Origin of the sequence: Micromonospora arborensis, from assembly GCF_003205615.1 — a bacterium.
GTDB classification, from domain to species: Bacteria; Actinomycetota; Actinomycetes; order Mycobacteriales; family Micromonosporaceae; genus Micromonospora; species Micromonospora arborensis.
Genome location: NZ_PYBV01000036.1, coordinates 57,128 through 114,526, shown reverse-complemented (window position 1 = coordinate 114,526; position 57,399 = coordinate 57,128). Strand labels below are relative to the sequence as shown.

Annotated in this window: 51 protein-coding genes (1 of these 51 running past the window's edge); 28 read left to right on the top strand and 23 right to left on the bottom strand. The window is 71.5% G+C overall.

Annotated features, from left to right (window positions below):
• The 6 genes from C7C45_RS34530 to C7C45_RS25980 form a co-directional block, all read right to left on the bottom strand.
• Positions 1–38, bottom strand: the 5' end (the start) of a protein-coding gene (locus tag C7C45_RS34530; protein WP_208641332.1) for a restriction endonuclease. It extends 589 nt beyond the left edge of the window; only the first 38 of its 627 coding nucleotides appear in the window; its start codon is at positions 36–38; its stop codon lies off the left edge, out of view.
• 205 nt (positions 39–243) lie between these two features.
• Positions 244–3,345: an NACHT domain-containing protein gene (locus tag C7C45_RS26000; protein WP_110566330.1), complete on the bottom strand. Its 3,102-nt coding sequence runs from the start codon at positions 3,343–3,345 to the stop codon at positions 244–246.
• A 56-nt stretch (positions 3,346–3,401) separates the two neighbouring features.
• The gene (locus C7C45_RS25995; protein WP_110566329.1) at positions 3,402–3,974 is read right to left on the bottom strand and encodes a hypothetical protein; all 573 of its coding nucleotides are present in this window, start codon (positions 3,972–3,974) and stop codon (positions 3,402–3,404) included.
• A 40-nt stretch (positions 3,975–4,014) separates the two neighbouring features.
• Positions 4,015–4,326, bottom strand: a complete 312-nt coding sequence (locus C7C45_RS25990) for a transcriptional regulator (RefSeq protein ID WP_110566328.1) — start codon at positions 4,324–4,326, stop codon at positions 4,015–4,017.
• Positions 4,323–4,787: a hypothetical protein gene (locus tag C7C45_RS25985; RefSeq protein WP_110566327.1), complete on the bottom strand. Its 465-nt coding sequence runs from the start codon at positions 4,785–4,787 to the stop codon at positions 4,323–4,325. Before C7C45_RS25985 ends, C7C45_RS25990 begins: the two co-directional genes overlap by 4 nt.
• Before the next feature lie 632 nt (positions 4,788–5,419).
• Positions 5,420–6,115, bottom strand: a complete 696-nt coding sequence (locus C7C45_RS25980; RefSeq protein WP_110566326.1) for a TetR/AcrR family transcriptional regulator — start codon at positions 6,113–6,115, stop codon at positions 5,420–5,422.
• Positions 6,116–6,575: 460 nt separating this feature from the next.
• Between C7C45_RS25980 and C7C45_RS25975 the strand changes: the two genes are divergently transcribed.
• Positions 6,576–7,271, top strand: coding sequence for an NAD(P)-dependent oxidoreductase (locus C7C45_RS25975; RefSeq protein ID WP_110566325.1), 696 nt, complete (start codon positions 6,576–6,578; stop codon positions 7,269–7,271).
• A gap of 97 nt (positions 7,272–7,368) precedes the next feature.
• Here the strand turns inward: C7C45_RS25975 and C7C45_RS25970 are convergent, their stop codons facing one another.
• Positions 7,369–7,860, bottom strand: a complete 492-nt coding sequence (locus tag C7C45_RS25970; protein WP_110566324.1) for a MarR family winged helix-turn-helix transcriptional regulator — start codon at positions 7,858–7,860, stop codon at positions 7,369–7,371.
• Positions 7,861–7,968: 108 nt separating this feature from the next.
• On the opposite strand from C7C45_RS25970, the gene C7C45_RS25965 reads away from it, so the two are divergent.
• Complete coding sequence (locus C7C45_RS25965) at positions 7,969–8,607, top strand: NAD(P)-dependent oxidoreductase (protein ID WP_110566323.1); 639 nt, start codon at positions 7,969–7,971, stop codon at positions 8,605–8,607.
• A 69-nt stretch (positions 8,608–8,676) separates the two neighbouring features.
• Positions 8,677–9,360: a hypothetical protein gene (locus C7C45_RS25960; protein ID WP_110566322.1), complete on the top strand. Its 684-nt coding sequence runs from the start codon at positions 8,677–8,679 to the stop codon at positions 9,358–9,360.
• Between the two features lie 209 nt (positions 9,361–9,569).
• Here C7C45_RS25960 and C7C45_RS25955 read toward each other — a convergent pair whose 3' ends face one another.
• Positions 9,570–11,348, bottom strand: a complete 1,779-nt coding sequence (locus C7C45_RS25955; protein ID WP_208641355.1) for an ABC transporter ATP-binding protein — start codon at positions 11,346–11,348, stop codon at positions 9,570–9,572.
• A 94-nt stretch (positions 11,349–11,442) separates the two neighbouring features.
• Between C7C45_RS25955 and C7C45_RS25950 the strand changes: the two genes are divergently transcribed.
• Together C7C45_RS25950 and C7C45_RS25945 are read left to right on the top strand one after the other, a co-directional pair.
• A complete protein-coding gene (locus C7C45_RS25950) occupies positions 11,443–11,874 on the top strand; it encodes a MarR family winged helix-turn-helix transcriptional regulator (protein ID WP_110566320.1) in 432 nt (143 codons plus the stop codon).
• An 89-nt stretch (positions 11,875–11,963) separates the two neighbouring features.
• Positions 11,964–13,748, top strand: a complete 1,785-nt coding sequence (locus C7C45_RS25945) for an N-acetylglutaminylglutamine amidotransferase (protein ID WP_110566319.1) — start codon at positions 11,964–11,966, stop codon at positions 13,746–13,748.
• Positions 13,749–13,760: 12 nt separating this feature from the next.
• On the opposite strand, the gene C7C45_RS25940 is transcribed toward C7C45_RS25945, so the two are convergent.
• The 3 genes from C7C45_RS25940 to C7C45_RS25930 all read right to left on the bottom strand — a co-directional run bounded on the left by C7C45_RS25940 (position 13,761) and on the right by C7C45_RS25930 (position 16,738).
• Positions 13,761–14,894 carry a carboxylate-amine ligase gene (locus C7C45_RS25940; RefSeq protein WP_110566318.1) on the bottom strand — a complete coding sequence of 378 codons (1,134 nt, stop codon included), beginning with the start codon at positions 14,892–14,894 and terminating at the stop codon, positions 13,761–13,763.
• 267 nt (positions 14,895–15,161) lie between these two features.
• Positions 15,162–16,382, bottom strand: a complete 1,221-nt coding sequence (locus C7C45_RS25935; RefSeq protein ID WP_110566317.1) for an RNA polymerase sigma factor — start codon at positions 16,380–16,382, stop codon at positions 15,162–15,164.
• 2 nt (positions 16,383–16,384) lie between these two features.
• A complete protein-coding gene (locus C7C45_RS25930) occupies positions 16,385–16,738 on the bottom strand; it encodes a YciI family protein (protein WP_110566410.1) in 354 nt (117 codons plus the stop codon).
• Between the two features lie 101 nt (positions 16,739–16,839).
• On the opposite strand from C7C45_RS25930, the gene C7C45_RS25925 reads away from it, so the two are divergent.
• Entirely contained in the window at positions 16,840–18,195 is a 1,356-nt protein-coding gene (locus C7C45_RS25925) for a flavin monoamine oxidase family protein (RefSeq protein WP_110566316.1), read from the top strand.
• Between the two features lie 109 nt (positions 18,196–18,304).
• On the opposite strand, the gene C7C45_RS25920 is transcribed toward C7C45_RS25925, so the two are convergent.
• Positions 18,305–20,938 carry a discoidin domain-containing protein gene (locus C7C45_RS25920; RefSeq protein WP_110566315.1) on the bottom strand — a complete coding sequence of 878 codons (2,634 nt, stop codon included), beginning with the start codon at positions 20,936–20,938 and terminating at the stop codon, positions 18,305–18,307.
• A 375-nt stretch (positions 20,939–21,313) separates the two neighbouring features.
• Complete coding sequence (locus tag C7C45_RS25915) at positions 21,314–22,513, bottom strand: ROK family transcriptional regulator (RefSeq protein WP_110566314.1); 1,200 nt, start codon at positions 22,511–22,513, stop codon at positions 21,314–21,316.
• A 238-nt stretch (positions 22,514–22,751) separates the two neighbouring features.
• On the opposite strand from C7C45_RS25915, the gene C7C45_RS25910 reads away from it, so the two are divergent.
• From C7C45_RS25910 to C7C45_RS25890, 5 genes are all read left to right on the top strand, one after another.
• The gene (locus C7C45_RS25910) at positions 22,752–24,050 is read left to right on the top strand and encodes an ABC transporter substrate-binding protein (protein WP_110566313.1); all 1,299 of its coding nucleotides are present in this window, start codon (positions 22,752–22,754) and stop codon (positions 24,048–24,050) included.
• Positions 24,051–24,120: 70 nt separating this feature from the next.
• Positions 24,121–25,113 (top strand): carbohydrate ABC transporter permease, encoded by a 993-nt coding sequence (locus C7C45_RS25905; RefSeq protein ID WP_110566312.1) that lies wholly within the window; start codon positions 24,121–24,123, stop codon positions 25,111–25,113.
• Positions 25,106–25,945 carry a carbohydrate ABC transporter permease gene (locus C7C45_RS25900; RefSeq protein WP_110566311.1) on the top strand — a complete coding sequence of 280 codons (840 nt, stop codon included), beginning with the start codon at positions 25,106–25,108 and terminating at the stop codon, positions 25,943–25,945. The genes C7C45_RS25905 and C7C45_RS25900 overlap by 8 nt, the downstream gene beginning before the upstream one ends.
• Before the next feature lie 29 nt (positions 25,946–25,974).
• Positions 25,975–27,351, top strand: coding sequence for a GH1 family beta-glucosidase (locus C7C45_RS25895; protein WP_110566310.1), 1,377 nt, complete (start codon positions 25,975–25,977; stop codon positions 27,349–27,351).
• A gap of 116 nt (positions 27,352–27,467) precedes the next feature.
• Entirely contained in the window at positions 27,468–28,136 is a 669-nt protein-coding gene (locus tag C7C45_RS25890; RefSeq protein ID WP_110566309.1) for a TMEM175 family protein, read from the top strand.
• Here the strand turns inward: C7C45_RS25890 and C7C45_RS25885 are convergent.
• Entirely contained in the window at positions 28,081–28,713 is a 633-nt protein-coding gene (locus C7C45_RS25885) for a nucleotidyltransferase family protein (protein WP_208641331.1), read from the bottom strand. The genes C7C45_RS25890 and C7C45_RS25885 overlap by 56 nt on opposite strands.
• A gap of 112 nt (positions 28,714–28,825) precedes the next feature.
• Here C7C45_RS25885 and C7C45_RS25880 point away from each other — a divergent pair, with 112 nt between their 5' ends.
• The 6 genes from C7C45_RS25880 (at position 28,826) to C7C45_RS25855 (ending at position 34,202) form a co-directional block, all read left to right on the top strand.
• Positions 28,826–29,323 carry a 2Fe-2S iron-sulfur cluster-binding protein gene (locus C7C45_RS25880; protein WP_208641354.1) on the top strand — a complete coding sequence of 166 codons (498 nt, stop codon included), beginning with the start codon at positions 28,826–28,828 and terminating at the stop codon, positions 29,321–29,323.
• Positions 29,320–30,303, top strand: coding sequence for an FAD binding domain-containing protein (locus tag C7C45_RS25875; RefSeq protein ID WP_110566307.1), 984 nt, complete (start codon positions 29,320–29,322; stop codon positions 30,301–30,303). Before C7C45_RS25880 ends, C7C45_RS25875 begins: the two co-directional genes overlap by 4 nt.
• Positions 30,300–32,396, top strand: coding sequence for a xanthine dehydrogenase family protein molybdopterin-binding subunit (locus C7C45_RS25870; protein ID WP_110566306.1), 2,097 nt, complete (start codon positions 30,300–30,302; stop codon positions 32,394–32,396). Before C7C45_RS25875 ends, C7C45_RS25870 begins: the two co-directional genes overlap by 4 nt.
• A gap of 27 nt (positions 32,397–32,423) precedes the next feature.
• The gene (locus tag C7C45_RS25865) at positions 32,424–32,789 is read left to right on the top strand and encodes an ArsR/SmtB family transcription factor (RefSeq protein WP_110566305.1); all 366 of its coding nucleotides are present in this window, start codon (positions 32,424–32,426) and stop codon (positions 32,787–32,789) included.
• The gene (locus C7C45_RS25860) at positions 32,789–33,430 is read left to right on the top strand and encodes an SRPBCC family protein (RefSeq protein WP_110566304.1); all 642 of its coding nucleotides are present in this window, start codon (positions 32,789–32,791) and stop codon (positions 33,428–33,430) included. Before C7C45_RS25865 ends, C7C45_RS25860 begins: the two co-directional genes overlap by 1 nt.
• Before the next feature lie 250 nt (positions 33,431–33,680).
• Positions 33,681–34,202, top strand: coding sequence for an NUDIX domain-containing protein (locus tag C7C45_RS25855; RefSeq protein ID WP_110566303.1), 522 nt, complete (start codon positions 33,681–33,683; stop codon positions 34,200–34,202).
• Between the two features lie 521 nt (positions 34,203–34,723).
• On the opposite strand, the gene C7C45_RS25850 is transcribed toward C7C45_RS25855, so the two are convergent.
• From C7C45_RS25850 to C7C45_RS25840, 3 genes are all read right to left on the bottom strand, one after another.
• Positions 34,724–36,667 (bottom strand): ABC transporter ATP-binding protein, encoded by a 1,944-nt coding sequence (locus tag C7C45_RS25850; RefSeq protein WP_167454836.1) that lies wholly within the window; start codon positions 36,665–36,667, stop codon positions 34,724–34,726.
• Between the two features lie 76 nt (positions 36,668–36,743).
• Positions 36,744–38,201 (bottom strand): ATP-binding protein, encoded by a 1,458-nt coding sequence (locus tag C7C45_RS25845; RefSeq protein ID WP_110566301.1) that lies wholly within the window; start codon positions 38,199–38,201, stop codon positions 36,744–36,746.
• Positions 38,202–38,256: 55 nt separating this feature from the next.
• Positions 38,257–39,915: an NAD(P)/FAD-dependent oxidoreductase gene (locus C7C45_RS25840; protein WP_110566300.1), complete on the bottom strand. Its 1,659-nt coding sequence runs from the start codon at positions 39,913–39,915 to the stop codon at positions 38,257–38,259.
• Positions 39,916–40,066: 151 nt separating this feature from the next.
• On the opposite strand from C7C45_RS25840, the gene C7C45_RS25835 reads away from it, so the two are divergent.
• From C7C45_RS25835 to C7C45_RS25800, 7 genes are all read left to right on the top strand, one after another.
• Positions 40,067–42,319, top strand: coding sequence for a hypothetical protein (locus tag C7C45_RS25835; RefSeq protein WP_110566299.1), 2,253 nt, complete (start codon positions 40,067–40,069; stop codon positions 42,317–42,319).
• Between the two features lie 25 nt (positions 42,320–42,344).
• Complete coding sequence (smpB, locus tag C7C45_RS25830; protein ID WP_110566298.1) at positions 42,345–42,836, top strand: SsrA-binding protein SmpB; 492 nt, start codon at positions 42,345–42,347, stop codon at positions 42,834–42,836.
• 171 nt (positions 42,837–43,007) lie between these two features.
• Positions 43,008–43,400 (top strand): SCO5389 family protein, encoded by a 393-nt coding sequence (locus tag C7C45_RS25825; protein WP_110566297.1) that lies wholly within the window; start codon positions 43,008–43,010, stop codon positions 43,398–43,400.
• A 318-nt stretch (positions 43,401–43,718) separates the two neighbouring features.
• Positions 43,719–44,141 (top strand): TOBE domain-containing protein, encoded by a 423-nt coding sequence (locus tag C7C45_RS25815; protein WP_110566295.1) that lies wholly within the window; start codon positions 43,719–43,721, stop codon positions 44,139–44,141.
• Positions 44,138–44,926 carry a molybdate ABC transporter substrate-binding protein gene (modA, locus tag C7C45_RS25810; RefSeq protein WP_110566294.1) on the top strand — a complete coding sequence of 263 codons (789 nt, stop codon included), beginning with the start codon at positions 44,138–44,140 and terminating at the stop codon, positions 44,924–44,926. The genes C7C45_RS25815 and modA overlap by 4 nt, the downstream gene beginning before the upstream one ends.
• Positions 44,923–45,738 carry an ABC transporter permease gene (locus C7C45_RS25805; protein WP_110566293.1) on the top strand — a complete coding sequence of 272 codons (816 nt, stop codon included), beginning with the start codon at positions 44,923–44,925 and terminating at the stop codon, positions 45,736–45,738. The genes modA and C7C45_RS25805 overlap by 4 nt, the downstream gene beginning before the upstream one ends.
• A complete protein-coding gene (locus C7C45_RS25800; protein ID WP_110566292.1) occupies positions 45,735–46,802 on the top strand; it encodes an ABC transporter ATP-binding protein in 1,068 nt (355 codons plus the stop codon). The genes C7C45_RS25805 and C7C45_RS25800 overlap by 4 nt, the downstream gene beginning before the upstream one ends.
• A gap of 2 nt (positions 46,803–46,804) precedes the next feature.
• Here the strand turns inward: C7C45_RS25800 and C7C45_RS25795 are convergent, their stop codons facing one another.
• Positions 46,805–47,218, bottom strand: a complete 414-nt coding sequence (locus C7C45_RS25795) for a type II toxin-antitoxin system Phd/YefM family antitoxin (protein ID WP_110566291.1) — start codon at positions 47,216–47,218, stop codon at positions 46,805–46,807.
• A gap of 121 nt (positions 47,219–47,339) precedes the next feature.
• Positions 47,340–48,566 carry a hypothetical protein gene (locus tag C7C45_RS25790; protein ID WP_244200566.1) on the bottom strand — a complete coding sequence of 409 codons (1,227 nt, stop codon included), beginning with the start codon at positions 48,564–48,566 and terminating at the stop codon, positions 47,340–47,342.
• A gap of 176 nt (positions 48,567–48,742) precedes the next feature.
• On the opposite strand from C7C45_RS25790, the gene C7C45_RS25785 reads away from it, so the two are divergent.
• Entirely contained in the window at positions 48,743–50,302 is a 1,560-nt protein-coding gene (locus tag C7C45_RS25785; RefSeq protein WP_110566290.1) for an NAD(P)/FAD-dependent oxidoreductase, read from the top strand.
• A 25-nt stretch (positions 50,303–50,327) separates the two neighbouring features.
• Here C7C45_RS25785 and C7C45_RS25780 read toward each other — a convergent pair whose 3' ends face one another.
• On the bottom strand, positions 50,328–50,969 hold the full coding sequence (locus tag C7C45_RS25780; RefSeq protein ID WP_110566408.1) for a GNAT family N-acetyltransferase: 642 nt from the start codon (positions 50,967–50,969) through the stop codon (positions 50,328–50,330).
• A gap of 191 nt (positions 50,970–51,160) precedes the next feature.
• Positions 51,161–52,039 carry a helix-turn-helix transcriptional regulator gene (locus C7C45_RS25775; RefSeq protein WP_110566289.1) on the bottom strand — a complete coding sequence of 293 codons (879 nt, stop codon included), beginning with the start codon at positions 52,037–52,039 and terminating at the stop codon, positions 51,161–51,163.
• A 102-nt stretch (positions 52,040–52,141) separates the two neighbouring features.
• On the opposite strand from C7C45_RS25775, the gene C7C45_RS25770 reads away from it, so the two are divergent.
• Positions 52,142–52,975 (top strand): SDR family oxidoreductase, encoded by an 834-nt coding sequence (locus C7C45_RS25770; protein ID WP_110566288.1) that lies wholly within the window; start codon positions 52,142–52,144, stop codon positions 52,973–52,975.
• Between the two features lie 525 nt (positions 52,976–53,500).
• Here C7C45_RS25770 and C7C45_RS25760 read toward each other — a convergent pair.
• Positions 53,501–53,749, bottom strand: a complete 249-nt coding sequence (locus tag C7C45_RS25760) for a recombinase (protein ID WP_208641329.1) — start codon at positions 53,747–53,749, stop codon at positions 53,501–53,503.
• A gap of 358 nt (positions 53,750–54,107) precedes the next feature.
• Between C7C45_RS25760 and C7C45_RS25755 the strand changes: the two genes are divergently transcribed.
• Positions 54,108–54,785: a hypothetical protein gene (locus C7C45_RS25755; RefSeq protein ID WP_110566287.1), complete on the top strand. Its 678-nt coding sequence runs from the start codon at positions 54,108–54,110 to the stop codon at positions 54,783–54,785.
• Between the two features lie 38 nt (positions 54,786–54,823).
• The gene (locus C7C45_RS25750; RefSeq protein ID WP_167454830.1) at positions 54,824–55,975 is read left to right on the top strand and encodes a S8 family peptidase; all 1,152 of its coding nucleotides are present in this window, start codon (positions 54,824–54,826) and stop codon (positions 55,973–55,975) included.
• Positions 55,976–56,077: 102 nt separating this feature from the next.
• Here the strand turns inward: C7C45_RS25750 and C7C45_RS25745 are convergent, their stop codons facing one another.
• Positions 56,078–57,325 carry an MFS transporter gene (locus C7C45_RS25745; RefSeq protein ID WP_110566285.1) on the bottom strand — a complete coding sequence of 416 codons (1,248 nt, stop codon included), beginning with the start codon at positions 57,323–57,325 and terminating at the stop codon, positions 56,078–56,080.
• Between the last annotated feature and the right edge of the window lie 74 nt (positions 57,326–57,399).

Sequence of the window (57,399 nt, the reverse complement as noted above, 5' to 3'; positions counted from 1 at the left end):
AGAGCCCAGCCGTTGGCCAGTCTGCCGCCACCGGTCACGCGGCGTACCGTCGATCTGCGCCGAACGCTGCCGGTGCGCCGCCGCCTTCGGTAGTGCGCCCGAACCCGCGCGCCACCCTTCCTGGTGTGTGACCTGACATACGGCACGAGGCACCTCCCCGGTCGAGGAAGCCTCAGTGTCGCGGCACCGTCCGACAAACCGCCTACACGACGGTCGACAGTGTCCGGTACCCGTCAGTCGGCGTCAGCCGCCGTGCCACATCGGGGCGCTGCGGGTGACGGTCTGCGCAACGATGGCCGGCTCGGCGAGGACGGCGACCAACCGTCGGGACGCCGCCACCGCGAGCGGGCCCAGGGTCTGGTGCTCGATCACGGAGTGGCACAGCTGGAGTCCCAGCTCGGTCAGCTCGCGTCGGCCCAGCTCGATCCGCCGCGGGTGGCCTCGCCTCTCGGCCAGCACCGCCCGGATGCGACGGCGCAGCTCGGCCCGTTCGTCGGTGTTCTGCCGCATCACCTCGACCGACCAGCGCCACGTCTCGGCGAGGAGCAGCAGGTCGACCTGGTCGGGCGGTTGATCGGCAAGGAGCAGTTCCTGGTGGCAGACGCGCAGGGCCTCGGCCGGCTCGCCGTCGTCGATGAGCAGCCGGGCGAGCAGACCCGCGCCGATGGGTACCGGCTCCCCGACGTCCTGCCGGGCAGCGCTGAGCAACCCGTCCAATCGGGTGCGCGCCGCGATGGTGTCCCCGCTGACCTGTTGCAGGACGGCCAGGAACTCCTCCAGTCCGGGTGCCGCCCGGCCGGCCGTGCTCGCGTCCGGACCCCGCCCCGCCAAACCCACGTCCGTCGCCGCACGGCTCAACGCTTCGGCGGCGGCGAGCAGGTGTGTCACCGGCGCGCCGTCCGCGATCAGTCGCGCGATCCGCTGCCGCTGGTCGGCCCACGGCGCCGGCTCGGCCGGAGGTGGGATGAGTGCCAGCAGGCCCGCCAGCCGGGTCCACTGCCCCGCAGCCGCACCGGCCAGCAGCGCCCGACGCAGCGCCGCCACGGTCAGATCGTCGGCGTGGCCGATGTTCGCGGCTCGCGTCTGCGTGACGTCGGCGAAGATGCCGAATGCCTCCGGCCAGTAGCCGGCCCGGGCGAGCTCGACGCCGAACTCCTCGCGCAGCCGACTGCCGCGTCGCGCGCTCACCGAACCTCCGGCGAGACGGCTCTGCAGACGGCCGTGCCGGAACCGGTACGCCCCGGCGCCGTCGCGCAGCAGGCCGACGGTCTCGGCGTACGCCAGGAAGGCGAGCAGCCGGTGCGGCGTACGGCCACGGACGGCGAGGGTGGCACGGGTGAGAGCGAAGCGCATCCACGCCCCGCCACCGCGCCGGTGCAGCCACCAGCCCAGCCCGAGCCCCGCCCCGGCGTAGACGAGCGCCGGCAGCGGCGGTACGGCGGGTAACACTCCGACCAGCCGCAGCGCCGCGACACCGACGAGCAGCCGGAGAACACCGTTGGCGGCGCTGGCCAACGCTGAGGCGACGCTGGCAGCACGGTCCGCTTCGACAGTCTCGATCACGCTGGTCGCCGCGAGTTCGGCCGCGGGCGCGGCAACGTCCACCCCCAGTCCGGTCCGGACCGCTCGGTACGCCCACGCCAGCACACCGACCGCGACGGCGGCCCGGACCGAGTCGGGCCACGGCGGCAGCGCCGGGACACGGTTCAGCAGCGCCACCAGTTGCGGGGTGGGGGTGACGGCCGAGAGGACGGCGAGCGTGACCAGAGCCCAGAACGCACCGCTGATCAGCCCGCTGAGCAAGCCGAAGCGAAAGGCGCGGATCCCGCCGATGAACGCCACCCGGCGGGGTTGCTCCCGGCCGGCCCGGCCGGAGCCGCGGGCCAGCGCAACGACGGCGGCCAGCAGGAAGGCCGCGAACGCCAGGGTGTCCCTCTCGTGGACCAGGACGTCGAGTAGGTTCCGGGTGGGTGGGTGGGTCAGCAGCTCCGCCGTCGCCGTGAGGGCGTCCGCGGAGAGCGTCAGTGTCAGCCACACCGCCCCTGCGGTACGCGCGCCGGCGACGAGCGCCCAGAACGGGCCGGGCTGCGCGGTCGGCAACTGCCACCAGCGGAACTCCCGGACGTCAAGGGACTCCAGATGCGCCGCCAGGAAGGCGAGGTAGCGGCGGGCGGTCTCGGGTTGCCACCGCCGTAGGCCCTGGGTGCCGCGACGGGACCGCAGTGCGGCGTCCACGGCCCTGTTCAGCAGGTCGTCCTCGACGGAGCGCCGGCCCTTCTCCCGGGCCAGCGGCACGAGGTCGCGGGGGTCGGTGCCCGGCTGGTCGAAGGCGCTGCGGGCCATCGCCACCATCAGCGGGGTGGAGAGCGCGGCGGTCAGTTGTGGGTCGTCCCCGAGCGTGGTGGCGACCGTGGACCAGTTGTCGACCTGATGCAGCGAGGCCGCGTCGACCAGGTAGTCGGCCACCTCGCTGGGCGCTGGGGGTTCGAGCATGACCACGGCGGCGCCACGCAACTTCTCCCCCTGCGTCAGGTAGTGCTCGTACACCGAGGTCCGGCAGGTGAGCACGAAACGTTGGGTGGGCAGCGCGTTGAGTTCGTCGAGGCAGGCGATCAGCCGGTCTTCGGGCACCTCGTCCAGCCCGTCGAGGACGGGCACGACCAGGTTGGTCTCGACGAGGTCGCGCAGCACGGCGTCGCGGCGCGGGTGACCGGCGGCGAGTTGTGGATAGCGCCGACCGATCCGGTCGACCAGCCAGTCGTGGAAGGTCTCTCGGTCGGGATCCCAGGAGTCGGCCGGCACCAACGCTGGTACGGGTGCGTCCGGCTCACGGTGCAGGGGCAGTTCCCGGGCCATCCGGAGCGCGATGATCGATTTGCCGGAGCCGGCCCTCCCCAACACCACCAGCCGTCCGGAAGGTATGTCGCGGTAGCAGCTCCACAGTGTCCCGTCACCGCCGGCGAGGTCCATCGGGGCGGCGTCGCTGGCCCGGCCGATCGCCCGCCACGAGGGGAGGAACCGGCCGGGAGCGGTGCGCCACCGCACCGGCAGGGGGTACGGCTCGTCGACGCTGCGCAGCAGCGCTTCGTCCGTCGGGTCGCGGCGGATCAGCTCCAACAGCTCGTCGGCGGCGGCGCGACGGTGGGCGGCGGCCTCGGCGAGACCGGTCGCCCCGGCGCGATAGACCTGATCCAGCAGGACGTAGACGGCGATCACCCCGGCGACGACGCCCCAGGTCCAGTTGACCTTCTCGAAGCCGTACCGCAGCCACACCCACGCCGTGCCGCCCGCGGCCAGCACCGCCACGACGGTCAGCGATCCCCACTTCCAGCCCCGACGTCGCACCGCACGATTGTCATCGACCCGGGGCCGCCAGGACACCCCGCTCCCAGCCGCCGCTCTCAGCCGGCGGCCGGGTCCGACGTCGCGGTGAACCGGCCGAGCAGCGCCTGCTGCAGCGCCGCGGACTGCTCCACCGACCCACCCTGGACACCGAGGCTCCCTCGGGCCGCCCGGTAGTAGCCGTCGCGCGCCTCGTTGACCTGCGTCAACGCCTCGGCAATGTCCGGCGGTGCCTCGACGATGCCCCGGGCGAGCCGCTCAACCTGCCAGACGGCGTCGCGCCACCTCGCGGCGGCGACGACCGTCGGCTCGTCACCGAGCAACAGCAGGTTCTCCCAGACGATGGTGCGGCGGGCATCCGACTCGGCCAGCCGGGCGAGGCCCTCCTCCCGGTCGATCGGGTGGCTGTGCGACCCAGGCCGCAGGTCCGCCGTCATCCGCAGCGCCACCGCGTAACTCTCCTTGAGGGCGTGCGCAAAGTCGACGTACGCGTCGAGCCGCCGCTCGTCCCAGCGGACGTTCTGGCTGCGCCGCCACCGGGCACGGTCGGCCAGTGAGGTGGCGAGGATCGTCCCCAGGGTGCCGACCAGCACGCCGAGGAGCGCCGGAAGTTGTGTCAGAAGCGTGCTCACGCCGCCGAGGCTGCCAGCCGCGGGCAAGCCCCGCCATCCCCTACTCGGGGTCCCCTGCCGAGGTTGGGGTGCCGCGGATCAGCGCCAGCAGGGCAGCGCAGTGCTGGTCGTAAGCCTTCTGCCCGGCATGGGTCATCCGGTAGGTCGTGCTGCCCCCGCGGCCACGGCCGACCTTCGTCGGGCTGACGTAGCCGGCGGCCTCCAACGCGGACATCTGCTTGGACAGATCCGACTCGCTGATCTGCAGGTGATCCTTCAGAAATCGAAACGAGACCGAGGGGGCGTTGGCCAGCACCGCCATGGCCGCCAACCGCTTGGGCACGTGGATGATCGGGTCCAAGCCGTCGATCACCGAAGGCGCGCCCGGGTCGCGGCAGCGGCCACGGCATACCGCCGCTCGTAGAAGGCGAGGCCAGCCGTCACCAGGACGAATGCCGTCCCGGCTGCGGCGGGGACGCCGACCAGCCACCAGACGAGCCCGACGATGAGCGCGACGACGGGCAGGGTAGCCACGTATCCGCGCCACATCCGGGCGATCTCGGCAGGGGGTGTCCCCTTGGCGGGCATCGGCAGCGCGCCGTGCCGACGCCGCATCCAGACGACGAACAGGATCTCGACGGCGATCAGCCCGGCGAGCGACGCCACGAACAGGCCAGCGTTCTCGCGCCACCAGGTGAACGTGCCGATCATGGCGGCGGCCCAGGCTCCGAGGGATGGCGCGTACCACCAGGGGGTGGGCGGATAGTCGACGTAGGGGGCAGCGGCTCCACGCTCGGCCGCCGCGAGTTGTTCCGCCAGAGGAGTACTTTCCATGCCGGAAAGCATAGGAGAAAGCTTTCCAGTTGTGCAAGTGATGAGTCCGGGTCGGATGCGCAGGCTGGCGCTCGCCGGTGCGCCGAGATGCACCGGGTCGCCCACCGCCTGCGGGCGCACCACCTCGGCCGAGCTTCACCAGTGCCCGAAGCACCAGGGGCGAGCCAGGCTTTAGGGACGTTGGACCGCGCTGCGGCATCGTCACGGCATGGCGCGTCTGTGGCCCACCCTGGGCATCGTGATCCGGTGGGTCGCCGGTTGGATCGCACAAGGACTGGTCAGTGTGGGCGGATGGGCCGCCCCGGTACCCCTGCCGGCAGGTCCGTCCCCGACAGCGCGAACGACCCGACCGAGGCTGTGCCGGCTGCGGTACGGATCGCTGTCCTCGACGCGCCGGACGGCCCGGAGGCTGCCCGGCCGGGGCCGGCCGCACTGATCCACCCAGCGCGTCAGGCCATTCAGGATCCGGTCGTCTGGTATCTGCCGGGTGCCGCTTCGGCGAGCTGGGTGAGGTATTCGGCGTGGGACCGCGCAGAATTGGTCGCCCGCGCCGTGGAGGGGACGGTGTCGCCCGCCGGCCGATCCGCTGAGGAACCGCCCCTGCCGGTGGAAGAGCGCCGGGTGATCGTCGGTCAGCCGGCCTGCGGGGCGATCTGGATGGCCACCCCATCCAGGATGTACGCCAGGCCGAGCTCGAAGTTGCCGGCCCAGTCGTCGTCGAGAAGATGCTGCTGGGCCACCAGCGTCGGGTACCGGTCAGAGTGTTCGTTCAGTTGCCGCTGACCGGCCTCGCGTTCGTCGACCGACCAGCGTAGGGCGCTCTGACTGGTGGCGGAGCCCTGCACATGGCTGTAGAGCACCCAACTGGCGGCGGAGACGTGCCGGCCGGTCAACCCGGCTCGCACCAGGCTCGCCTGAAGGAACTCCATCCAGGCGAGGAACCCGGGACCGACCGTGGGCCGTTGCCGCATGGGCAGCGCCGCCGACCACGGGTGCCGCAGCAGCGTGGCCCGCCAATCGGTGATGAGCGCGGTGATGTCCGCGCGCCAGTCGGCGCCGAGCCCGGCGGGCGGGGGCGACTCGGCGAAGACCGCGTCGACGGCCAGATCTAGCACGTCGTCTTTCGTGTCGACGTGCCAATACAGCGTGGTCGTGCCCACGCCGAGCCGGTCGGCGAGATTGCGCATGGTGAGCCGGCTGATGCCTTCGGCGTCCAGCAACTCGACCGCCGCAGCCGCGATGCGCTGCAGGCTGAGCGGAGGGCTGCTGCGCCGGACGGAGACGGTGTTGAGCAGCACACGACGATCAGCGCCTGCCTCACTGGCCATCTTGTCCCGTCCTCCCCTGTGTCCGCTCATGTCGTCGTCAGCGTAGTACCTTGTGTTGGCACCGGAACAACGGTCTACTACTGGAACGTCGTTCGGGTGATGGGGCGGACAGACGGAGAAGGGCGGCGGCGGTGGACGAGCACGTCGATCCTGATCGCCGGCCGGCTGCTTGGCCCCGTCCACTCGATGGTTCCGGCCACGCCCGGACGTCCACGACCCGGCACATCAGGTCGGAGCCCACCCTCGGCTCGGCTTCGTGGCACACCGACTCGATCGCACCGAGTTGCCGCAGGGTGTCCGCCGGCAACGCCGCGGAGGGGCGGAGGCTGCGGTTGGTCCACCGCGTCGCCCGACGCGTCCCGTGTCGTTCTCGCCGCCGTCGGCACAGCTCGGATTCCCGGCCGGCATGCACCGTACCGAAGTAGGCCCCCCATCAATCGACGGACGGAGTGGAGGCACGATGAAACTCGTGGTTTTCGGCGCCAACGGCCCGACTGGACGGCTGACGACCGAGATGGCCCTCGCGAGGGGCCACGCCGTCACGGCGGTCACCCGACGGCCGGAGCCCTTCCCGATCAGCGGAACGAATCTACGTGTCGTACGGGCGGACGCGATGGACGCGGCCGCTGTGGATGCCGCGATCGCGGGACAGCAAGCGGTGATCTCCAGCCTCGGGATCGGGTACACCAAAGAGACGGTGCGCCTCTACTCGCGGAGCGCCGCCAACATCATCGCCGCGATGAAGGACCACGGCCTCCGTCGGTTCGTGGGCGTCACCTCGACCGGCACCACCGGCGAACACGCCCCGGGCGAGACCTTCACGTACAAGCGGATCGTCGCGCCGATCCTGCTCAAGCTGGGCCGGACCGTCTACGAGGACATGGAGCGGATGGAGAAACTGGTCTCGTCGAGCGGACTGGATTGGACGGTGATACGCCCCGCCGGCCTGTTCGACGGCCACGAGGTCACCGACTACCAGGCGGGGCTGGGCCGGATCCCCGGCAGGTTCACCTCCCGCACCGACCTGGCGGACCTGCTAATCCGGGAGGCCACCGAGAACCTGCACCTCGATCAGTTCATCGAGGTGGTCACCACCACCGGCGCGCCGACCCTTCGGCAGACCTTCATCAGGGAAGCGCTGCACATCGGCAAGTGACCCACCGGTGCGCCCGGCTGCTCACTACGGCGGTCGGGCACCCGAAGGCGGCGGCTTTCCCACCTCTGCGGGCACCGGCGGGCCCGGAGGGCGAACGTCACGCCAACGTGGCGCCGAGGCGCGGATGCACCCCGGGAGGGTTCCCGGTCTGACTCGCCATGCGCTGCAGGAGCGCGACCAGTACGGCACGTTCCCGCTCGTCCAAGGCCGTGAGGACTTCCTCCTCCTCCTCATCGGCGATGGCGCGCGCCTGCTCCAGAAGATCGCGGGCCTGGCTGGTCAGGTGGATCGCGTGGGCCCTGCGGTCAGCGGGATGGCGTCGGCGTTGGGCGAGCCCACGGCTTTCAAGGTCGTCCAGTAGACCGACCATCACCTTGCGGTGGATGCCCAGGGCGTCGGCGAGTTGCTGCTGCGACCGGCCTTCGGCCTGCTCCAGGTGCATGAGCAGACCGAAATGGTTCGGTTGGATGCCCAGCGGCGCCAGGCGTCGGGCGAACCTGTGCGCGGTGTAGTACCCGAGCTGCGACAGCAGGAAGTTGGCCCGGTCGCCCAGCGGTCGGGGTGGCCTGGGCGGCGGCACGTCGGACACCGAAACATCTTACCCCAGACTAACTGTTCCATCAGGTGACTATTACCCTTGCTCCGTATAAGTTCATCGAGACATCGGCATACGAGAGGCCACGGAAAGCAGGCACCAGTGCGAGTGACGATCTTCGGAGCGAGCGGGGGCATTGGCCGGCAGGCCACCATGCAGGCACTGACATCAGGGCATGAGGTGACAGCGGTCGTTCGTGACACGGCACGACTCGACGTGACTCACCCGGAGCTTCAGGTGGTCTGCGTTCCGGGCCTGACCGATCCCGATCTACTGGTTCCCGCTCTGCGGGGCAGCGACGCAGTGCTCTCCGCGGTCGGCCCACGCGGACGTAGCGTCGGCCCCGTGGCCACCACCGCGACGCGGGGAATTCTGACCGCCATGGAAAGCATCGGGGTCAGGCGCTTCGTGGCGGTCAGCGCGGCACCGGTCGGCGCGATTCCCGACAACGAAAGCTTCGTCAACAGGCGGATCATCCTGCCGGCCGTCCGCGCCCTTCTGAAGAATCTGTACACGGACCTGACCGAGATGGAAGAGCTGATCAGCCGTAGCGCCACGGACTGGACCATCGTGCGGCCACCCAAGCTGGTGAACCGGCCGTTGTCGGGTCGGTATCAGATCGCCATCGGCCGCAACGCCGCTCGCGTATACGCCATCTCACGCGCCGACGTCGCACACGCGATGCTGGCCGCCCTGCACAATCCCGCGACGCTCCGGCAACTGGTCGGGGTCGGGTACTGACCGCTCGCCGCGTGCCAAGAGTTCCCTGCTGTCGCCACGTATCGCCGTTCATCACCCCTAGGGAGAATCATGGACGACTACCCTGCTCCGGCCTTCCAGACGCCGGAGCCGTACGGCTTCCTCTACCTCGGCTTCCACGCGGATCCACCCCAGCGGCTGCCCCTGTACCGCCAGACCGCCCGCCGGCGCAGCGAGGCGGCACGGCTGGCTACGGCCGCGAAATCCATCAACGGTCTGCCGGAGGTGGTCTCGGTCCGGGTGTTCCGGGCGGTTCTCATCCCGCCGCTGCCCGGAGCGCCGCGCCACGACCTCGCCATGCTCATCCGTACCACCGGGGTCGACCAGCTTCAGGCCGTCCGCACCTCGGACGCCGTCACCGCACTGGGCGGCGAGGTGGTACTGGCCGGCGCGAATGCCGCCAAGATCGGCGAGACCGAAGCCTCGGACCAGGGGACGTTCCTGTTCAACCACTTCACCGTCGAGTCCGCTGCCGAACCCACACAGGTCTGGCGCGGCTTCACCGGGTGGTACACGGAGAAGACCGGAATCGACAACTCCACCGCGCTGGAATCGACACAGCCGTCGCAGTTCTCCTTCGTCAACTACGCACGCCTACCCGGCCCACCCTTCCCATTCCTGATCAACCAGCTCGCTCGACCCAGCTTCCACCGGTTCGTCCGAGCCACCCTCAAGGCCAACGGCATGGACGCCCTTCCCGCCTTCTACCGGGTCGTCAGCACGGAAGGACCCTGACCGATCCGAAGGACGCTGTCGCCGGCCGCCGTCCGGGCCGACCCTCCTCCCCCACCGAGGCCCGGGCGATCCGATCACCGTGCCGACCTCCGTCTCCGCGGAGGCCGGCACGCCCACCGGCCAGCGCCGGCGTGCGGCGTGCGGCCGGGGAGCCGTCACCCGACGACGTCCGCCGTCAGTGGCGCCAAGCCGGCGCGGACTCGCCGCGCTCAGGCGGCCAGCGTGGCGTAGCGGCCGTTGCGGTTCAGCAGGCTGTCGTGGGTGCCGGCCTCGACGATCCGGCCGTGGTCGAGCACCGCGATCTGGTCGGCGTCGCGCACGGTGGAGAGCCGGTGCGCGATGGTGATCGTGGTTCGTCCCTCGGCGAGCACGTCGAACGCCCGCTGCACGGCCCGCTCGGTCTCGGTGTCCAGTGCGCTCGTGGCCTCGTCGAGGACCAGGATGCGCGGGTCGCGCAGCAGCGTACGGGCGATCGCGAGCCGCTGCTTCTCGCCGCCGGAGAAGCGGTGGCCGCGTGAGCCGACCATGGTGTCGTACCCGTCGGGCAGCCCGACGATCAGGTCGTGGATCTGGGCGGCGCGGGCGGCGTCCTCGATCTCCGTGTCGGTGGCGCCCGGTCGGGCGTAGCGCAGGTTCTCCCGGACGGTGGTGTGCAGCAGGTACGTCTCCTGGCTGACCACGCCGACGATGGCGGCCAGGTCGGCCAGTCGCAGGTCCCGCAGGTCGACGCCGTCGACGGTGACGCGACCGCCGTTCGGGTCGTGCAGCCGGCTGACCAGCCCGGCGAGGGTGCTCTTGCCGGAGCCGGTCTCACCGACCAGGGCGAGGCTGGTGCCGGCGGGCACGTCCAGGGTGATCCCGGCGAGCGCCGCGGTGTCGCTGCCCGGGTAGCCGAAGGTGACGTCCTCCAGGCGCAGGTGGCCGCGGACCCGGGCGGGGTCGAGGCGGACCGGCTCGGCGGGGTCGGCCACGTCGACCGGCAGGTCCAGGTATTCGAAGATCCGGGCGAACAGGGCCAGCGACGAGGTGAGCGAGACGCCCACGTTGAGCAGCCCCATCAGCGGCCGGAAGAGACCGCCCTGCAGGGCGGTGAAGGCGACCAGGGTGCCGATGCTCAGTGTGCCGGCGGTGCCGGGCAGTCCTGCGGCGAGGTAGATGACCGCCGGTACGGCGGCGAAGATGATGCTCATCGAGGCCATCCGCCAGCGGCCGGCCAGTTCGCTGCGCAACTCCAGGTCGACCAGGCGGGCCGAGGAGGCGGTGAACCGGTCGATCAGCGCGGGGCCGGTGCCGAGGGTCTTGGCCAGTTGCACGCCGCTGATCGACAGCCCTTCCTCGACGGTGACGTTGAGGTCGGCGAGTTCACGCTGGCGCTGGTCGGTGATCTCGCGGCGCATCCGGGCGACCCGGCGGGTCAGCCAGATGGCCGGCGGCAGCACCACGACCGAGACCAGGGAGAGCTGCCAGGAGAGCGCGACCATGGCGACGGCGGTGGCGACCACGGTGGTGAGGTTGGCCGCGACGGCGGTGGCGGTGGAGGTGACCACCGACTGCATGCCGCCGATGTCGTTGGTGATGCGGGACTGCACCTCGCCGGTGCGGGTGCGGGTGAAGAAGCCCAGCGACTGGCGCTGCAGATGGCTGAAGACGTCGGTGCGCAGTCGGTGCATGACCTGCTGCCCGACCTTGGTGGAGATCCAGGTCTGGACGACGCCGAGGGCGGAGGTCACCGCGGCCACGGCGACCATGCCGAGGACCAACCAGACCAGCAGGGTCACGTCGCCCTGCGGCAGGGCCCGGTCGATGACGGTACGCAGCAGGAAGGGCGTGGCCATCGCGATGATCGAGGAGAGCACGATGATCGCGGTGACGGCGGCCAGCGCGGGCCGGTGGGGGGTGAACAGGCGGCCGATGCGGCGCAGCGACACCTCGCGGGCCTGTGTCTTCTCTTCGGCGCTGAGGGCGCGGTGGCCGCGGTCGCGGCCCATGGGGGTGGGTTCCAAGGGGTACCACCTTTCATTCGGACATGCTGAGGTTACCTCAACATGAGGGAACAACCGCATCGGCTGCTACGGTATTCCGGTGAACGAGGACACCTCCCACACCGGCGACGACGAGAGCCTGGCCGAGACGTTCTGGGCGGTGGCGTCCCGTTTACGCCGGCAGACACGGGAGTCGTTGGCACCCTGGGACATCACTCCCAGCCAGTCCCGGGCACTCGGAGTGCTGGGCCGACACGGCGAGGTCCGCCCCGGCACACTCGCCGAACACCTGCACATCGCGGCCCGCTCGGCCACCGAGGTCGTCGACGACCTGCAGACCCGTGGGCTCGTCGAACGCCGGCCCGACCCGGTCGACCGGCGGGCGACCCTGGTCGCGCTCACCGAGGAGGGCAACCGCGTCAGCGCCGCCATCCGGACCGCCCGCCGGGCCGAGGCCGACCGCTTCTTCGGCCACCTCAACGACACCGACCGCGCCGAGCTGTCCCGCATCCTGCGCACCCTGCGCGCATAACGCCCGCCCGCCCGGGTAGCCAGCGGCCCCCGTCCGGTCGACGGGACCGGCCAGCACGGGCCGGGGTGAGGCGACAGGAGGCCCGGCTGATGTGCGGGATCAGCGGGGAGGCGCGATTCGACGGCCGGTCGCCCGACGCGGCGGCGGTCACCCGGATGACCGAAGCGATGCGCTCGCGCGGCCCGGACGACGAGGGTCTGCTCGCCGACGGCTGGGTGACCCTCGGGCACCGCCGGCTGACCATCATCGACCTGTCCGCCGCGGGTGCCCAACCGATGGTGCGCGACGACCTGGGTCTGGCCCTGGTCTTCAACGGCTGCATCTACAACTACCCGGAGCTGCGTGAGGAGCTGCGCCGCGCCGGGTACGCCTTCCACTCCACCGGCGACACCGAGGTGATCCTGGTGGCGTACGCGCACTGGGGTGAACGTTTCGTCGACCACCTGGTCGGCATGTTCGCGATCGGGCTGGTCGACCGGGTGCGGCGGCGGCTGGTCCTGGCCCGCGACCGGCTCGGCATCAAACCGCTCTACCTCGCCGAGACACCCGGGCGACTCCGGTTCGCCTCCACCCTGCCCGCCCTGTTGCGGGCCGGTGACGTCGACACCAGCATCGACCCGGTGGCGCTGCACCACTACCTGTCCTGGCACTCCATCGTGCCCGCGCCGCGCACCGTGCTGCGCGGCGTCCGCAAGCTGCCACCGGCCACCCTGCGAGTGATCGAGGCGGACGGTCGCAGCCGCGAGGAGGTGTACTGGCGACCCGACTACGTGCGGGAGCCCACCGACGCGGGAATGGACGCCGCCGACTGGCGGGCCGCCATCGGGGACGCGTTACGCGCGGCGGTACGCCGACGGCTGGTCGCCGACGTGCCGGTCGGCGTGCTGCTCTCCGGTGGCCTGGACTCCAGCCTCATCGTGGCGCTGCTCGCCGAGGCCGGGCAGCAGCACCTGCGGACGTTCAGCATCGGCTTCGACAGCCGCGACGGCGAGTCCGGCGACGAGTTCCACTACTCCGACCTGGTGGCCCGCGCGTACGACACCGACCACCACCGGATCCGGTTGGCCGACGACGATCTGGTGCCCGCCGTACGGCGTGCCGTGCTGGCGATGACCGAGCCGATGGGCAGCCACGACGTGGTCGCCTTCCACCTGCTCTCCGAGCAGGTCGCGCGGCACGTGAAGGTCGCACAGTCCGGGCAGGGCGCCGACGAGGTGTTCGCCGGCTACGGCTACCACCAGCCGCTGGTCGGGGCGCCCCGGCACAGCGCTGCCGAGACGTTCGCCGCCGCCTTCTTCGACCGCGACCACGACGAGCTGCGCGGCATCGTCGGCCCGGCGTACGCGCTGGAGCACGACGCCAGCCGGGACCTGCTCGCCGGGCACCTCGCCGCGCCCGGCGCGCAGACCGCGCTGGACGCCGTGCTGCGCCTGGACACCCATCTGATGCTCCCCGACGACCCGGTCAAGCGGGTGGACAGCATGAGCATGGCGTGGGGTCTGGAGGTGCGTACTCCCTTCCTCGACCAGGACCTGGTCACCCTGGCCGCGCACTGCCCGCCGGAGCACAAGGTCGCCCAGAGCGGCAAGGGCGTGCTCAAGGAGGTCGCTCGGGAGGTGCTGCCCGCCGAGGTGATCGACCGCCCCAAGGGCTACTTCCCGGTGCCGGCGCTGCGCAAGGTGGACGGCCCGGTGCGCGAGATGGTCGCCGAGGCGTTGCAGGCGCCGGCCGCGCGCGAGCGCGGGCTGTTCCGCCCGGAGTACGTGGCACGCCTGCTCGCCGAGCCGGACCGGGCCGAGGCGGCGGCCGGCAGCAACAAACTGTGGCAGCTCGGGCTCCTGGAGCTGTGGCTGCAGACGCACGACATCCGCTGAGCATGCCGCCGGTCAGCCGGCCGTGGTGCGCGCAGCCAGGTCGTCGATCACCGCGCGCAGGTCACCGGTGCGCTCCAGCACCCGACGCTGCCGGGTCGCGCCGGTGCCGTCACGGCGCAACCGGGCCAGTTGCGCCAGCACGTACCCCAGGTCGCCGTGACGCAGCAGGGCGGGCGCGATCACCGCCATCAGATCGTCGACGAGTGACCAGGCCGGCCGGGCGCCACCGGCACGCAGATCGATCAGCTCGCCGTCGAGGCCGTCGTGGGCGGCCCGCCAGTGCGCGGCGGCGACCAGGCAGTCACGCACGGGCGGGGCGGTCACCCCGGCGCGTACGTCGTCGACGAGGGTGGCGACGAGGGACCGGACCAGCGCGGCGACCAGCACCGCGTCGTCCACGTCCGAGCAGACGTCACCGACCCGGACCTCCACCGTCGGGTATGCCGACGACGGTCGGGCGTACCAGTAGACCATCGCCGCGTCGAGCATGATGCCGGCGGCGATCAGCTCGTCGACGGTCCGGTCGTAGTCGGCGGCGGAGTCGAAGTACGGCGTCGGGCCGATGCTGGGCCAGCGTTCCAGCTGCATCGAGCGCCAGCTGGCGTGGCCGGTGTCCCGCCCGTCGTGCAGCGGCGAGTTGGTGGTGATCGCCTGCACCACCGGCAACCACACCCGCAGGTGGTTGCAGACCTGCACCGCCAACTCCCGGTCGGGCAGCCCGACGTGCACGTGACAGCCGCACACCGCGGGGTCGTGCGCCACTGGCCCGTACCGGCGGGACATCGCGTGGTAGCGGGGCTCGTCGGGCACTGTCCGGTGCGGCTCGGCCACCGGGGTCGCTCCGACGGCGACGAGCCGGGCCCCGGCCACCGTGGCGGCGTCGGCGGCGGAGCGGCGCAACGCCACCATCTGCGCGCGCAGCTCGCCGAGGTCGGCGCAGACCGGGGTGACCATCTCGACCATGCTGTGCCGGAACTCCTGGCGGCTCTGGTCCCGGGCGGGGCCGCGCAGCGCGGCCAGCACCTGGTCGGCCACCGGCAGGTTACGCCCAGTGTCCGGGTCGAGCAGCAGGAACTCCTCCTCCACACCGAGCGTGAGGGTGGCGAGGTCGGGCACGGTGTCGACGACGGTCGGACGGTACGCCATGGCGCCTCCCCCACTGCTGCGGCCGGCGCCTCGGTTTCCCGGCCCGGCCCGGCGGCAAACGCGCCCTCAGGGCGTCGCGCGGGCGGTGCGGGAGGCCCGTTCGGCCGCGTTGTCCGGCACGGCGATGGCTGTCCGGTACGCCTCGACGGCCTCCCCCGCCTGGGGCGACCCGGCTCAGCAGGTCGGCGCGGAGGCCGCGCTGCTCACGCCTCAGCGACGTACACGCCCGACCCCCGTACACCGACCACGCTTCCGTCCGGTCCCGGCCTACCCCGACGGCGAACGCGCTCTCAGGGCCGTCGCGCGCGCGGTGAGAAAGGCCCGTTCGGCCGCGTTGTCCGTCAGAGCAACAGCCAGTCGGTACGCCTCGACGGCCTCCCCGCCCCGGCCGAGCCGAGCCAGCAGGTCGGCGCGGACCACGTGGTAGACGTGATAGCCGACCAGGCCGAGGCGGTCCACCTCGGTCAGCGCCACCGCCGGTCCGGACAGCTCGGCGAGCGCGACGGCCCGGTTCAGCGCGACCACCGGGCTGGGGGCGACAACCGTCAGCTGGTCGTACAGCTGGAGGATCTGCGCCCAGTCGGTGTCCGCGCTTCGCGGAGCGGCGCTGTGCACGGCGGCGATCGCGGCCTGGATCTGGTACGGGCCGGGCCGGTCGCGGCGCAGGCAGCGGCGCACCAGCGCCTGCCCCTCGGTGATCAGCTGGGCGTCCCACCGGGCCCGGTCCTGGCTCGGCAGCGCCACCAGCTCGCCGTCGGCGGTGGTCCGCGCGGGTCGGCGGGACTCGGTGAGCACCATCAGCGCGAGCAGGCCGAGCGCCTCCGGCTCATCCGGCATCAGCGCGACCAGCAATCGGGTCAGCCGGATCGCCTCGACGCACAGCTCGGCGCGGACCAGGTGCCGCCCGGTGCTGGCCGTGTGGCCCTCGTTGAAGATCAGGTAGAGCACCGTGAGCACGGCGTGCAGTCGGTCGGGCAGGTCGGCGTCGCGCGGCACCCGGTACGGGATCCGGGCGTTGCGGATCTTCGACTTGGCGCGGACCAGCCGCTGCGCCATGGTCGGCTCCGGCACCAGGAAGGCCCGGGCGATCTCGGTGGTGCTCAGGCCACCGAGCAAACGCAGGGTGAGCGCAACCCGCGCTTCCGGGGCGAGTGCCGGATGGCAGCAGGTGAAGATCAGCCGTAGCCGGTCGTCGCGCACCGGTCCCTCCTCGGTGGGTGCGTCGGCTTCGTACAGCAGGGCCGCCTGGGCGTGCCGGTCGGCGCGGGACGCCTCGCGGCGCAGCCGGTCGATGGCCCGGTTTCGAGCGGTGGTGATGATCCAACCAGCCGGGCTGGGCGGTAGGCCGCTCTGCGGCCACCGCGCCACCGCGATGGCGAAGGCCTCCTGGACGGCCTCCTCGGCGAGGTCGATGTCGCCGAGGAGGCGGACCAGGACGGCGACCGCGCGGCCGTACTCCGCTCGGAACACCGCCTCCACGTCGGGCACGCTCAGTCTCCGGCCTCACGGTGGAAGGGGCGGACCTCGATCGGCAGCGTGGTGGCCAACGCGTAGCGGCGACCCCAGTCCAGTGCGGCGTCGAGGTCCGGCACGTCGATGATGGTGATGCCGCCCAGGTATTCCTTCCCCTCGACGAACGGGCCGTCGGTGACCAGGACCTCGCCGTCGCGGGCACGAAGCACGGTGGCGGTCTCCGGGCCGTGCAGACCCTTCCCGAAGACCCACGACCCATTGGACGCCAACTCGTCGCGCAGCTCGCCGAGTTGGCGCATCACCCCGGCCAGGAACTCCGGGTCCGGCAGCTCACCCTGGGGCTGGTGAAGGCTGAGCAGGTAGAGCGTCATCATTCCTCCTCGCGGGCAGCCGGCCCGTCGCCGACTCTCATCCTCCACACGTTTGGCCGCCCCCCGAATCGACAGGCCGGTGGGAAGAAATTCGGTGAGTCATGCGTCGCACGGTTGCGGGTAAGCGGCGCGGCGTGACCGACGGCATCCGGGTGGTCGTGGTCGGCGCCGGCTTCTCCGGACTCGCCGCCGCACTGGCGCTCGCCCGGGCCGGCGCCCAGGTGCGGGTGTTGGAGGCCCGCGACCGGGTCGGCGGTCGGGTGCTGACCCGCTGGCTGCCCGACGGCACCCAGCTCGACCTGGGGGCGCAGTGGATCGGCCCGACCCAGGACCGGATGTACGCGCTGGTCGCCGAGCACGGGCTGGCCACCTTCGCGTCGGCGGCGTTCGGCACGCCCACCCTGCTCTGGGCCGGTCAGCACCGGCCCGAACCGCCGGCGCAGGCCGGCCGGGTGCTCGGGCTGCTCGACGAGTACGCGGCACGACTGGACCCGGCCGCACCCTGGCAGGCGGCGGAGGCCGCCCAGTGGGACCGGACGATCCTCGGTGGCTGGCTCCGCGCGACGGCCGGGGACGGCGACACCGCCGACTACCTGGGGCGACTGCTCGCCGGTGGGCTGCTGGCCACCGGCGCGGACGAGGTGTCCCTGTTGCAGGTGCTGTTCTACCTGCGCAGCGCCGGCGGGACCGGGCCGTTGCTGGGGATGGCCGGGGGCGCGCAGCAGGACCGGATCGTGGGCGGTCCGTCGGCGTTGGCCGAGCGGATGGCCGACGCCCTGCCCCCGGGGGCGCTGACGCTGGCCGCGCCGGTGCGGTCGATCGAGCAGACCATCGACGGCGCGACAGTGTGGACCGACGGCGGGCGCGTCGACGGCGACGCGGTGGTGGTGGCGCTGGCGCCGGCACTGGCCGGCCGGATCCGGTACGCCCCACCGCTGCCCGCGCTCCGCGACGGGCTGACCCAGCGGATGCCGATGGGTTCGGCGTTGAAGGTGCACGCGGTGTACCCGGAGCCGTTCTGGCGTGCCGACGGGCTGTCCGGGGTGTCCACCAGCAGCGCTGGTGCGCTCACCGAGACGGTCGACAACTCCACCCCGACCTCGCCCCTGGGGGTGCTGACCGGGTTCAGCTACTCCGTGGACGCCGCCGCGCTGCGCGAGATGTCACCGGAGCGGCGTCGGCGGTGCCTGCTGGACGCGTTCGCCGACGTGGTCGGGCCGCGCGCCCGAAACCCGGTGGACCTGGTCGAGTACGACTGGTCGGCCCAGGAGTGGACGCGGGGCTGTTTCTGCGGCGCGCTCACTCCGGGGACCTGGCGCACCTACGGTCCTCGGCTGCGGGCGCCGGTGGGCCGGGTGCACTGGGCGGGCACCGAGACGGCGACCCGCTGGTCCGGCTACCTGGAGGGCGCGGTGCGGGCCGGTGAGCGGGCGGCGGCCCAGGTGCTCGCGGGTTGAGGTGGCGCGCGGAGGGGCCGGCCCGGTCTCGGCGGGACCGGGCCGGCCCCGGCCCTCGGTGCGCCCCGGCCAGCCCGGTCGGTCGACCGGGCCGGCGCGGGTGCCCGGGTCAGGGGTAGGTGGTCAGGTACACCGTCTGGTTGGCCGCGTTCGCGGTGCCGCCGGCGTTGTTGATCACCCGGTTGATGGTGCCGACGCCGCCGAGCGAGACGGTCACCATGTTGGTGAACCGCACGTTCGGGTTGGTGGGCACCTCGAAGGATCGCTCCTCGACCACCGCGGGGTTGACGTTGAAGTAGCTGTAGCTGCCCAGCCCGAACGCCTGGTGGCTGGTCACCGAGTCGGCGACCTTGTACGCGGCGTAGCCCCGGGTCGACCCGTTCATCCAGGCCGCCTGGTTGGGTACGTCGTAGGGCAGCTCGTTCTGGTAGAAGTACGTCCGGCCGCCGTTGCCGTTCCAGATGGTCTGGTACTTCTGGTAGTGCTCGACGAAGAGGCCGTACATGGTGACGTTGTCGCCGTTGACCGTGAGCCCGGTGTCGGCGGTGTTCAGCGTCCACCCGGTCGGTACGCCGCTGGCCGCGTGGTCGGCCCGCCACAGCCACATGTGGTCACCGATCACGTCGTCGCTGTTGACGGTCAACGTGTTGGTGGCCTTGCCGACGTGTGGTCCGCCGATGCGGAAGAACACGTCGTGCAGCGAGGTCGGGTTGCTGGCGTGGCTCGCGGACGAACCGGACGGCCCGACCTCCATCAGCACCGGCGAGTTCGTCGTGCCGGCCTCGAACATCAGACCGGCCACCTTGACGCCGTCCACATCGGCCACCCGCATCCCGACGCTGCCGTTGTCGGCCTGGATGGTGGCCAGGCCGAGGCCGAGGATCACCGTGTCGGCCCGGTTGACCTGGATCGGCTCGGTGACGTGGTGCACGCCCGGGGTGAAGAGCAGGTGCTTGCCCTGGGCGAGGGCCGCGTTGATGGTGGCGGCGCTGGTGCCGGTCTGGACGACGAAGAACTGCGACAGTGAGATGGACGAGCCAGCGGGGGTCTTGTTGTACCAGCTGGTGCCCGTCGAGTTGGTACGCAGCGCCGGCACGAAGACCCGGTACTCACCGGTGCCGTCGACGTAGAGGAACGGCTTCTCCCGTACCTGCGGGGTCTGGGCGATGACGGTGTGCGACGGGTTGGGGAAGCTCGGTGCCGGTGCGCCGGCGACGCCCTGGAAGACCATGTTCCACACCGAGCCGGTCCAGCCGTTGCCGAACTCGCTGTTGCGGGAGTACCACTGCTGCTGCGAACCGGAGACGACCAGCCCGTCGATGCGGGTGTCGGCCAGTAGTCCACCGCTGGACCAGCCGTCGCCGCCGTTCCAGAGTTGGATCTGGTTCTGCCCGCCGCGCAGGTGCATCCGCCGGTACGGCGCGGCCTGGGACACCGCCCACCGTTCCACGGTCTGCCCCGCGGGGAGGGTGACCGAGAGGTTCTCGGCGGCCCGCCAGAAGTTCTGGGTGGCGTTGCCGCCCATCCAGAACGCCTCGGTACGGACGTGTCCGTTGAGGTTGACGTCGTCCGGGCTCATCCCGAGACCGGCGACCTGGGTGAAGAAGCCGAGGTTCACGTCGGCGGTGTAGGTACCGGGCTTGAACAGCACCGCGTAGCGCTGCGGGCCGAACTGGTTGGTCTCCTGCTGGGTGAAGAGGGTGTTCAGTCGACTCTGGATGGTCGATGTCGGGGTGCTCGGGTCGAAGACGAACGTGTTCGGCCCGAGGTTGGGGTTACGCGGGTCGGTCCCGTCGACCGGGGGCTCGCTGGTGCCGCCGGTGGTGTTCACCGCCAGCTCCCACAGCGAGTAGCCGTAGGCGGTGCCCCGCGCCGTGCCGTACATCCGCAGGTACCGGCCGCTGCCGGAGACGGTGAGCGACTGCGTCCCACCGGCGCCGGTGGTGGTCGAGTAGATGCTGGTCCAGGTGGACCCGTCGGCCGAGGTCTGAAGCTGGAAGGCCCGGGCGTACGCGGCCTCCCAGGTGAGCACCACCCGGCAGATGGTGCGGGTGCTGCCGAGGTCGACGCGCAGCCACTGCGGGTCGCTGGCGGCGCTGGCCCACCGGGTGCCGGTGTTGCCGTCGACGGCGGCGGACGCCGCGAGGCCGGCGTCCTGGCTGGACGAGGCGGTCGCCGGGCTGCCCTGTGCGACGTTGGTGCTGCCGCAGGTCGGCGTGGTGCCGCCGGTTTCGCCGTAGACCTGGAACTCCCAGAGCGAGTAGCCGTAGCCGGTGCCCCGGGCGGTGCCGTTCATCCGTACGTAGCGGCCGGCACCGGTGACGGTGAGGTTCTGGGTGCCGCCGGTGCTGGTGGTGGTCGAGTAGATCGTGGTCCAGGTGGCGCCGTCGTCGGAGGTCTGGAGTTGGAACGCCCGACCGTAGGCGCCCTCCCAGAGCAGGTTCACCTGGCTGATGGTGGCCCGCGCGCCCAGGTCGACCTGGAGCCACTGCGGGTCGCTGAACGCGCTGGCCCAGCGGGTGCCGGTGTTGCCGTCGACGGCTGCTGAGGCCGGGGTGCCGGCGTTCTCGCTGGACGAGGCGGTGGCGGGGCGGCCCTGGGAGAGCAGGGTGGGCGCGGCCTGCGCGGGTGTGGTGGCGCCGGTCGGGGTGAGCGCCGCGACCAGGGCCACGGTGAGCCCGACGAGCAGATGCCGGACGGCCCGTCGGGGACGCGGGCGTACGGATGTTGCATGAGATGTCATGACATCGCCTGTCGATAGGGGGTTACGGATGCCGCGCGGGGTGGAATCGGGGTCGCCCCGTGGTGCCGTCGGTGGTGCCGCCGGTGCGGCACCACAGTTCTGGGTGCCGCCGGTACGGCACCGCGGGCCGGAGAGCGCTCTCGTAGGAGTGTTGCGGCGAGATTGCGGCGGCGTCAAGACATCGATCTATAACTTCGTTATTTATCCCGAGGATTCTTTTTGCGTAATTCCCCCGCGGCAATCCCGTCGCCCACCCAACGCCCACCCGCCACCCACCCGACGCCCACCCCCGGTGATCAAGAGGTTTGCGTCACCCCAGGCGTGATTCCTGACGCAAACCTCTTGATCACCACCAAGGTGGGGTGGGGGTGGGGGTTAGCGGCGGACGCCGCCTTCGGTGAGGAAGCGGGCTATCGGGAGGGTGGCGGCGCCGAGCGCCACCGCATCCACGCCGAGCCGACACAGCTCGATCGACGCCTGCTCGTACGGCTGGCGCAGCGCCTGCCGTCCGGCGGCCTCCCGGACTGCGGGCAGCAGGTCGCCCAGCGCCATCGCCGCCCAGCCGCCGAGCACCACCCGCTCCGGGTTGAACAGGTTGATCAGGTTGGCCACCCCGGCGCCGAGGTAGCCGGCGGTGTCGTCCAGCACCCGCCGAGCGGTGGCCGAGGTCTCGGCGGCGGCGACCAGCGCGGCGATCTGGGACTCCTCGTCCTCGCCCGGAACCGGTCGACCCCGACGCGCCTCCCGGTACCGGTCGATGATCGCCTCCGCGCCCACGTACGCCTCCAGGCAGCCGCGCGCGCCGCACCGGCAGGCCCGCCCGCCGTACACGAGGGTGGTGTGTCCCCACTCCCCCGCGCTGCTGGACGCGCCCCGGTAGGTGGCGCCGTTGGTCACCACCGACGCGCCCACGCCCGAGCCGACCAGCGCGAAGACGGCGTGGCGGGCGCCCCGGCCGGCGCCGAACCACATCTCGGCCTGGCCGAGGGTCTTCGCGCCGTTGTCGATGTGCAGCGGCAGATCGGTGCCGGCGCCGATCAGACGTTCCAGTGGCACCCGATCCCAGCCGAGGGCCTGGGCGTGCACGACGGCCTCGACGCCCTGCTCGACGACTCCCGAGACACCGATGCCGACGCCGAGCACGTCACCGGGGGCCACCCCGGCCTGACCCGTGACCGCGTCGATTCCGGCCAGCACGTGCCCGGCCACCAGGTCGGGCTCGGTGCGGGCCGGGTCGAGCGGGTACTCGATGCTGGCCAGCAGGGTCATCGCGAAGTCGAACAGCTCCACCCGGACCCGGGTCTCGCCGACGTCCACACCGACCACGAACGCGAAGCGGGGCGCCATCCGCAACAGCATGCTGGGCCGGCCACCGTCGGACTCGGCTGCGCCAGCCTCGGCGACCAGCCCTTCGTCGATCAGGTCGGCGACCACGTTGCTGACCGCCGGCTGACTCAACCCGGTGCTGCGTACCAGGTCCTGCCGGGTGAGCGGGCCGTCGAGGAAGAGCTTGGTCAGCAGTGCGGACCGGTTGCGCAACCGCACGCTGCGGTTGGTGGCACGCGCCAGCTCCACTCGTCACCTCGTTCCCGTCGGGGAGTTCGAGGCGACTGTAACCGCCTCGTGCTTGACGACCCACCGACCAGCCACTTTAATGACGACATAAATTAAGCCGTGATGTAACTCCCGGGAAACGCCGACGGACCCCGGCGGCGCACCCCCGAACCCTGTCCGCGGCCGGCCACTCGTCGTCCCGACCCCTATCGGCGACGAAGGCCGGCGGACCCCCACCACGCACCGGAAGGGCTGACCCGTGTCGAGACGACACCTCGGGATATTCACCGCCGCCGTACTGGCCGCCGCCTCGCTGACCGCCTGCGGCGGCTCCGGCGACGACTCCGCCGCCTCGCCCAAGACGCTCACCTACTGGGCCAGCAACCAGGGCCCCAGCCTGGAGGCCGACAAGACGATCCTCCAGCCCGAGCTGGACAAGTTCGAGAAGCAGACCGGGATCAAGGTCACAATCGAGGTGGTCCCCTGGTCGGACCTGCTCAACCGCCTGCTCGCCGCCGCGGCCTCCGGCAAGGGCCCGGACGTGGTCAACATCGGCAACACCTGGTCGGCGTCCCTACAGGCCACCGGCGCGCTCGTCGAGTTCGACGACGCCACCCTGCAGGCCGTGGGCGGCAAGGACCGGATCGTGCCCGCCGCGCTCGCCGCCGCCGGCGCCCCCGGCAAGCCGCCAGCCGCCGTGCCGCTCTACAGCATGGCGTACAGCCTGTACTACAACAAGAAGGCGTTCGCCGACGCCGGCATCACCGCACCGCCGACCACCTGGGAGCAGCTCGCCGAGGACGGCAAGAAGCTGAGCACCGGCGGCAAGTGGGGCCTGGCGATCGAGGGCGCCAACCCGTCGGAGAACGCCCACCACGCCTTCACCTTCAGTCAGCAGTACGGCGGTGAGTGGTTCGACTCGGCCGGCAAGCCGACCTTCGACACCCCGCAGAACGTCTCGGCGATCAAGCGGTACATCGACTTCATGGCCGCCGACAAGATCACCAACCCGAGCAACGCCGAGTACGCGCAGAACCAGTCGGTCTCCGACTTCGCCAACGGCAAGGCCGCCATGCTGCTCTGGCAGTCCGCCGGATCGAACCTGAAGACGCAGAACATGCCCGCCGACGCGTACGGGGTGGCCCCGGTGCCGTTCCTGGCCAGCCCGCCGGCCGGCGGCAAGAAGGTCAACAGCATGGTCGCCGGCATCAACATGGCGGTCTTCAAGCACACCAAGAACAAGGACGGCGCGCTGAGCTTCGTCAAGTTCATGACCAGCGACGAGGAGCAGACGCTGCTCAACAAGACGTACGGCTCGCTGCCGGCGGTGAAGACCGCGGGCGCCGACCCGGCGTTCAGCGCCACCGAGCAGAAGAACATCCAGGAGACCCTGGTCACCACCGCGGCCCCGCTGCCGCAGGTGCCCGAGGAGAGCACCTTCGAGACCCTGGTCGGCACCGCGATGAAGGAGCTGTTCGCGGACGCGGCCAGCGGCAAGCCGGTCACCGAGGCGTCGGTGAAGGCGAAGCTGACCGACGCGCAGCAGAAGATGCGCTGACCCAGGCGTCACCGGTGGCCGTGGTCGGGCGCTGCGCCCGGCCACGGCCACCGACTCCGAGAGGACCCCGATGGCAACCAGCACCGCCGCGCCGGACGCCGACCGACGCGAACCCCGGGCCGGGTCACCGGCCCGGAAGCCGGCCCGCCGGCCCCACGGCCCCCGTCGCTCGCTCCTGCCGTATCTGCTGCTCGCACCGGCCGTCGTGCTGGAACTCGCCGTCCACGTGATCCCGATGGTGGTCGGGGTCTGGATGAGCCTGCTGGAGCTGACCCAGTTCCACATCCGCGACTGGTCCACCGCCCCCTTCATCGGGTGGGAGAACTACCGGGCGACGCTCGACCTGAACAGCGCCGCCGGCAAGGAACTACTGCACTCGTTCTGGGTCACCCTGGCCTACAGCGTGCTCTCGGTCGGGTTCGCCTGGCTGCTCGGCATCTCGGCGGCGGTCGTCCTGCAACGGCCGTTCCGCGGGCGGGCGATCCTGCGGGCGCTCTTCCTCACCCCGTACGCCCTGCCGGTCTACGCCGCGGTGATCACCTGGAGCTTCCTGCTGCAACGCGACACCGGCCTGGTCAACCACGTCCTCGTCGACCAGCTCGGGCTGCTCGACGAGCGGCCGTTCTGGCTGATCGGCGACAACAGCTTCGCCTCGCTGCTGGTGGTGTCGGTGTGGCGCAACTGGCCGTTCGCGTTCCTCTGCCTGATGGCCGGCCTGCAGAACGTCTCCGGCGAGCTGTACGAGGCCGCCGCGATCGACGGCGCCGGGTTCTGGCGCCGGCTGCGCTCGGTGACGCTGCCGATGCTGCGGCCGGTGAACCTGGTGCTGCTGCTGGTGCTGTTCCTGTGGACCTTCAACGACTTCAACACCCCGTACGTGCTCTTCGGCGGCTCCGCGCCGGAGCAGGCCGACCTCATCTCCATCCACATCTACCGCAGCTCCTTCAAGACCTGGGACTTCGGCTCCGGCTCGGCGATGTCGGTGGCGCTGCTGCTGTTCCTGCTGATCGTCTCGGCCGCGTACCTGCTGATCACCAACCGTCGGAGGGACGACCATGCGTGAGACCGCCGGTGAGCGTTGGGGCCGGCGCATCGTGCTGACCCTGCTCGCCCTCTTCGTCCTCATCCCGCTCTACGTGATGGTCACCTCCGCGGCGAAGCCGTTGCAGGACGTGCAGAACGGTTTCACCTGGTGGCCCAGCCGGCCCACGCTGCAACCGTTCGTGGACATGTGGAGCACCGTGCCGCTGGCCCGGTACCTGGTGAACAGCCTGGTGGTGTCGAGCATCGCGGCGGTCTGCTCGGTGGCGGTGGCCATCTTCGCCGCCTTCGCGGTCAGCCGGTACCGGTTCCGCGGCCGGGGCGTCTTCTCGGTGACGGTGCTGTCCACCCAGATGTTCCCCGGCATCCTGTTCCTGCTGCCGCTGTTCCTCATCTACGTCAACCTGGGCAACGCCACAGGCATCGAGCTGTACGCCAGCCGTACCGGCCTGGTGATCACGTACCTGACCTTCTCGCTGCCGTTCTCGATCTGGATGCTGGTCGGCTACTTCGACTCGATCCCCCGTGGCTTGGACGAGGCCGCGCAGGTCGACGGGGCCGGGCCGCTGCGCATCCTGTTCCGGGTCATCCTGCCGGCCGCCGTGCCCGGCGTCGTCGCGGTCACCGTGTACGCGTTCATGACCGCCTGGGGTGAGGTGCTCTTCGCCTCGGTGATGACCGACGAGGGCAGCCGCACCCTGGCCGTCGGCCTGCAGGGCTACTCCACCCAGTTCAACGTCTACTGGAACCAGATCATGGCCGCCTCGCTGGTGGTCAGCGTCCCGGTCGTCGTCGGGTTCCTGGCCCTGCAGCGCTACTTCGTCGCCGGCCTCACCGCCGGCGCGGTCAAGTGAATCATCCAATCCCAGAGGAGAACCTTCCCGTGCCCGACCTGTCCAAGCTGCCACCCGACTTCCTCTGGGGTGTCGCCACGGCGGCGTACCAGATCGAGGGGGCCGTCGACGTCGACGGCCGGGCGCCGTCCATCTGGGACACCTTCTCGGCGACCCCCGGAAACGTCGACAACGGCGACACCGGCGCGGTGGCCTGCGACCACTACCACCGGTGGCCGGAGGACCTGGCGTTGCTGCGCCGGCTCGGCGTGGACGCGTACCGTTTCTCGGTGGCCTGGCCCCGGGTGATGCCCGACGGCGTCGGGCGGGTCAACCCCGCCGGGCTGGACTTCTACGACCGGCTCGTCGACACGCTGCTCGCCGACGGCGTCCGGCCGTTCGTCACGCTGTACCACTGGGACCTGCCGCAGGCTCTGCAGGACTCCGGCGGCTGGCCGGAGCGTGCCACCGCCGAGGCGTTCGCCGACTACGCGGCGGTGGTCGCCGCCCGCCTCGGCGACCGGGTGGCCGACTGGAGCACCGTCAACGAGCCCCTCTGCGTGTCCTGGATCGGGCACCTGGAGGGGAAGATGGCCCCCGGCGAGCGGGATCTGACCCGCGCGGTGCACACCTCGCACCACGTGCTGCTCGGGCACGGTCTGGCCACCCAGGCGGTCCGGGCCAACGCGTCCCGGCCGGCGTCGATCGGACTGGTGCTCAACCTCAGCCCGATCGAGGCGGCGACCGACCGGCCGGAGGACGTCGCGGCCGCCCGACGGGCAGACGGGCACGTCAACCGGTGGTGGCTGGACCCGATCCACGGGCGCGGCTACCCCGCCGACATGATCGCCACCTACGGGGTCGAGCCGCCGGTACGCGGCGACGACCTGACGGTGATCGCCACGCCCACCGACTACCTCGGGGTGAACTACTACTTCCGGCAACTGGTGGTCGACGACCCGACCGGCGCGGCGCCGTACGCCCGGCAGGTGCCGGTGCCCGGATCGGTGGAGACCGCGATGGGTTGGGAGAACTACCCGCCCGGGCTGGAGCGGCTGCTCGTCGACGTACACGAGGGGTACCGGCCGGGCCGGATCATCGTCACCGAGAGCGGCTCGGCGTGGCCGGACGAGGTCACCGCGGACGGCACGGTGCAGGACAAGGAGCGCACCGACCATCTGGAGCAGCACCTGGCGGCGTGCGCGTCGGCGGTGGCCCGGGGTGTGCCGCTGGGCGGCTACTTCGTCTGGTCGCTGCTGGACAACTTCGAGTGGGCGTACGGCTACGACAAGCGCTTCGGGCTGGTGCACGTCGACTACGCCACCCAACGCCGGACGGTGAAGGCGAGCGGCCTGCGCTACGCCGACCTGATCCGCGCCCACCATCGTCTCGCCGGGGCGACCGGCACCGCCACGCAGGTGGCCTGAACGGGGGCGGTGAGGCCGGCCGGCCGGGGTGCCGCGTTGGCGACCCCCGGGCGGCCCTCCTCGTCCCTTGGGCGGAACGTCCGGTTGCCGCTGCCCTGAGCGGTTAGCCTTCCCCAGTGGCCGAAGCCCCCGACGAGGTCGAGCAGACCGGCGCCGGCTCACGTCTGTCCGGCACCGATCGGATGACCGCGTTCAGCGACGGCGTGTTCGCGATCGTGATCACCCTGCTGGTGCTCGACCTGCGGGTGCCGGAATACCACGAGGGCGAGCTGCTGGCCGGGCTGCGCAGCGAAGGCGCCTCCTACCTGGCCTTCGTCGTGTCGTTCGTCTACATCGGGGTGCTCTGGCTCAACCACCACGCGCTGTTCAAGCTGATCCGCGCGACGACCCTCACCCTGAGCTGGATCAACCTCGCCGTGCTCTTCGGCGCGGTGATCATTCCGTTCCCGACCGCGGTGCTGGCGTCCGCGCTCACCCACGGGGACACCGCCGACCAGCGCGCGGGCGTCGCCCTGTACGCGTTGGCGGCGGCGCTGATGTCCGCACCGTGGCTGGTGTTCTTCGGCTACCTGCACCGCCACCCCGAGCTCCTTGATCGTGGGGTCAGCCCCGAGCATGTCCGGACGCAGCGGCTGCGACCGGTCACCGGCCTGGTCCTGTACGGGTTGAGCGGCCTGCTCGGCTGGTTCGTCAACCCGGCGCTGGGCCTGATCGGCATCATCGTCATGATCACCTATCACGCGGTGACCAGCCAGGGGCTGCGTCGGCGGCGCGGGCGGCGCTGACCGTTCGGGGCAGGTCGGCGGGGGTGTCCACGTCGACAGGTGAGCCGACGTCGTCGCAGGGCACCTGCACCACCAGGTCCGGCCGGTCACGCAGCAGGTCCCGGGCGCCCCGGTCGCCGACGGCGTAACCGTCCAGCAGCGGCCAGGTCTCCCGGGTGAGCAGGACCGGATGCCCCGGCCGGCCGGCGTAGGTGGCGACCGCGATGATCGCGCCACCGGCGTACGCCCCCCGTACCCGGCGAACCGCGACCGGGCTGAGCAGCGGCTGGTCGACGAGCACCACGACAGCGGCCGACACGTCGGCGGGCAGCGAGGCCAGGCCGCGGCGCAACGACGAGCCCAGCCCCTCGGGCCAGCGGTCGTGGCGAACCGGCACCGCGCCGGGCAGGTCGGGCACCTCGTCGGCGCCCGCGCCGATCACCACGTGCACGGGCGTGCAGCCGCCGTCGCTCAGCAGCCGGACTCCGCGCCGCGCCAACGGCTCGCCATCCAGCTCGACCAGCGCCTTCGGCCGGCCGTACCGCCGCCCGGCACCGGCGGCCAGCACCAGCCCGGCGGTCACCGGCAGGTCGGGCACCCGGGTCACCTCCTGCGTTATTCGCCCCTGTATGTACCGGTAAAGCTAGTCTGGGCCGGTGCAGGGCGGACCAGAGAACGCGACGACGACCGACGAACGGCACTCGTCCCGGGTGGCGTTCGAGGTCAACGGCGCCACCCGCGAGGTACGGCTGGACAATCGCACCACCCTGCTCGACACGCTGCGCGAGCACCTCGGCCTGACCGGGGCGAAGAAGGGCTGCGACCACGGCCAGTGCGGCTCCTGCACCGTGTTGCTGGACGGCCGCCGCGTGAAGAGCTGCCTGGTGTTCGCGGTCACGCTCGACGGCCGGTCGGTGGTGACGGTCGAGGGGCTGGCCGGGCCGGACGAGCTGTCCCCGCTGCAGGCCGCATTCATCGCGCACGACGCGTTCCAGTGCGGCTACTGCACCCCCGGGCAACTCTGTTCCGCCCGCGGCATGCTCGACGAGGTCGCCCGGGGCTGGCCCAGCGCGGTCACCGACGACCTGAGCGCGCCGGCCGAGCTGACCGACGCGGAGATCCGCGAGCGGATGGCCGGCAACCTGTGCCGCTGTGCCGCGTACCCGCACATTGTGGCGGCCGTGCGCGAGACGGCGGCGACGCGATGAGAGCGTTCCGCTACCACCGGCCCGCCGACGTGGCCGACGCGGTGGCCGTGCTCGGCGCGGAACCGCAGGCGGCCTACCTGGGCGGCGGGACCAACCTGGTGGACCTGATGAAACTGGGGGTGCAGCGCCCCGACCTGCTCGTGGACGTGACCGGCCTCCCGCTGGACAGCGTCGAGGAGCTGCCCGACGGCGGGCTGCGGGTCGGCGCGACCGTCCGCAACAGCGACCTCGCCGCGCACCCGGTGGTCCGCCGGGACTACCCGGTGCTGGCCCGCGCCCTGCTCGCCGCCGCCTCCGGGCAACTCCGCAACATGGCCACCACCGGCGGCAACCTGTTGCAGCGCACCCGCTGCGTCTACTTCCAGGACACCGGCAAGGCGTGCAACAAACGTGCGCCGGGCAGCGGTTGCGCCGCACTGCACGGCCAGAACCGCGACCTGGCCGTGCTCGACTGGTCCGAACAGTGCGTGGCGACCCACCCGTCCGACCTTGCCGTCGCGCTGGCCGCACTCGACACGGTGGTGGAGGTGCACGAGACCGACGGCACCCGCGACATCCCGATCACCGCCCTCTACCGCTCCCCCGGGGCGCACCCCGAGCGCGAGACCACCCTGGCCCGGGGTGCGCTGATCACCGCCATCCGGTTGCCGCCGCTGCCGGCCGCACGCCGCTCGACGTACCTCAAGGTGCGCGACCGGGCCTCGTTCGCCTTCGCCGTCGGGTCGGTGGCCGCGGTGCTGGACCTCGACGGCGGTGTGGTCCGCGACGTGCGGCTCGCCTACGGGGCGGTGGCGCACCGGCCGTGGCGGGCCTACCGGGCCGAGGCCGAGCTGCGGGGTCGAATGTTCAGCCCGGAGCTGGCGGGGCGGGCCGCCGACGTCGAGCTGGCCGAGGCACGCCCGTTGCGGCACAACGGGTTCAAGGTGCCACTGACCCGGGCCATCACTGTGCGGGTGCTCAGCGAACTGGCGTCGTCGTGAGCACCGGCGCGGTCGGCCGGGCGTACCCCCGGCTCGAGGGCAGGGAGAAGGTCACCGGCACGGCCCGGTACGCGGTGGAGTACCCGGTGGACGGGGTCACCTACGGCTGGGCGGTGCCGTCGGCGGTGGTGCGGGGCCGCATCACCCGGGTCGACACGGCCGAGGCGCTCGCGTCGCCCGGTGTGCTGGCCGTCCTGCACCACGGCAACGCGCCCCGCCTCGCGCCCGGCCCGCAGCCGGAGGTGTGGCTGTTGCAGGAGCCGGCGGTGCACTACCGGGGGCAGTTCGTCGCGGTGGTGGTGGCCACCAGTCTGGAGGCGGCCCGCGAGGGCGCCCGGCTGGTCCGGATCGACTACGACACCGGGCCGCACAGCACGGTGCTCGCCGCCGACCACCCCGGCCTGTACCGGCCGGACAAGGTCAACCCCAACTATCCCACCGACACCGCCGAGGGCGATTTCGACGCCGGGTACGCGGCCGCCCCGGTGCGGGTGGACGCCACGTACCGAACGCCGGCCTACCACAACAACCCGATGGAACCGCACGCCACGACGGCGCACTGGCGCGACGGGCGGCTGTTGGTGCACGACTCCACCCAGGGCGCCTCGCTGGTGCGGGCCACGCTGGCCGAGCTGTTCGAGGTGCCCCCGGAGTCGGTCCGGGTCATCGCCGAGCACGTCGGTGGCGGCTTCGGCAGCAAGGGGTACGCCAAGGCCTCGGTGGTGCTGGCCGCCCTCGCGGCCCGACACGTGGACCGACCGGTCCGGCTGGCGCTGACCCGTCAGCAGCTGTTCGGGCCCGTCGGTTACCGCACCCCGATCATTCAGCGGGTCCGGCTCGCCGCCGACGCCGACGGGCGACTCACCGCGATCTGCCACGACGCGATCAGCCAGACCTCGACGATCCGGGAGTTCGCCGAGCAGACCGCCGTCTACACCCGCAGCATGTACGCCGCGCCCCACCGACGCACCACGCACCGACTGGTCCGCCTCGACGTACCCACACCGTTCTGGATGCGCGCTCCCGGCGAGTGCCCCGGCGCGTACGCCCTGGAGTCGGCGATGGACGAGTTGGCCACCGCCGTCGGCATCGACCCGGTGGAGTTGCGGATCCGCAACGACGCGCAGGTCGACCCCGACCAGGGGCGGCCGTTCACCAGCCGCAACCTGGTGGCCTGTCTGCGCGACGGTGCGCAGCGCTTCGGCTGGGCGGACCGGGACCCGACGCCCCGCGCCCGGCGCGACGGGCGCTGGCTGATCGGCACCGGGGTGGCCGGGTCGAGCTACCCGGCCCGGGCCAGGCCGTCGTCGGCCACGGCCACCGCCCGGCCCGACGGCAGCTTCCTGGTACGGATCAACGCCACCGACATCGGCACCGGCGCCCGAACGGCGATGTGGCAGGTGGCCGCCGACGCGCTCGGGGTGCCGCCGGAGCGGGTGGAGATCCGCATCGGGGACAGCGATCTGCCGACCGCGGCGGTGGCCGGCGGCTCGATGGGCACGGCCAGTTGGAGCTGGGCGGTGATCCGGGCCGGTCAGGCGCTGCGCGAGAAGCTTCGGGACCTTCCCGGCGACGAGCCGTCTGGCGAGGTGACCGTCGAGGTGAGCACCGACGACGAGGTCGGCGGCCAGCCCACCCTGCCCCGGTACGCGTACGGGGCACAGTTCGTCGAGGTACGGGTGGACGCGGACACCGGTGAGGTGCGGCTGAACCGGATGCTCGGGGTGTTCGCGGCCGGGCGGATCGTCAACCCGACGACGGCGCGCAGCCAACTCGTCGGCGGCATGACGATGGGGTTGTCGATGGCGCTGCACGAGGAGGGCCTGCTCGACGAGCGGTACGGCGACTGGGTCAACCACGACCTGGCCACCTACCACATCACCGTGTGCCCGGACGTGGAGTCCATCGAGGCGTACTGGCTGGACGAACAGGACGACGAGCTGAACCCCGCCGGGGTGAAGGGCATCGGCGAGATCGGCATCGTCGGCGCCGCGGCGGCTGTCGCCAACGCGGTGCACCACGCCACCGGCGTTCGGATCCGGGAGCTGCCGATCCGCGTGGACAAGCTCGTCGGGTTATCAGCTCTAGCTTAAATAAGCGGCTGGTGATATAAAGGCGTCGTGCACGCCTTCGACGTGCTGGGCGATCCGGTCCGGCGCCGCATCCTGGAACTTCTCGCCAACGGCGAGCAGACCGCCGGCGCGGTCAGCGCGGTCATCCGCGACGAGTTCGGCATCTCCCAGCCAGCCGTGTCCCAGCACCTCAAGGTGTTACGGGACAACGGCTTCGCCACCGTCCGGCCGGAGGGCACCCGGCGGCTGTACGCGGTCGACCCACGCCCACTGCGCGAGGTCGACGGCTGGCTGGAGCACTTCCGCCGGTTCTGGACCCCACCCCTGGCGGCACTCGCCACCGAGCTGGCCCGGGGCCGACGCGAACGTCGGCTGAACGGGCCCGCCGACCCACCCGACGAGAGGAACACCTGATGATCGACGCGATCGAGCAGATCAACGCCGTCCAGCGACAGGTCGGCAGCCGCACCCTGGAGGCCGGCGAGGCCCGCGTGAGCACGCTCAGCCAGACCTACCAGGCGACGCTCGACGATCTGTGGGACGCCTGCACCAACCCCGAACGCATCCCACGCTGGTTCCTGCCGATCACCGGTGACCTGCGGCTGCACGGCAGGTACCAACTCCAGGGCAATGCCGGCGGCACCATCGAAAGCTGCGACCCGCCGCACGCCTTCACCGCCACCTGGGAGTTTGGCGGCGAAGTGAGCTGGATCGAGGTGCGGCTCACCCCGGTCGACGCGGAGCGGACCCGCTTCGAGTTGGACCACATCGCGCACGTCGACCAGGACCGGTGGGCCCAGTTCGGGCCTGGTGCCGTCGGCGTCGGCTGGGACCTGGGGCTGCTCGGTCTCGCCTCCCACCTGGCCGCCGACGGCAGCGGGGTCACCCCGGAGCAGAGCGCCGAGTGGAGCGCGTCCGACGAGGGACGGCGGACCATGGAGCTGAGCAGCCACCTGTGGTGCGAGGCGAGCATCGCCGCCGGCACCGACGCCGACGAGGCGAAGGCCGCCGCCGAACGCACCACCGCCTTCTACACCGGCACCCCGGAGGCCTGAGCGGCAGCGGCGGAGCGGGGCGGGAGCGGCAGCGGGAGCGCGGGAGCGGCGGGGCGGGAGCAGCGGGCGGGAGCAGCGGAGCGGCAGCGGCAGCGGCGGAGCGGGGCGGGAGCGGCAGCGGGAGCGCGGGAGCGGCGGGGCGGGAGCAGCGGGCGGGAGCAGCGGAGCGGCAGCGGCGGAGCGGCAGCGGCGGAGCGGCAGCGGCGGAGCGGGGACAGCGGCAGCGGCAGCGCGGGTAACGTGCTGCGGCATGACCGGCCAGCCGTACCCGTACTCGCACTGCTCCTTCTGCGGCGCCGCCTACCCGGCGGGCGCCGGTTGGCCGCGGGTCTGCGCGGTCTGCGGCGAAACTGTCTGGCGCAATCCCCTGCCCGTGGCGGTCGCGGTGCTGCCGGTCCGCACGGCCGAGGGCCTGGGCGTGGTGGTGGTCCGCCGGGACATCGAGCCGGCCCGCGGCCTGCTCGCGCTGCCCGGCGGCTTCATCGAGTACGGCGAGGAGTGGTCCGAAGCCCTCGTCCGTGAGTTGCGGGAGGAGACCGGGCTGATCGCGGCTGCCGAGGATGCCCAGCTCTTCGCAGTGCACGGCGCGCCGACAGGTGGCACGATGATGATCTTCGGAGTGCTGCCCGAGCGATCGGCCGAGGACCTGCCACCGTCGGCGCCGACCGCAGAGGCGACCGAATGGCTGGTGCTCACCGACCCGGTCGAGCTGGCGTTCTCCACCCACACCCAGGTGCTAGCCGACTTCCTAACCTCCAACCGCCCCGCCTGACTCCCCGCGGCCGCCTCGAACACGCACCCCGCCCCGACTACCTCCGTTGCCCTGCCGCCGAACACCCCCACCCCCGCCGCCCGAACACCCCTGACCCCGCAAGATCGTGCTCGATCCTGCTTGTAGTGCCATCAAAAGCCGGCGAGGCCACTACTTCCAGGACAACACCGTTGCGTTATGGCGTAGGGCGAGATGGCAACCCCTGCGGAGCAAGGGGGCCGCACCGATCTTGCAGTTTCGGTTGTCAAAATGGGTGGGATAACCGTTGTGTCGGGACAGAAAGCGCAAGATCGCGGAGCAGGGACAGTCCAGCCTCGTCGATCAAGGAGTTGTGGTGCCTGATTTGGCATCTTGCAGGCAACTTGTCACCCACCACAACTCCATGATCGACGGGGCGGGTGGGTGACGAACAGCCGCTCTGCCTGACGCAACGGTGTTGACCTTCCAGGATCGAGCACGATCTTCCGGCGCGGGGCGCGGGGGCGGTTGCAGGGGTGGGTGAGGCTCCGGGTGAGCGTGCCTCAGCGGGGTAGGGCGTCGTCGGCGCCCGTCAGGTAGCCGCTGGCCTGAAGGTCGAACAATTCGCGGTAGAGGCCGTTCGCGGCCATCAGCTCGTCGTGGCGGCCCTGCTGGACGAGTCGACCCCGTTCCATGACGAAGATCCGGTCCGCGTGGCGGACGTTGGCGAGCCGGTGGGTGATCAGGACGACCGCCCGGTCGGGGCGGCGGCGCAGATGCTGGAACAGGGCGTGTTCGGCGCGCGCGTCCAGGGCTGCCGAGGGTTCGTCGCAGATCAGCAGGGCGGCGTCCCGGTAGAGGCCGCGTGCGGCGACGAGCCGCTGCCACTGCCCGCCGGACAGCTCGTGGCCGTCCTTGAACTCCCGGTCCAGCAGGGTGTCGTAGCCGCGCGGCAGGCCGACGATCATGTCGTGGGCGGCGGCTGCGGCAGCGGCCTCCTGGACGCTGGGGCCGGACCGCTCCGGCGGCCGGTCGTGCCGCCCCACGCGGATGTTCTGCCCGGCGGTGAAGGGGAACTTCCACCACTCCTGGGTCATCACGGCCACCTGGGCGCCGAGGGTACGTGGGTCCAGCTCGGCGGCGTCGACGCCGTCCCAGCGGATCACCCCACCGGTCGGCCGGTAGAGCCCCGCGATCAGTTTGGCCAGGGTGGTCTTACCGGAGCCGTTCTCGCCGACCAGTGCGATCACCTCGCCCCGGCGGACGCTCAGGCTGACCCGGTCCACTGCCGGGGTGTCGGTGTCCGGGTACCTCAGGCTCACGTCGTCCAGCTCGATCACGCCGACACCGTCGGCCATCCGGTCGCCGCCGATCGGCACCCGGGCGTGGGCGCGTGCCAGGAAGTCCTGGTAGTCCTGATAGTAGAGGGCGTCCTCGTACAGCGAGTTGGTGGCGATGACCGCCACGCCCAGGCTGTTCCGCGCGGACTGCAACGCGAGCAGGGCGGTGGCCGCGGCGGCGAGGGCGACCATCCCGTTGAGCAGCAGGCCGCCGAGGACCGCGTACACCCCGAAGGTGGCCACCCCCGCCACCGTCGCGCCGATCACCCGCGTGCCGGTCTGTGAGCGGACCAGCCGTAGCTGGGCCCGGGTCTCGACGGCCATCACCCCGCGGTACTCGGCGAGCAGGAAGTCGCGCATCTGGTACGCGCGCACCTCGGCGGCGGTGTGCCGGTTGGCCATCAGGTGGGCCAGCATCCACATCCGACGCTGTCGGGTGATCCGGGCCAGCATCGCCAGATACTCCCGGCGGGCCATCCGCACCGCCGTGATCGCCTGGGGTACCGCAGCGAGCAGCAGGCAGGGCAGCAGCAGCGGTTGAATGACGGTCACCGCCACGGCGGTGGCGAGCATCCCGACCACGCCGGTGACCAGGTTGACGGTGTGGTCGACGATGTACGCGGCCTCCGCCATCCCCCGGTCCCGCGCCCGGTCCATCTCCTCGGCGAAGCCGGCATCGTCGAACGCGGCCAGCTCCACCGCGGTGGTGGCCTCGAACAACCGCAGCTCCACCTGATAGTTGATCTGTGGGGTCAGTCGGGCCTGGGCCCAGCCGGCCGCGATCGCCAGGCCGCCGCGCGCCGACACCGCCGCCGCGGCCACGACCAGCGCCGGCAGAGCCGAACGGACCCGGTCCGGGGTGGGGCCGGCGGCGAACAGCTCGCGCAGCACACTGGTCGTGGCGAGCAGGCCGAACGTGGTCATCACCCCGGCGGCGATGTTCAGGCCGATCGAGGCGACCGTGTCCCGACGGTTGGTGGCCCAGGCCAGCCCGACCGCCTCCCGGACCAGCCGGGGCAGCCGGCGGGCCACCGCCCAGAAGCTGGTGTGCGCGAACTCCTGCGCGTGGTGCATCCAGTCGCGGTCCTCCAACTCCGGCAGCATCGTGCCAGGAGGCGGATCACCCGGCTGGTCGTCGTCCTCGGTGGCGGTGCGCTGGCGGGCCATCGACTCCACGGGCCCTCCTCGGGGGCGGGGATCACAGACGCCGCCCGAGACTACTGCCCGCGACCACTCGATGTCTCTAGGTAGTCGGCGCGTCGTGCGGCATGTCCGGTGCGCCCTCCGTGATCGGCAGCAGCACCCGGAACGTGGTCCTCCCCGGCTCGGTCTCCACCCGGATGTCGCCGTGGTGCTTGCGCACCACGATCCGGTACGAGATGTCCAGCCCCAGGCCGGTGCCCGTGCCGACCGGCTTGGTGGTGAAGAAGGGCTCGAAGATGCGCGGACGCACCGCCGGCGGGATACCAGGACCGGTGTCGGTGACCTCCACCGCCAGCAGGTCGCCGCTGAGTCCGGTACGAACGGTCAGCACCCCCTTCTCCCCCATCGCGCCCAACGCGTTGTCGATCAGGTTGGTCCACACCTGGTTCAGCTCAGCCGCGTACGCCGGAATCGGTGGGAGACTGCGGTCGTACTCGCGGACCAGCTTGACCTCGGCGGGGATCTTCCCCTTGAACATCACCAGCGTGGCGTCGAGCAGGTCGTGCACGTCCACCACCCGGTGCGGCGCGCGGTCCAGCTGCGAGTACTGCTTCGCGGCGTCGACCAGTCCGGAGATCCGGGTGACCGCGTCGCCGATCTCGCGCATCAGCAGCTCGGTGTCGACGGTGTAGGTGAGCCAGCGAACCGCCGCTTCCAGGTCCGCGGCACCCACCGCAGCCTTCACCTGCGCCAACCAGGCCGCGTCGAGCCCGCCACCCACCAGGATCGGCGCCAGGTCCCAGGCGCCGCCCACCCCGTGCTCCTCCAGCCAGTCGGTGAGGGTGTCCTCGGCGTCGGCGGTGGCCATCGGGGTCAACTTCGGCGCGGTGGCGACCCGGGCGACGGCCTCCTCCTGCAACGCGACCAGACCGTGCAGAGCACGGCCGTCGAGCCGACCGTCGGCGATCATGGCAAGTTTGTGCCGCATCCCGGCAACCCGGTCACGCAGCACCGACGTGGCCCGCACCGCAGCCGCGGCCGGGTTGTTCAGCTCGTGGGTCAGCCCCGCCGAGAGCGAGCCGAGGGCCAGCAGTCGCTCCCGCTCACCGACGATGGCCTGACTGTCCCGCATTCCGAAGAACAGCCCCTCCAACAGGTGCATGGGCATCGGAAACCAGGACCGCAGGGCGTACGCGATGTCCTCCGCCGGCAGCACGAAGAACTCCGCGTCGGTCACCGCCCGCAGGCTGTTGCGATAGATCTGCTCGACCTGGTCACCCAGGTACGACTGAGTGGCCCCGCCGTACACCCCGCGCTGGTCGGTTCGACTGACCTCGACGTCGTCGCCACGCACCAGGCGACTCAACGCCACCGCCCCGCGCACCAGCACGAAGAAGCAGGTGGCGGGCTCACCCTCGCCGTACACCAGAGTGCCCCCGGCGCGCTGCTCGACCCGGCCGCGCTCGGCCAGCCAGGCGAGCTGCCCGTCGTCGAGGGCCTCGAACAGGAACAGGGTGCGCAACTGTGCCGGTGTCAGCCGGTCAGACTCGATGGTCACTGGGCCTCCTTCGCTCGCGACTGCGGGGCTCGCAAACCCGGCTCACTCCTCGCGCTCACTGGGCCTCCAGGTAACGGTGCACGAGCGAGACGGCCATCGCGCCCTCGCCGACAGCGGAGGCGACCCGCTTGACCGACTCGGCCCGCACGTCCCCGGCGGCGAACACCCCCGGCACGCTGGTCTCCAGGTGGTACGGGTCGCGCGACAGCGACCAGCCGGCCGGCCGACGCCCCCCGGCGAGCAGATCCGGGCCGGTGACGATGAAGCCGCGCCCGTCGCGGACCAGCACCCCGTCCAGCCAGTCGGTCCGGGGCTCCGCGCCGATGAAGATGAACAGCCAGGAGGTGTCGACCGAGCGGGCCTCCCCGGTGCGGGTGTCGCAGAGGGTGAGCCGTTGCAGGTGGTCCTCCCCCGCCGCGCCGACGACGGCCGTGTGCGGGTGCACGGTGATCCGGTCGATCCGTTCCAACTGGTCGATCAGGTAACGCGACATCGAGGCGGTCAGGTCCGCGCCGCGGATCAGCAGGTGCACCCTCGACGCGTACCGGGAGAAGTGCACCGCCGCCTGGCCGGCGGAGTTGGCCCCGCCGACGATGTAGACGTCCTGCTCGACGCAGCTCGGCGCCTCGGTCGCGGCAGCGCCGTAGAACACCCCCCGGCCGGTGAAGTCGGCCAGCCCGGGGGCGTCGAGCACCCGGTACGACACCCCGGTGGCCAGCACCACGGTGTGCGCCGCGATCTCGGTGCCGTCGCCGAAGCGCAGCAGCCGTGCGCCGCCGGCCTCACTCAGACCCACCACCTCCCGGGCGCTGAGCAGCTCGGCGCCGAACTTGACCGCCTGCCGCCGGGCCCGATCGGTCAACTGCGCGCCGGAGACGCCGTCCGGGAAGCCCAGGTAGTTTTCGATTCGGCTGCTCTGCCCGGCCTGCCCGCCGGTCGCCCGTCGCTCGACGAGCACGGTGCGCAGCCCCTCCGACGCGCCGTAGACCGCCGAGCCGAGGCCGGCCGGGCCACCGCCGATCACCACCAGGTCGTAGAAGTCGGAGGCGGGCACCACTGTCAACCCGGCCAGCGCGGCCAACTCGGTCTCGCTCGGGGCGATCAACGCCTTACCCTCGGCGGTCACCACCAGCGGCACGTCCGCCTCGGTGGCTCCGGCCGCGTCGAGCAGGCGGATGCCCTCCGGGTCGTCGGACAACATCCAGCGGTACGGCACCAGGTTGCGGGCCAGGAAGTCGCGGACCTTGAACGACGGCGCCGACCAGCGATGCCCGACGACCCGGATCTCGGCGCTCGCCGCGTCCGGGGTGACCGCCCACGCCTCCAGCAGCCCGTCCACCACCGGATACAGCTTCTCCTCCGGCGGATGCCAGGGCTTGAGCAGGTAATGGTCCAGGTCGACCACGTTGATGGCCTCGATCGCGGCGTCGGTGTCCGCGTACGCGGTGAGCAGCACCCGGCGGGCGGCCGGAAAGATGTCCATGGCCGCCTCGAGGAACTCGACGCCGGTCATCTCCGGCATCCGGTGGTCGGCCAGCAGCAGCGCCACCTGTTCGCCGCGCAGCTTGACCTCCCGCAGCGCGTCCAACGCCTCCGGTCCGGAGGAGGCCCGCACGACCCGGTAGCGGTCGCCGTAGCGGCGCCGGATGTCCCGGGCCACCGCCCGGGAGACCACGGGGTCGTCGTCGACGCTCAGGATCACCGGGTTAGCCATGGCGCCATGAAATCACCTGTTGCGGGTGGACGGCACCACCGCCTGGGCGCCGACGCACGGTTGACCGGGTTGAGGATGGGTAAGCCGGGGAGCCGCGTGGGTGGCCGTACATCGACCACCGCCCGGCTGCCGCGCACACCTCGGGGGGCCCATGGCGGACGTGTCGCCGACCGAAGAGCCGACGTCGGGCGGGATCGTTGAGTTGCGGGTGCACGGCGTCTCCGGGTCGGGCGCGGACCAGGTGTTGAACCGGCCGTACGTGCACCAGGTCGCCGGAGACCGCAGCGGAGGATTCTACCGACCGCGTCCCGGCTATCCCGACTCGACCGGGACCGACGGGGTGACATTGGAGGCGTACCGCTGGAGCGACCTACCGTCCGGCACCGCCGTGCGGACGCTGTCGCTGGTGTTCCTGCTGCCGTTCATGCTCTGCAACGTGGCGCTCTGGATGCATCCGACGATCCACGGCTGGAAGAACGTGGTCGTCGCGCTGTGCCGGGTGCTCGCGCTCACCCTCACCATGCTCTACGTGCTCTCCATCGTCGGGGTGGCGGTGGACCTGATCGCCTGGCGCTGCATGGGCACGCCGTCGTGCATGACCGGCCGGAGTTGGCTGTCCTGGCTCGGTGGCCGCCCGACGGGGCTGCGCCTGGGTGTGCTGGCACTGGTGCCGGTCGCCGCGATCGGGCTCGTCTGGTGGCTGAGCACCCGTCTCAGTCACTCGTTCGACGCGTTCCGCACCCGCGATCCGGCAACCTCGAAGCACCAGTTGAGCGCGGTCGGCCAGTGGGACGGCGCACCGCTGGTCGGTCGGCTGCGCTCGGTGCACGTCGCGGCCGCCTTCGCCACGCTGGACGGCAGCCTGCTGGCCGCGCGGGCCAGCCAGCACCACTCGTCGACGATGGTGGTGCTGCTGGCGGCAACCGGGGCGGTGCTGCTCACCTGCCTGGTCCTGCTCATCGCGGTGCGCAGCATCGACCGGACCGACCCGGCACCGGGCATGGACGCCTTCTTCCGCGGGCTGCGGACGATCGCCTGCGGCGTGACGATCCTGGTGATCGTGCACATCGTGACCAGCCCGGCGCCGTGGTCGCGGAGCCGCTCGTTGCCCGGGTACGGCGCCATCGTGGCCTGGCTGTTCGTCAGCCAGACGGTGCTGGTGGTGATCCTCGCGGTCGTGGTGATCTGGCGGCGGGGCGGCGGGCATCCCGACGGCAAGGGGCGTCCCGCGCCCCTGCGTGCGTTGGGCGCACCGGTCCTGGTCACGATCGCCGCGGGGCTCGCGGTGGCGTTCTCCGCCGAGTTGGTCTATCGGACCGCAGACGTGTTGGACGACGGCGGAACGACCGCGGACAGCCTCGTGACCAGCCCGCCACTGGCGTACAAATGGGCGATTTTCGGGTTTTTCCTGGCGGTGTTGAGCGCGTTGCTGGCGGCCGGCGTGGTCACCGTGCTGAGCCGGGGTCGTCGGTGGCGGGCCGCGCGGGCGATCGTGGCGGCGGACTTCCCGCACGCCCCGCCGGAGGCGGCCGAACGGCTGCGCCAGGTCGAGCAGGCGGTTGCCCGGGCACGGTTCACCGAACGGCTGGAGCCGCTCACCGTGGTCTACGCCGGGCTGGCCGCGCTCGGGCTGGCGACCAGCGCGCTCGGGCTGTTCCAGATCTTTCCCGGTGACGTGTCGCAGCAGTACGTCGGCCTACCCGAGAGCTTCGTCAACTTCTTCATCGGAACGGGCAGCTACGTGATCGCCGCGATCGTGCTCGGGCTGGTGATCGGCGGTATCTTCGCGTACCGAACGGCGGGATTCCGCCGGTACGTGGGCGTCCTGTGGGATCTGGGCACCTTCTGGCCCCGTGCGGCGCACCCCTTCGCCCCGCCCTGCTACGCGGAGCGGGCCGTGCCGGAGTTGGCCAAACGGATCTCCTACCTGGTGGAGCAGGGGCAGGGTGTGCTGCTGACCGGGCACAGCCACGGGTCGGTGCTGCTCGCCGCCACGGTGCTGCAACTGCCGGCCCGGGTCACCGACCGGGTCGCCCTGCTGACCCACGGGTCACCGCTGCGCCGGTTGTACGCACGGCTGTTTCCCGCGTCCGTCAACGTGTCGACGCTTGAGGAGATCGGCGAGCGGGTCGGCTGGCGCTGGGTGAACCTGTGGCGCGACACCGACCCGATCGGCGGCTGGATCTTCGCCCCACACTGGGCCGGAGACAGCGAGACGCCGGCCGGACCGGCGGCGGCGGTGGACCGGCGGTTGACCGACCCGCTGGACGTGGTGCCGCCCCCCAGCGACAGCGTTCCCCCGCCGATCCTGGCGCACTGGCCGTCGGAGTCGGAGGAGGCGTTCGCCCAGGCGGCGCGGGACCTGATCGCGCGACTGCACCCGGACCGCCCCGGGGCGGGCTGATCCGGCGGCCGGATATCGTCGCCGGGTGAGCCCGTCGAAGCAGCCCGAACGCCGGTTGATCGCCTCGAACAAGAAGGCCCGGCACGAGTACACCGTGCTGCGCACCTATGAGGCGGGCATCGTGCTGGTCGGCACCGAGGTGAAGTCGCTGCGCGAGGGGCGGGCCTCGCTGGTCGACGCGTTCGCGCACGAGCGCGACGGCGAGATCGTGCTGTACGGCCTGCACATCGCCGAGTACGCCTACGGCACGTGGACCAACCACACTCCCCGCCGCAACCGCAAGCTGCTGCTGCACCGGGCCGAGATCGACCGGATCCTGGACAAGGTCCGCGAGGGCGGGGTGACCCTGGTCCCGCTGTCGATGTACTTCGAGAACGGCTTCGCCAAGGTCGAGCTGGCCCTGGCAAAGGGCAAGCGCTCCTTTGACAAGCGGCAGACGCTGGCCGAGCGGGACGCCAACCGGGAGATCGCCCGCGAACTGGGCCGACACCTCAAGGGCCACCCCCGCCGGCCCTGAGCTGCCCTCCTTCGCGCAGGTCGCGGGTCTCTCACCGCGGGTTGCGGGTCTTTCACCGCGGGTTTCGGCGCGGCACGCCGGGACGTCGTTGACGTCATCCGCCCAGCGTGGTCTGCCCTGTTCGCACCGTTAATGACAACGGTATTCATTGTCTAGAAGCGGAGGAGAACCATGTCACTCACCGTCCCGCCCGCCCTGCTCGACGCCGCCGAACGCGGCCCCGTCGACGACGAGGCGTTCATCGCCTGCGTCCGCGACTCCCTCCCGTACGCCTGGGCCACCGTCAGCCGAGTGGTGGCCGAACTCGAGGCCGGCGACGCCGACCTAGCGGACAACAGCGTTCCGCCGCCCACCGACGCCGACCGAGGTCAACTGCTCCGGGCACTGGCGAGCGACGCGATCCGCGCCGGCCTGGAACGACACTTCGGCGTACGCCTCGCCTTCCAGAACTGCCACCGCGTCGCCGCGTTCCGCCCCTCGGCCGTCGACGGGGAGCGCTACCGGCGCTTCGTGTCGACCCGTGGCCAACTGCTTAACCAGTCCCCCGAGCTGCGCAACTGCTGACCGGCGGGGCGGGCGGGCAGCCCCCCGCGAGCCCGCCCCCCCCGGCCCCCCCCGGCGCCCCGCGCCCCGCCCGCCCCGCCGCCTCGGGCCCCGCCGTCTCGCCGCCCGCCGTGATCGTGCTCGAACCAGGATGTAGTGGCCTCGCCGAGGCACCGACACCACTGCATCCTGGTTCGAGCGTGATCATGTGGTCAGTGGCCAGGACGGACGCAGACAAGGACGACAGTCGCAGTTGCTGGCGGTCACACTCATTTGCCCACACGGATGCTGTCCGGATCGGGCTTTTGCCCTCGCAGATGCGGGGGTTAGGGTGAGCGGGTGACGAGGTTCCGGATCGGGGAGGCGGCCGACCTGCTCGGCGTCAGCGCCGACACGGTTCGCCGCTGGGTGGACGCCGGGCGTGTGACGGCCGAGCGCGACGAACACGGCCACCGGGTGATCGACGGGGTTGATCTGGCGGCGTTCGCCCGCGCCCAGGCCGCCGACCCGGACGCGGGCGCCGAGTTCTCCTCGGCCCGCAACCGGCTGCGCGGCATCGTCGTCGACGTTCGCAAGGACACGGTGATGGCCCAGGTCGACATCCAGGCCGGCCCGTTCCGGGTCGTGTCGTTGATGAGCCGGGAGGCGGTCGACGAGCTCGACCTGCGGGTCGGGTCCGTGGCGGTCGCGGTGATCAAGTCAACCACGGTGGTGGTGGAGCGGGCCGCTCCCCCGACGGCGAGGGGGAGGGCCGGCGGATGAGCGGGCGGGCGACGCGCACGGTGGTGGCCGTGCTGGTGGCGGCGCTGACGGTCACCGGCTGTGGTGCGGGCGACGACCGGGCGTCCGGCGGCGCCGGGGACGGCCGGGTCACCGGTGCGGTGACGGTGTTCGCGGCTGCCTCGCTGACCGAGTCGTTCACCCGGATCGGCAAGGACTTCGAGGCCGCCAACCCGGGCAGCACGGTGACCCTCAACTTCGCCGGCAGTTCCGCCCTCGCCAACCAGATCAACCAGGGTGCGCCGGCAGATGTGTTCGCCTCGGCCGCCCCGGCGAACATGACCACGGTCACCGAGGCCGGCAATGCCGACGGCGCACCGAACGTCTTCGCCCGCAATCAGTTGGTGATCGCGGTGCCCCGGGGAAACCCGCGTCAGGTGACCGGGCTGGCCGACCTGAGCCGGCCGGGCGTGAAGGTGGCGCTCTGCGCCAACCAGGTGCCCTGCGGCGCGGCGGCCCGCACCGCCCTGGACTCGGCCGGCGTCGCGCTGACGCCTGTCACCCTGGAGCAGGACGTCAAGGGCGCGCTCGCCAAGGTGAAGCTCGGCGAGGTCGACGCGGCCCTGGTCTACCGCACGGACGCGCGGGCCGCGCACGCCGACGTGACCGGCGTGGAGTTTCCCGAGTCGGCGCGGGCGGTCAACGACTACCCGATCCTCGCGTTGAAGGACGCGCCGAATCCGACCGGCGCGCGGGCGTTCGTCGCGTACGTCCGCTCGACGCCGGCGCAGGCGGTCCTCGCCGAGGCCGGTTTCCAGACCCCATGACTCAGGTTCGCGACCACACCGCGCCCCGACGGCGGGGGCGGGTGCCGGCGGCGCTGCTGGTCCCCGCCGGCCTCGGGCTGCTCTTCCTCGTCCTGCCGCTGGCCGGGCTGGTGATCCGGGCACCGTGGACGACCCTGCCGCAGCGGCTCACCGAGCCGGGCGCGTTGACCGCTCTGCGGCTGTCGGTGCAGACCGCGACCCTGGCCACCGTGCTCTGTCTGCTGCTCGGGGTGCCGCTCGCCTGGATGCTGGCCCGGGTCGAGTTCCCCGGCCGCCGGCTGGTACGCGCGCTGGTCACCGTGCCACTGGTGCTGCCGCCGGTGGTCGGCGGGGTGGCGCTGCTGCTGGTCTTCGGCCGGCGCGGGCTGCTCGGCGGTTGGCTCGACGCCACGTTCGGCATCACCCTGCCCTTCACGACCGCGGGTGTCGTGTTGGCCGAGTCGTTCGTCGCGATGCCGTTCCTGGTCATCGCCGTGGAGGGTGCGCTACGCGCCGCCGACCACCGCTACGAGGAGGCCGCCGCGACGCTGGGCGCCAGCCGATGGACCACCTTCACCCATGTCACGCTGCCGCTGGTGGCGCCCGGGCTGGCCGCCGGGGCGGTGCTCTGCTGGGCGCGGGCGCTCGGCGAGTTCGGTGCCACCATCACCTTCGCCGGCAACTATCCCGGCCGGACACAGACCATGCCGCTCGCCGTCTACCTGGCGTTGGAGACCGACCTGGAGTCCGCGATCGTGCTCAGCCTGGTGCTGCTCGTCGTGTCGGTGGGCATCCTGGTGGCGTTGCGGGACCGCTGGATGACAAGCGCATGAGCGGGGCGCTGCTCGACGCCCGGCTCGTCGTGGAGCGGGGCGCCTTCCGGCTCGACGTGCCGCTGCGGGTCGCGCCCGGCGAGGTGGTCGCGCTGCTCGGCCCGAACGGCGCTGGCAAGACCACCGCGTTGCGCGCGCTGGCCGGGCTGCATCCGCTCACCAACGGGCACGTCACCCTCGACGGCATCGACCTGGACCGCCCGGCGACGCGGGGCTGGGTGCCGACCGAGCGCCGGTCGATCGGCGTGGTCTTCCAGGACTATCTGCTCTTTCCGCACCTCAGTGCGTTGGACAACGTGGCTTTCGGGCCGCGCCGGCACGGTGTCGACCGACGGGCCTCCCGTGCCACCGCCCGGGAGTGGCTCGGCCGGGTGGGGCTTTCCGCGCAGGCGCACCGCCGGCCCCGGCAGCTCTCCGGCGGCCAGGCGCAGCGGGTGGCGCTGGCCCGCGCGCTGGCCGTCGCACCGGCACTGCTGCTGCTGGACGAGCCCCTGGCCGCGCTGGACGCCCGCACCCGGTTGGACACCCGCGCGGAGCTGCACCGCCACCTGTCCGCCCACCCGGGCGCGACGGTGCTGGTCACCCACGACCCGCTGGACGCGCTGGCGCTGGCCGACCGCCTGGTCATCGTCGAGGGTGGCCGGGTGGTGCAGGAGGGCGACGGGCCGAGCGTCACCGCCCGCCCGCGCACCGACTACGTCGCCCGGCTGGTCGGGCTGAACCTCTACCGTGGTCGGGCCGAAGGGCACGGGGTACGCGTCGCGCCGGAGCTGACCCTCACGGTCGCCGACCGGCTGGACGGCGAAGCCTTCGTGGCGTTCCGTCCGGCGGCGGTGGCCCTGCACCCGACCCGACCGGAGGGCAGCCCCCGCAACACCTGGGCGGGCACCGTGGCAGGTGTGCAGCGGCACGGCGACAACGTACGGGTGCAACTCGACGGGCCGATCGGGGTGGCCGCCGACGTCACACCGGCCGCCGCGGCCCAGCTGCGGTTGGCCCAGGGCCAACGGGTCTGGGTGGCGGTGAAGGCGGCCGAGACGCACGCCTACCCGGCGACGGGCTGACGTCAGCCGGCGAGCAGGTCGTTGTGCGCGGCGCGCAGCCGGGCCAGCGTCGGGTCGCTGCCCGAGACGACCCGTCGATCCAGCTCGGCCCACACCTCGGCGAGTGCCGCGCGGATCGCACCGAGCTCGGCGGCGTGCCGCTGAGTGCTGCGCCGGTGCTGCTCGTCGAGGCGCCGTGCCCAGCCGGCGGTGACCGTGGCGAGGCGGTCGGCGTCGGCGCGGGCCTGCGCGCCGCTGCGGGCGGCCGTGGCGGGAACGATCGCGGCGACCGGGCGGGGATCGCCGTCGCGGGTGACGACGGTGACCGCGTCGGTCAGCTCGGCCAGCGCGACGAGCTGACTGAACCGGGTGCGCGCCTCACGCAGCGGCACGGAACGCGGCGGGTCGGGGTGCGGGGTGAGCGCGGGAACGGCCATGAATGCATCGTGCCGCGCGGGTATGACAACTATTCGCTGTCGTCAGTGGACGGTGCGTGGCCCGGTGAGGCAGCACCTTCCCCGAAACTGTGCGCAATCCTGGGGCACGAGCGCGACCCGATCAGATGATCATGTGGGTCCAGTAGCTGAGCCAGAGCACGAACAGCGCGCCCTGCACCACGGCGAGCGCCGCGGTCAGCCACACGTCGACGCTGGTGTGGCGGGCCCAGCGGGCCAGCACCAGGGCCACCGGGAACGCGGCGAGCAGGTAGCGCAGCAGGCTCCGGTACACCGCCGGGCCCATCGACAGAGGCACCAGCACCATGAGTACGCCGTACACCAGGTAGGCCAGCTCCCGGCGGCGGAACCCGGCGACCAGCACGCCCAACACGGCCACGGCGAAGAGGACCCGGGCGGCATCGCGCGGCTCCCCGGCCAGCCCGTCCAGCAGCACCGGCACCGGGTTCTGCACCTCGATGCCCCACCCGGTCTGCTGGGCGTGCTGGTAGGCGAACCAGTCTCCGCCGCGCCACCAACAGAACGCCATGAAGGTGAACCAGCCGGCGGGCAGCAGCAGCAACGGCCAACCGGTCCGCAGGTAGCCGAGCAGCGCGCGCGGGCCGAGTCGCCAGTCGTGCTGACGGAGCAGGACCAGGGCCAGCGGTAGCGCGACGAGCAGGCCGACCGAACGACTCATCGCCAGGAAGTAGCCGAGGACGCCGACCAGCAGCCACTGGTGTCGCTCGGCGTGGTAGAACGCGGCCAACGCGAGACAGACGAAGAGCGACTCGGTCAGCGCCGCCTGGAAGAGGAACGCGGTCGGCAGCAGCACCAGGTACCGGGTGAATCGGCGGGCCGCCTGCGCGTCGCCGAGCAGCAGCTCGGCCAGCCGGTAGCCGTACCAGAGCGCCAGCAGGAACGCGACGTTGCTGATCAACAGCAGGGCCAGCGCGGTGTCGCCACCGAGCAGTGCGCCGACCGGCCGGGCCAGGAACGGGTAGAGCAACGGGAAGCCGAAATCGTTCCACGGCCCGGTCAGGGGCAGTTCGCTCAGTCGCAGGTAGAGCAGCCCGTCCCAGGCGAACCAGAAGGAGATCCACCGATGCCCGGAGACCTCCCGCTGCTGCGCCCACATCAATGCATCGTCCGCCGGTGGCGCCCCGGGAACGCCGTCCCAGGCGTGCAGGACCAGCAGCCCGAGCAGGGTGAGCAGCAGCTTCGCGCCGAGGAACAGGCCGATCACGTACGACCAGGGTGCCGGCACCCGGCGGGCCGCGCGCGCTCCGGCGCGGCCTGCCTCGGCAAATCGGACGGCCAGCGTCGCCGCGCCGCTCCGCCACCGGTGCATCCGCCCCGCTCCCCCGCCTGCCGGCCCGCCCGTCGCACAGGAGTGTCGTACACGCCGTTGTACGTCGCCACGCGCCACTCCGCAGCGGAAACGATCGTTGACCAAGAGTGACATTCGACGCAGAGCGGGTACGGGCGGCGCTTCAACCAGGGCAGGTGAGCAGGGAGCACTCCAGCATGAGCGAACAGCACGGCACGGTGGTCATCGGTGCGGGGCCGGCGGGGCTGACCGCGGCGTACGAGCTGCTCCGGCACGGCCGGCCGGTGCGGGTCTTCGAGGCCGACGAGGTGGTCGGCGGGATCAGCCGGACCGTGGAACGCGACGGGTGGCGGTTCGACATCGGCGGGCACCGGTTCTTCACGAAGGTGCCCCGGGTGGAGGCGTTCTGGCACGAGATCCTGCCGGACGAGGACTTCCTGACCCGGCCCCGGATGAGCCGGATCTTCTACCGGGGCGCGCTGTTCAACTACCCGCTCAGCGCCGTGAACGCGCTGCGCAACCTGGGGCTGCCGGAGGCGGCCCGCTGCCTCGGCTCGTACGCCCGCGCCCGGCTGCGCCCACCGCAGGACCAGTCGCACTTCGAGGGCTGGGTGTCGGCCCGGTTCGGCTGGCGGTTGTATTCGATCTTCTTCAAGACGTACACCGAGAAGGTCTGGGGGATGCCCGCGGACCGGCTGCAGGCGGACTGGGCCGCGCAACGGATCAAGAACCTGTCGCTGGCCAAGGCGATCCGCAACGCGTTGCTGCCCCGGCGTCGACGCACGGACGTGACAAGCCTGATCGAACAGTTCCAGTACCCGAAGTACGGGCCGGGGATGATGTGGGAACGCTGCGCCGAGCAGGTGTGCCACCAGGGCGGGCGGGTGTCGACCGGCACCTGGGTCACCGCGGTGCACCACGACCCGGCGCGACGACGGGCGATCAGTGTGACGGTCAACGGCGCGGACGGGCAGCGTACCGAGCCCGCGGACCACGTGATCTCGTCGATGCCGATCTCGGAGCTGGTGGCCGCGCTGCGTCCGGCGGCGCCGCCGGAGATCCTGGCCTGCGCCGCCGACCTGCGCTACCGCGACTTCCTGACGGTCGCGCTGGTGGTGCCGGCGGAGTTCTCGTTCCCCGACAACTGGATCTACGTGCACGACCCGGGGGTACGGGTGGGCCGGATCCAGAACTTCGGCTCCTGGTCGCCGTACCTCGTCAAGGACGGGCGCACCTGCCTCGGCCTGGAATACTTCGTCTTCGCCGACGACGAGATGTGGCGTACCCCCGATGCCGCCCTCGTGGCGTTGGGCACCGCGGAGCTGGAGCGGTTGGGGTTGGTCCGACCCGGCGTGGTGGAGGCCGGCTACGTCGTGCGGATGCCCAAGGCCTATCCGGTGTACGACGAGCGCTACCAGCACAACGTGGACGTCATCCGGGCGTGGCTGAGCGAGGCGGTGCCGAACGTGCACCCGGTGGGGCGCAACGGCATGCACCGCTACAACAACCAGGACCACTCGATGCTGACCGCGATGCTCACGGCCGAGAACATCGCCACCGGCAGTACGCACGACGTCTGGTCGGTCAACGTCGAGCAGGACTACCACGAGGAGTCGTCGAGGAGCGACGGCCGACGGGGCACGGGCCGGGACGCGCCGGTGCTGCCCAGCCGGATCGTCGCGGCGTCGATCAGCGCGCCCGAGGGTGTCGGCGCCGTGGGGAGCGGTGATCGGCCGACGCAGGTGCCGCTGGGCTGACGACCTGCACCGGGGAACGGACCGATCAGAGGCCGAACGAGGCTCTACAGCCGTCCATGCCATCGACCGTGACGGCGGGCCGCTTGTGCTGGCGCCACCGCTGCAGAGTCAGACGCAGGCGGTCGGAGACAACGGCCTCGCCGTCGCGGGCGTCGACGGAGATCCCGTCATGCTCGTAGCCGAGTTTGCGCGACACGCCCTGCGAGGAGTGGTTGTCCTGGAACACCTCAGTCAGTGCGGCGGTGGCGCCGAGATGATCGAAAGCAAGGGTCAGTAGTCCAGCCCTGGCCTCCGTGCCGTAGCCCCTGCCCTGATGCTCCACGCCGAGCCAGGCCGAGGTCGTCACCTGCCGCACAACCGTGAAGTCTTGTGCGCGGAGCGTGACCACCCCGATCGGCTGATCCGCCCGGAAGACCCCCATCCCGAGTCGCCACGCTGCCACGTTCCACGAGGCGAGCTGGTGCCAGTGCCCCTGCAGGACAGCTCGGGCCCGGTCCGTATAGGTGCCATCCGTCCAGGGCGTCAGGAACGGCCGCTCGTCGGGACGATGTACGCCCCGGCCCGCGAGATCAGCCAGCTCGGCGAGTTCCTCCTCGCGCGGCAAACGCAGCTGCAGGCGCGGTGTGACGATGGTGAGCCCGTACTGGGGCCACAGGTCGGCGAGCATGTCCCGCATCCTCCCGACCAAGATCTGGTTAGGCAAACGAGATCCGTGCGTCCTCGACGCGCAGTGGCGGTGTACGAAACCGCTACCGCCAGAGTGCCGCTGTGACCGCGCAGCGACCGCCACTGCTTATCTGCACGCGTGACCGCCGGGACCGCTGGCGCTGTTCAGCTTCGACTGCGCGCTGGCCCTCGTTACGAGTCGGCTTGACCGTGCCTGTGGTGGCGGGCCGTCGGAGCCAGGTCCTGGGTGCCTATGACGCTGAGCAGTTGGAGCTGACTGACGGCCTCCGAGCCGGGCCTCGGGGTGAGGATGACCAGCCGCTGGTCCTGGCGGGGGGTGCCGAGCACCTCGCAGTCCAGTTCGATGATGCCAACCGAGGGGTGGACGATGCGTTTGCGGTCCGAGCGGCGTACGGCGACGTCGTGTCGCTGCCAGAGCGTGGTGAACTCGTCGCTGGTGGTTTGCAGGGCGCGGATTATTTTGGCGGCTTCGGGGTCGCCCGGGCGCAGGGCGATGGCGGCCCGTAGGTCGGCGACCAAGATGCGGGCCTGCTCTTCCTGATCCTCGGCGGGGTATTGGGCGCGGGCGGTGGGGTCGGTGAAGAAGCGGTAGATGTGGCTGCGTGCTATGCCTGTGAACGCCGAGACCTGATCGCCGACCAGGGCGACTGCCAGGCGGTTCTGGGCGAGCGTGATCCCGAGGTCGGAGCCTATCTGGGCCGGTATGGCGGTGAGGGCATCCAGCAGGCGCAGCAGGCCGGGGCTGACGTGTTCGTCGACGCCGAGGTTCGGCGGTGCGTGGTGCCCGGCCAGGCGGTACAGGTGGTCGCGCTCGTCTGTGGTGAGGCGCAGCGCACGGGACAGGGCGGTGAGCATCTGCGGCGAGGGCTGGGGCCCGCGTGCTTGTTCGAGGCGGATGTAGTAGTCCGGGGACATGCCGGCGAGGTCGGCGACCTCGTGGCGGCGTAACCCCGGTGTGCGCCGGCGGGCGCCCAATTGCAGGCCGACGTCGGTGGGTTGAAGTTGCTCGCGGCGCGTCCGGAGGAAACCGGCCAGCTCCTTCTGGTCCATTTGACCAGCCTGCCCGATGGCCGCCGGGCTAGACAGGGATCGGCGATACCTGTCTCACGGAGTCTCTCCCGCCGATGACCGGGCGGGCTCAGGCTTAAGCCCATGAAGATCCTTGTCACCGGCGCGACCGGTACCGTGGGCGGTCATATCGTCCGTAAGCTCCAGGGCCACGAGGTCGTCGCCCTCGTCCGCGACCCGTCGGCCGCTATGCCCGCTGGTGTCACCGCGGTCGCCGGCAACTTGATCGACCGCGACGACGTGAGCCGCGCGTTGGAAGGTGTCGACCGGGCCTTTCTGATCCTGGCCGACGACAGCGGGGCGGTCTTCGCGGAGGCCGCGGCCGAGGCCGGCCTGCAGTTGGTGGTCATGCTGTCCTCGTTCACCGTGGACACGCCGCTGCGATCGGGAGCGGCCAACTTCGTCGCCGCACACCACCGGGCGGGGGAACAGGCCCTGACGAAGGCAGGGGTACCGTCCGCTTTCCTGCGGGCAGGAGGCTTCGACTACAACATCGTGCCGTGGGTGGCGGCGGCACGCGACGACGTCGTACGCCTGCCGTACCCGGACATGCGGTCGCCATTCGTCGATCCCGCCGACATCGCGGCGTCAGCGGTGGCGCTGCTGAGCGCCGCCGAGCCGACGCTCGGGGCGTACTCGATCACCGGCCCGGAGGTTGGATCGCTGCGTGAGCAGGTCGCCGAGGTGAACAAGGTTTTCGGCCGCTCGTACGTCGTCCAGGAACTCGGCGAGGAGGAGGCCGGAATCGGCTTCCTGGACGAGATGCCGGAGGCCGTACGCACGTCGTTCCTCGAGGTCTTCGAGGGAGCGGGGCACCTGGCACCGAGTGACGACGTTCTGCGTCTGACGGGTGTACCCGCGCGCCCGTTCAGCGCTTGGCTCGCCGAGAACCGCGGAGCTTTCGCCGTACATCAGTGAGCTGTTCATCGTGACGGTCCAGGTCGCGACAGGTGTCGGAACCCAGTATCGACATAGGGCGAGACTCCCGGTGCGACAGCAGTCGACCAAGATTAGATGCCCCAACCGGGAGCCTCGCCATGCTGTGGTGCTGCCCCCGACCAGCGACCGATCGCACAGGCCGTCCTCGTCCTGCACCACGTCGAGAACGCCGTCTACCAAGCAATTTTGCTCTTTTCAGCGGCGGGCCGCCCACCGACTCAGACGGGCTGGGCTGGGCTGGGACGGCTACTGGCCCAGTGGCGCCGACTGGCTCGAACGCGCCGACTTCCGGGGCGAAAAGGTGGTGTGGCACCGCGACGAAGCAGGCAACCTGTGGGCCGAACAAGGCGACGACCACGACGCCTCGTTCTACAGCACGCGGGTAACACCGCCGGCGGAGGTCGAGGAGCAATTCCCGCATACCCGGCTCAGGAATCTGCTGGCCGCCGCCGCGACCACGGTAGCGACTGGATCCCGCCCCTAACCTCTGGAAGCAGCGCCTTCTCACTCGCGAGCAACGGGGGACGTGACACGGGTCGGACGTGACGGGCTCGGGGGGTAGTGACCGGCGGCGCCAGTGACCTTGCTCAGCCGGAGGGCTTGTTGCCGTTTGTCGGCGAGGAACCCCAAGGTCGGGTCGAGGCCTTCGATTTCGCCGAGCCAGCCTTCGGCCTTGGCGCGTACGCGCCGGGCGTGGAGGTCTTCTTCGAGCTTGGTGAGCCGGTCCAGCATCTTCGGGTTGACGTTGAGCATCGGGCACCTGACTGCCGGCGAGCCGGTGATCAACGGCACGGGTAGCATCCCCCAGTTGCTTGTCGATACAGGTCCATTCTTGCAATCGCCCCGAGGTGAATCCGGGGCGGGAAAGGGTGCGGAGTTGTCACAGCCTCCCTATCCGTACGGTCCACCCCAGACGCCATCAGCACCGCCGATGCCGTGGGCGAATCATCCGGCCCCTCCCGCCTACCCGGCTTCGCCCGCGCCCCTCACCCCACCCTCGCCTTACCAACCACCGGCGATGCCGCCGACACCGGCACCGCAGCCCGCAACGCCCAACGCGGAGGGTGGGCGTAGCGGCCGCAAGCGCCGGATCCTCGGAACGCTGACGATCGTGTTCGGGGTTCTTCCGCTGCTGGCCGCTGGCGGCCTGGCCTTCGCCGCAGTGAAGAACCACCGGATCCAGACCGGAAACGACGCCTTCATCCCGGCGGCGTGGCACAACCTGCGTACCGACGAGATCTTCCCGGACCTGCTGCGCGAGCCGTCAACCGGCGGGCAGCAGGCACCTGGTTGGGTTCGCCAGGGCATCGTCAAGGACAGCGACTGTAAGAAGGCGCTGATGCCGCGACTCGCCAGCGTCGCGGTCGAGAATGGCTGCACGACCGTGCTGCGGGCGACGTATGTGGACGCCGGAGGCGAGGCGGCGGCCACCGTCGCACTCTGCGTACTCGGATCGAACGACCAGGCCCGCACGATCGAACGGTCCGGCCTCTCCGTGGTGGCGGATCACCCGGGACCGATGGTCGTCCCGGTCGCGGTGCCGAAGACGGCCGCCGCGGGCTGGCGGACCAGCCTCGGTCACGGCGGTGGCACCATGAGCCCCACCCTCTTCGGCCCGTACCTGGCGGCGATCACCGTCGGTCCGACCGACCCCGACCGCCGGTACGGCAACCTGCCCGGCGAGTGGAAGTCCAGTGGGCAGCCGGAGAGCCTGGTGTACCAGAGCCTCTCCACCGACCTGCTGTTCGCGTTCTCGCACTCCTTCGACAAAGCGGTGGACGGACGATGAGCCGGTGGTATCGGGTGACGGCGCGGACCGTCGCCAGCATGAGTGTCGGTGCGGTGTTGCTGGCGGCCGGAGCGCCCGCGCAGGCCGCCGGACGAGGCTGGGAACTCGACGCGATGTCGGTCTCGGCCGCCCACGCCCTCAGCCGTGGCGAGGGAGTCACCGTCGCCGTGATCGACAGCGGGATCCGCACCAAGCACCAGGTGTTGGGCGGGCGAGCCACCGAGGGGCCAGACTTCCTTGGCGAGACCGACCAGAAGGAACCCTGGTACGGCTTACACGGCACGATCATGGCCTCCAACGTGCTGGACGTCGCACCCGGCGCGAAGGTACTCGGGTTGCGCGCGATCCGGGACAAAGAGGATCCGGACTACAGGACCTGGGAACAAGGGCTCCACGAAGCACCGAGCAAGAATGAGGCGGGCTCCGTCGCCAACGCCATCCGCCACGCGACCGACAACGGGGCGCGGGTCATCTCGCTGTCGTTGGGCTCGGACACCCCGTTCAGCGCGTACGACCCCGCTGAGATGGACGCTGTCCAGTACGCGCTCGCCAAGGGAGTCGTGGTGGTCGCCTCCGCCGGCAACGAGGGGAACAAGGACAACCGGGTCAGCTACCCGGTCAGCTACCCCGGAGTGATCGGCGTGGCCGCGAGCACCCCGGGCGGTGGCCGTGCCCCGTTCTCCAGTGTGCACTCGTACGTCGACGTGGCCGCGCCCGGTGTGCAGATCTGGGGCGCCAAGTTCAACGGGACCGGTCGGGTCTCGGGGCAGGGCACCTCGCAGGCGGGCGCGCTGACCGCGGGGGTCGCCGCGCTCATCGTGGCCAAGTACCCGAAGCTCGCGCCGCGTCAGGTGGCCGAGTTGCTGCAGGCCACCGCATCGCATCCCAACCGGCACGACCCGAGCACCGGGTACGGCGTGATCAACGCGGCCAAGGCACTACGGGCTGCCGCCAAGGTCGCACCACAACCGCTGACCCTGGTGGGCGCGGAGAACGCCGGCGGGCACTTCGGCCCGGGCAACGACGGCACGCCGCGTCTGGTCGGCCAGCCACTGGACGCGTCCTACCTGGTCGTGGCCGGCATCCTCGCCCTGGTCGCGCTGGCCATGACGCTGGGCGGGTTCCTGATGGTGCGCAGTGGCCGTCGGGCCCGACGCCGGACGCAGTCGTCCGTTCCCGCCGCGATCTGACGCGTACCGGAACAACCGGCACCACCGTGAGCGTGGTGCCCGGGTCGGCGCCGCCGGAACCGCCCACGCGGTCCCGGCGGTGGCCGCGGGGCGTGGAGGGAATCATGCGACCCGGACGTCCTCGGCCGCCGCGACCGGCTCGGGAACGCGACAGTGCATCCGCCTGGGCAGCAGGAGAGGGGTGGCGAGCAGAAGTACGCCGGAGGTGGTGATCGCGGCGAGCGGGCTGGTGAGGGTGGCGAGAATGCCCCAGACGACCATCAGGGCGGCCTGCAGGAGTTTGCCGGCGGCACTCCAGGTGCTGAGGATCCGGGCGGTGTGGTTCGCGGGAGTGCGTTGCAGGCGTTCGGTCGCGTAGATCGGGTTGAAGATGCCCATGCAGGTGATCAGCAGTCCCTCGACGAGGATCACGGTGACGAGTCCGGGGATACCGGGGTGGATGAACGCGAGACCGAGCGGGAAGAACGACCGCAGCCAGCCGGTGCTGGTCATGACCCGGTGCCGGCCGTAGCGGGTCACGAGCCGAGCGGACAGGCGGGCGCCCACGAAACCGCCGACCGCGGGGATGCCGAACGCGAGACCGTACTGCCAGGCCGGAAAGTGGTACTGCCCCAGCAGGAGGACGGCCAGGAGCGGGGCGGTGGCCATGATGAGGCCGCCGACCAGGACCGAGTTGAGGAACAGGCCCTTCAGTACGGGGTCGCGCAGGATGAACCGCCAGCCGTCGAGAAGGTCTGCCCCGCTCAGCCTGGTGACCCGGTCGCGGGGTGCGGCGACGTCACCGCCGCGGATGCGGAGGACCCCGAGCGCGGACAGCAGGTAGCTCAGGGCGTCGGCCATGATCGTGACGACCGGGCCGAGCAACCCGATGAGGGCACCGCCGAGTGGCGGGCCCGCTGCGGTCGCCACCCAGTTCGTGCCCTCGAGTCTGCCGTTCGCCACGAGGAGTTGCTCACCACGGACGAGAAACTTCAGGTACGCGCCGGACGCGGCGGCGAAGGCGATGCTCGCGGTTCCGGAGACGACCGAGACAACCAGCAGTTGGCCGTAGGACAGCGAGCCGAGAACGTACGCGATCGGGACACTCGCCATCGCGGCGAACCGGATCAGGTCCATCGCGACCATCACCGGGCGCTTGGCGCGGTGCTCCACCCACGGCCCCAGCGAGAAGGCGACAATCGCGGCGACGGCGAGCCCGGCCGCCTCCAGGAGCGACACGGCGAATGCCGACGAGTCCAGCACCCGGACCGCGATCAGCGGGAACGCGCCGAAGGCGATCCACGTGCCGTACGTGCTGACGGCGTAGGCCGACCACAGCCAACCGAAGTTGCGCCCCAACCCCACGCGCATGCGACTCCCCCGTGACAACCGACGTTCGGGTCCGCATCCCACCGCACGCACCGGCACGGGATCGAACAACCTCA

Bases quoted from the DNA above. Each gene is read 5' to 3' on its own strand.
- C7C45_RS25985 (WP_110566327.1), bottom strand. From the start codon at position 4,787: ATGGAAAGTACTCCTCTGGCGGAACAACTCGCGGCGGCCGAGCGTGGA.
- C7C45_RS25980 (WP_110566326.1), bottom strand. From the start codon at position 6,115: ATGGCCAGTGAGGCAGGCGCTGATCGTCGTGTGCTGCTCAACACCGTC.
- C7C45_RS25975 (WP_110566325.1), top strand. From the start codon at position 6,576: ATGAAACTCGTGGTTTTCGGCGCCAACGGCCCGACTGGACGGCTGACG.
- C7C45_RS25960 (WP_110566322.1), top strand. From the start codon at position 8,677: ATGGACGACTACCCTGCTCCGGCCTTCCAGACGCCGGAGCCGTACGGC.
- C7C45_RS25955 (WP_208641355.1), bottom strand. From the start codon at position 11,348: ATGGGCCGCGACCGCGGCCACCGCGCCCTCAGCGCCGAAGAGAAGACA.
- C7C45_RS25945 (WP_110566319.1), top strand. From the start codon at position 11,964: ATGTGCGGGATCAGCGGGGAGGCGCGATTCGACGGCCGGTCGCCCGAC.
- C7C45_RS25940 (WP_110566318.1), bottom strand. From the start codon at position 14,894: ATGGCGTACCGTCCGACCGTCGTCGACACCGTGCCCGACCTCGCCACC.
- C7C45_RS25930 (WP_110566410.1), bottom strand. From the start codon at position 16,738: ATGACGCTCTACCTGCTCAGCCTTCACCAGCCCCAGGGTGAGCTGCCG.
- C7C45_RS25925 (WP_110566316.1), top strand. From the start codon at position 16,840: ATGCGTCGCACGGTTGCGGGTAAGCGGCGCGGCGTGACCGACGGCATC.
- C7C45_RS25920 (WP_110566315.1), bottom strand. From the start codon at position 20,938: ATGACATCTCATGCAACATCCGTACGCCCGCGTCCCCGACGGGCCGTC.
- C7C45_RS25905 (WP_110566312.1), top strand. From the start codon at position 24,121: ATGGCAACCAGCACCGCCGCGCCGGACGCCGACCGACGCGAACCCCGG.
- C7C45_RS25900 (WP_110566311.1), top strand. From the start codon at position 25,106: ATGCGTGAGACCGCCGGTGAGCGTTGGGGCCGGCGCATCGTGCTGACC.
- C7C45_RS25875 (WP_110566307.1), top strand. From the start codon at position 29,320: ATGAGAGCGTTCCGCTACCACCGGCCCGCCGACGTGGCCGACGCGGTG.
- C7C45_RS25860 (WP_110566304.1), top strand. From the start codon at position 32,789: ATGATCGACGCGATCGAGCAGATCAACGCCGTCCAGCGACAGGTCGGC.
- C7C45_RS25855 (WP_110566303.1), top strand. From the start codon at position 33,681: ATGACCGGCCAGCCGTACCCGTACTCGCACTGCTCCTTCTGCGGCGCC.
- C7C45_RS25850 (WP_167454836.1), bottom strand. From the start codon at position 36,667: ATGGCCCGCCAGCGCACCGCCACCGAGGACGACGACCAGCCGGGTGAT.
- C7C45_RS25840 (WP_110566300.1), bottom strand. From the start codon at position 39,915: ATGGCTAACCCGGTGATCCTGAGCGTCGACGACGACCCCGTGGTCTCC.
- C7C45_RS25835 (WP_110566299.1), top strand. From the start codon at position 40,067: ATGGCGGACGTGTCGCCGACCGAAGAGCCGACGTCGGGCGGGATCGTT.
- C7C45_RS25825 (WP_110566297.1), top strand. From the start codon at position 43,008: ATGTCACTCACCGTCCCGCCCGCCCTGCTCGACGCCGCCGAACGCGGC.
- modA (WP_110566294.1), top strand. From the start codon at position 44,138: ATGAGCGGGCGGGCGACGCGCACGGTGGTGGCCGTGCTGGTGGCGGCG.
- C7C45_RS25805 (WP_110566293.1), top strand. From the start codon at position 44,923: ATGACTCAGGTTCGCGACCACACCGCGCCCCGACGGCGGGGGCGGGTG.
- C7C45_RS25800 (WP_110566292.1), top strand. From the start codon at position 45,735: ATGAGCGGGGCGCTGCTCGACGCCCGGCTCGTCGTGGAGCGGGGCGCC.
- C7C45_RS25795 (WP_110566291.1), bottom strand. From the start codon at position 47,218: ATGGCCGTTCCCGCGCTCACCCCGCACCCCGACCCGCCGCGTTCCGTG.
- C7C45_RS25790 (WP_244200566.1), bottom strand. From the start codon at position 48,566: ATGCACCGGTGGCGGAGCGGCGCGGCGACGCTGGCCGTCCGATTTGCC.
- C7C45_RS25785 (WP_110566290.1), top strand. From the start codon at position 48,743: ATGAGCGAACAGCACGGCACGGTGGTCATCGGTGCGGGGCCGGCGGGG.
- C7C45_RS25780 (WP_110566408.1), bottom strand. From the start codon at position 50,969: ATGCTCGCCGACCTGTGGCCCCAGTACGGGCTCACCATCGTCACACCG.
- C7C45_RS25775 (WP_110566289.1), bottom strand. From the start codon at position 52,039: ATGGACCAGAAGGAGCTGGCCGGTTTCCTCCGGACGCGCCGCGAGCAA.
- C7C45_RS25770 (WP_110566288.1), top strand. From the start codon at position 52,142: ATGAAGATCCTTGTCACCGGCGCGACCGGTACCGTGGGCGGTCATATC.
- C7C45_RS25760 (WP_208641329.1), bottom strand. From the start codon at position 53,749: ATGCTCAACGTCAACCCGAAGATGCTGGACCGGCTCACCAAGCTCGAA.
- C7C45_RS25750 (WP_167454830.1), top strand. From the start codon at position 54,824: ATGAGTGTCGGTGCGGTGTTGCTGGCGGCCGGAGCGCCCGCGCAGGCC.
- C7C45_RS25745 (WP_110566285.1), bottom strand. From the start codon at position 57,325: ATGCGCGTGGGGTTGGGGCGCAACTTCGGTTGGCTGTGGTCGGCCTAC.